The sequence below is a fragment of the Brevundimonas sp. genome, from assembly GCF_050729455.1.
Classification (GTDB): Bacteria; Pseudomonadota; Alphaproteobacteria; order Caulobacterales; family Caulobacteraceae; genus Brevundimonas.
Genome location: NZ_JBOHLI010000005.1, coordinates 1 through 53,689, shown reverse-complemented (window position 1 = coordinate 53,689; position 53,689 = coordinate 1). Strand labels below are relative to the sequence as shown.

61 protein-coding genes and 3 tRNA genes (1 of these 64 cut by a window edge) are annotated in these 53,689 nt (G+C 67.6%); 33 read left to right on the top strand and 31 right to left on the bottom strand.

Going from position 1 to position 53,689, the window contains the following annotated elements:
- The 11 genes in view from ACREEF_RS02770 to ACREEF_RS02720 are tightly spaced (at most 19 nt apart) and all read left to right on the top strand, a layout consistent with a single transcriptional unit that may run on beyond the window.
- Positions 1 to 78, top strand: partial view of a cysteine desulfurase family protein gene (locus ACREEF_RS02770; RefSeq protein ID WP_431564083.1) — the 3' end only. 1,059 nt of this gene lie to the left of the window's left edge; the window shows 78 of its 1,137 coding nt (coding positions 1,060–1,137); its start codon lies off the left edge, out of view; it ends in the stop codon at positions 76 to 78.
- 3 nt (positions 79 to 81) lie between these two features.
- On the top strand, positions 82 to 1,548 hold the full coding sequence (sufB, locus tag ACREEF_RS02765; protein WP_431564082.1) for a Fe-S cluster assembly protein SufB: 1,467 nt from the start codon (positions 82 to 84) through the stop codon (positions 1,546 to 1,548).
- Positions 1,545 to 1,778, top strand: a complete 234-nt coding sequence (locus ACREEF_RS02760; RefSeq protein ID WP_431564081.1) for a hypothetical protein — start codon at positions 1,545 to 1,547, stop codon at positions 1,776 to 1,778. Before sufB ends, ACREEF_RS02760 begins: the two co-directional genes overlap by 4 nt.
- A gap of 5 nt (positions 1,779 to 1,783) precedes the next feature.
- Positions 1,784 to 2,533: a Fe-S cluster assembly ATPase SufC gene (gene sufC, locus ACREEF_RS02755; RefSeq protein ID WP_431564080.1), complete on the top strand. Its 750-nt coding sequence runs from the start codon at positions 1,784 to 1,786 to the stop codon at positions 2,531 to 2,533.
- Positions 2,530 to 3,684 carry a Fe-S cluster assembly protein SufD gene (sufD, locus tag ACREEF_RS02750; protein WP_431564079.1) on the top strand — a complete coding sequence of 385 codons (1,155 nt, stop codon included), beginning with the start codon at positions 2,530 to 2,532 and terminating at the stop codon, positions 3,682 to 3,684. The genes sufC and sufD overlap by 4 nt, the downstream gene beginning before the upstream one ends.
- Complete coding sequence (locus ACREEF_RS02745) at positions 3,681 to 4,901, top strand: aminotransferase class V-fold PLP-dependent enzyme (protein WP_431564078.1); 1,221 nt, start codon at positions 3,681 to 3,683, stop codon at positions 4,899 to 4,901. Before sufD ends, ACREEF_RS02745 begins: the two co-directional genes overlap by 4 nt.
- Positions 4,902 to 4,906: 5 nt before the next feature.
- Entirely contained in the window at positions 4,907 to 5,308 is a 402-nt protein-coding gene (locus ACREEF_RS02740; RefSeq protein ID WP_431564106.1) for an SUF system Fe-S cluster assembly protein, read from the top strand.
- A gap of 10 nt (positions 5,309 to 5,318) precedes the next feature.
- A complete protein-coding gene (locus tag ACREEF_RS02735; protein WP_114816505.1) occupies positions 5,319 to 5,717 on the top strand; it encodes a HesB/IscA family protein in 399 nt (132 codons plus the stop codon).
- A 1-nt stretch (position 5,718) separates the two neighbouring features.
- A complete protein-coding gene (locus ACREEF_RS02730) occupies positions 5,719 to 6,708 on the top strand; it encodes a methionine ABC transporter ATP-binding protein (protein ID WP_431564077.1) in 990 nt (329 codons plus the stop codon).
- Positions 6,708 to 7,364: a methionine ABC transporter permease gene (locus ACREEF_RS02725; protein ID WP_431564076.1), complete on the top strand. Its 657-nt coding sequence runs from the start codon at positions 6,708 to 6,710 to the stop codon at positions 7,362 to 7,364. The genes ACREEF_RS02730 and ACREEF_RS02725 overlap by 1 nt, the downstream gene beginning before the upstream one ends.
- 19 nt (positions 7,365 to 7,383) lie before the next feature.
- Entirely contained in the window at positions 7,384 to 8,193 is an 810-nt protein-coding gene (locus ACREEF_RS02720; RefSeq protein WP_431564075.1) for a MetQ/NlpA family ABC transporter substrate-binding protein, read from the top strand.
- Positions 8,194 to 8,197: 4 nt separating this feature from the next.
- Here the strand turns inward: ACREEF_RS02720 and ACREEF_RS02715 are convergent, their stop codons facing one another.
- From ACREEF_RS02715 to ACREEF_RS02680, 8 genes are all read right to left on the bottom strand, one after another.
- Positions 8,198 to 8,518, bottom strand: a complete 321-nt coding sequence (locus tag ACREEF_RS02715) for a YbjQ family protein (protein ID WP_431564074.1) — start codon at positions 8,516 to 8,518, stop codon at positions 8,198 to 8,200.
- 15 nt (positions 8,519 to 8,533) lie between these two features.
- On the bottom strand, positions 8,534 to 9,061 hold the full coding sequence (locus ACREEF_RS02710; protein WP_431564073.1) for a dihydrofolate reductase: 528 nt from the start codon (positions 9,059 to 9,061) through the stop codon (positions 8,534 to 8,536).
- A 52-nt stretch (positions 9,062 to 9,113) separates the two neighbouring features.
- The gene (locus ACREEF_RS02705) at positions 9,114 to 9,785 is read right to left on the bottom strand and encodes an aquaporin (protein ID WP_431564072.1); all 672 of its coding nucleotides are present in this window, start codon (positions 9,783 to 9,785) and stop codon (positions 9,114 to 9,116) included.
- 90 nt (positions 9,786 to 9,875) lie between these two features.
- Positions 9,876 to 10,190, bottom strand: coding sequence for a phosphoribosyl-ATP pyrophosphohydrolase (locus ACREEF_RS02700; protein WP_431564071.1), 315 nt, complete (start codon positions 10,188 to 10,190; stop codon positions 9,876 to 9,878).
- Positions 10,187 to 10,696 (bottom strand): hypothetical protein, encoded by a 510-nt coding sequence (locus tag ACREEF_RS02695; RefSeq protein WP_431564070.1) that lies wholly within the window; start codon positions 10,694 to 10,696, stop codon positions 10,187 to 10,189. The genes ACREEF_RS02700 and ACREEF_RS02695 overlap by 4 nt, the downstream gene beginning before the upstream one ends.
- Positions 10,693 to 11,550 (bottom strand): thymidylate synthase, encoded by an 858-nt coding sequence (locus tag ACREEF_RS02690; RefSeq protein ID WP_431564069.1) that lies wholly within the window; start codon positions 11,548 to 11,550, stop codon positions 10,693 to 10,695. The genes ACREEF_RS02695 and ACREEF_RS02690 overlap by 4 nt, the downstream gene beginning before the upstream one ends.
- A gap of 69 nt (positions 11,551 to 11,619) precedes the next feature.
- Entirely contained in the window at positions 11,620 to 12,168 is a 549-nt protein-coding gene (locus tag ACREEF_RS02685) for a DUF924 family protein (RefSeq protein ID WP_431564068.1), read from the bottom strand.
- Between the two features lie 75 nt (positions 12,169 to 12,243).
- Positions 12,244 to 12,320: transfer RNA gene (locus ACREEF_RS02680), tRNA-Pro, on the bottom strand.
- 213 nt (positions 12,321 to 12,533) lie between these two features.
- On the opposite strand from ACREEF_RS02680, the gene ACREEF_RS02675 reads away from it, so the two are divergent.
- A tRNA-Gln gene (locus tag ACREEF_RS02675) sits at positions 12,534 to 12,607 on the top strand.
- Between the two features lie 69 nt (positions 12,608 to 12,676).
- Here ACREEF_RS02675 and ACREEF_RS02670 read toward each other — a convergent pair.
- Genes ACREEF_RS02670 through cysG form a run of 10 tightly spaced genes read right to left on the bottom strand, consistent with a single transcriptional unit; the run spans position 12,677 to position 23,329 of the window.
- Positions 12,677 to 14,077, bottom strand: coding sequence for an FAD/NAD(P)-binding protein (locus tag ACREEF_RS02670; protein ID WP_431564067.1), 1,401 nt, complete (start codon positions 14,075 to 14,077; stop codon positions 12,677 to 12,679).
- A complete protein-coding gene (locus tag ACREEF_RS02665; protein WP_431564066.1) occupies positions 14,074 to 15,102 on the bottom strand; it encodes a sulfate/molybdate ABC transporter ATP-binding protein in 1,029 nt (342 codons plus the stop codon). The genes ACREEF_RS02670 and ACREEF_RS02665 overlap by 4 nt, the downstream gene beginning before the upstream one ends.
- A 1-nt stretch (position 15,103) precedes the next feature.
- Positions 15,104 to 15,970, bottom strand: coding sequence for a sulfate ABC transporter permease subunit CysW (cysW, locus tag ACREEF_RS02660; protein ID WP_431564065.1), 867 nt, complete (start codon positions 15,968 to 15,970; stop codon positions 15,104 to 15,106).
- A complete protein-coding gene (gene cysT, locus ACREEF_RS02655; protein WP_431564064.1) occupies positions 15,967 to 16,812 on the bottom strand; it encodes a sulfate ABC transporter permease subunit CysT in 846 nt (281 codons plus the stop codon). Before cysT ends, cysW begins: the two co-directional genes overlap by 4 nt.
- Entirely contained in the window at positions 16,809 to 17,834 is a 1,026-nt protein-coding gene (locus ACREEF_RS02650; RefSeq protein ID WP_431564063.1) for a sulfate ABC transporter substrate-binding protein, read from the bottom strand. Before ACREEF_RS02650 ends, cysT begins: the two co-directional genes overlap by 4 nt.
- Positions 17,834 to 18,853 (bottom strand): cysteine synthase A, encoded by a 1,020-nt coding sequence (locus tag ACREEF_RS02645; RefSeq protein WP_431564062.1) that lies wholly within the window; start codon positions 18,851 to 18,853, stop codon positions 17,834 to 17,836. The genes ACREEF_RS02650 and ACREEF_RS02645 overlap by 1 nt, the downstream gene beginning before the upstream one ends.
- A 58-nt stretch (positions 18,854 to 18,911) precedes the next feature.
- Positions 18,912 to 19,988, bottom strand: coding sequence for a phosphoadenylyl-sulfate reductase (locus ACREEF_RS02640; RefSeq protein ID WP_431564061.1), 1,077 nt, complete (start codon positions 19,986 to 19,988; stop codon positions 18,912 to 18,914).
- A complete protein-coding gene (locus ACREEF_RS02635; protein WP_431564060.1) occupies positions 19,975 to 21,642 on the bottom strand; it encodes a nitrite/sulfite reductase in 1,668 nt (555 codons plus the stop codon). Before ACREEF_RS02635 ends, ACREEF_RS02640 begins: the two co-directional genes overlap by 14 nt.
- Positions 21,642 to 21,929, bottom strand: a complete 288-nt coding sequence (locus ACREEF_RS02630; RefSeq protein ID WP_431564059.1) for a DUF2849 domain-containing protein — start codon at positions 21,927 to 21,929, stop codon at positions 21,642 to 21,644. Before ACREEF_RS02630 ends, ACREEF_RS02635 begins: the two co-directional genes overlap by 1 nt.
- Complete coding sequence (gene cysG / locus ACREEF_RS02625) at positions 21,926 to 23,329, bottom strand: siroheme synthase CysG (protein WP_431564058.1); 1,404 nt, start codon at positions 23,327 to 23,329, stop codon at positions 21,926 to 21,928. The genes ACREEF_RS02630 and cysG overlap by 4 nt, the downstream gene beginning before the upstream one ends.
- A gap of 130 nt (positions 23,330 to 23,459) precedes the next feature.
- Between cysG and gcvA the strand changes: the two genes are divergently transcribed.
- From gcvA to fdxA, 5 genes are all read left to right on the top strand, one after another.
- The gene (gcvA, locus tag ACREEF_RS02620) at positions 23,460 to 24,389 is read left to right on the top strand and encodes a transcriptional regulator GcvA (protein WP_431564057.1); all 930 of its coding nucleotides are present in this window, start codon (positions 23,460 to 23,462) and stop codon (positions 24,387 to 24,389) included.
- 118 nt (positions 24,390 to 24,507) lie between these two features.
- Complete coding sequence (locus tag ACREEF_RS02615) at positions 24,508 to 25,314, top strand: ferredoxin--NADP reductase (RefSeq protein WP_431564105.1); 807 nt, start codon at positions 24,508 to 24,510, stop codon at positions 25,312 to 25,314.
- 108 nt (positions 25,315 to 25,422) lie between these two features.
- A complete protein-coding gene (gene cysD, locus ACREEF_RS02610) occupies positions 25,423 to 26,367 on the top strand; it encodes a sulfate adenylyltransferase subunit CysD (RefSeq protein WP_431564056.1) in 945 nt (314 codons plus the stop codon).
- Positions 26,367 to 28,217, top strand: a complete 1,851-nt coding sequence (gene cysC / locus ACREEF_RS02605; RefSeq protein WP_431564055.1) for an adenylyl-sulfate kinase — start codon at positions 26,367 to 26,369, stop codon at positions 28,215 to 28,217. Before cysD ends, cysC begins: the two co-directional genes overlap by 1 nt.
- A gap of 29 nt (positions 28,218 to 28,246) precedes the next feature.
- The gene (fdxA, locus tag ACREEF_RS02600) at positions 28,247 to 28,582 is read left to right on the top strand and encodes a ferredoxin FdxA (RefSeq protein WP_431564054.1); all 336 of its coding nucleotides are present in this window, start codon (positions 28,247 to 28,249) and stop codon (positions 28,580 to 28,582) included.
- 22 nt (positions 28,583 to 28,604) lie between these two features.
- Here fdxA and ACREEF_RS02595 read toward each other — a convergent pair whose 3' ends face one another.
- Genes ACREEF_RS02595 through ACREEF_RS02585 form a run of 3 tightly spaced genes read right to left on the bottom strand, consistent with a single transcriptional unit; the run spans position 28,605 to position 31,227 of the window.
- Complete coding sequence (locus tag ACREEF_RS02595; RefSeq protein WP_431564053.1) at positions 28,605 to 29,771, bottom strand: glutathionylspermidine synthase family protein; 1,167 nt, start codon at positions 29,769 to 29,771, stop codon at positions 28,605 to 28,607.
- A 3-nt stretch (positions 29,772 to 29,774) separates the two neighbouring features.
- Positions 29,775 to 30,515: a PspA/IM30 family protein gene (locus ACREEF_RS02590; protein WP_431564052.1), complete on the bottom strand. Its 741-nt coding sequence runs from the start codon at positions 30,513 to 30,515 to the stop codon at positions 29,775 to 29,777.
- Between the two features lie 16 nt (positions 30,516 to 30,531).
- A complete protein-coding gene (locus ACREEF_RS02585; protein ID WP_431564051.1) occupies positions 30,532 to 31,227 on the bottom strand; it encodes a YjfI family protein in 696 nt (231 codons plus the stop codon).
- A gap of 114 nt (positions 31,228 to 31,341) precedes the next feature.
- Here ACREEF_RS02585 and ACREEF_RS02580 point away from each other — a divergent pair, with 114 nt between their 5' ends.
- Genes ACREEF_RS02580 through ACREEF_RS02570 form a run of 3 tightly spaced genes read left to right on the top strand, consistent with a single transcriptional unit; the run spans position 31,342 to position 33,060 of the window.
- Positions 31,342 to 31,989, top strand: a complete 648-nt coding sequence (locus ACREEF_RS02580) for a YjfK family protein (RefSeq protein ID WP_431564050.1) — start codon at positions 31,342 to 31,344, stop codon at positions 31,987 to 31,989.
- Positions 31,990 to 32,014: 25 nt separating this feature from the next.
- Complete coding sequence (locus ACREEF_RS02575; protein ID WP_431564049.1) at positions 32,015 to 32,428, top strand: DUF350 domain-containing protein; 414 nt, start codon at positions 32,015 to 32,017, stop codon at positions 32,426 to 32,428.
- A gap of 5 nt (positions 32,429 to 32,433) precedes the next feature.
- Positions 32,434 to 33,060, top strand: coding sequence for a DUF1190 domain-containing protein (locus tag ACREEF_RS02570; RefSeq protein ID WP_431564048.1), 627 nt, complete (start codon positions 32,434 to 32,436; stop codon positions 33,058 to 33,060).
- Between the two features lie 98 nt (positions 33,061 to 33,158).
- Here the strand turns inward: ACREEF_RS02570 and ACREEF_RS02565 are convergent.
- Positions 33,159 to 33,248: transfer RNA gene (locus ACREEF_RS02565), tRNA-Ser, on the bottom strand.
- 88 nt (positions 33,249 to 33,336) lie between these two features.
- Complete coding sequence (locus ACREEF_RS02560) at positions 33,337 to 34,266, bottom strand: DMT family transporter (protein WP_431564047.1); 930 nt, start codon at positions 34,264 to 34,266, stop codon at positions 33,337 to 33,339.
- A gap of 138 nt (positions 34,267 to 34,404) precedes the next feature.
- Here ACREEF_RS02560 and ACREEF_RS02555 point away from each other — a divergent pair, with 138 nt between their 5' ends.
- The 10 genes from ACREEF_RS02555 to ACREEF_RS02510 all read left to right on the top strand — a co-directional run bounded on the left by ACREEF_RS02555 (position 34,405) and on the right by ACREEF_RS02510 (position 41,006).
- Positions 34,405 to 34,914 (top strand): septal ring lytic transglycosylase RlpA family protein, encoded by a 510-nt coding sequence (locus ACREEF_RS02555; RefSeq protein ID WP_431564046.1) that lies wholly within the window; start codon positions 34,405 to 34,407, stop codon positions 34,912 to 34,914.
- A 179-nt stretch (positions 34,915 to 35,093) separates the two neighbouring features.
- Positions 35,094 to 35,720 (top strand): dTMP kinase, encoded by a 627-nt coding sequence (gene tmk / locus ACREEF_RS02550; RefSeq protein WP_431564104.1) that lies wholly within the window; start codon positions 35,094 to 35,096, stop codon positions 35,718 to 35,720.
- The gene (locus tag ACREEF_RS02545) at positions 35,717 to 36,697 is read left to right on the top strand and encodes a DNA polymerase III subunit delta' (RefSeq protein ID WP_431564045.1); all 981 of its coding nucleotides are present in this window, start codon (positions 35,717 to 35,719) and stop codon (positions 36,695 to 36,697) included. The genes tmk and ACREEF_RS02545 overlap by 4 nt, the downstream gene beginning before the upstream one ends.
- Positions 36,694 to 37,479 carry a TatD family hydrolase gene (locus tag ACREEF_RS02540; RefSeq protein WP_431564044.1) on the top strand — a complete coding sequence of 262 codons (786 nt, stop codon included), beginning with the start codon at positions 36,694 to 36,696 and terminating at the stop codon, positions 37,477 to 37,479. Before ACREEF_RS02545 ends, ACREEF_RS02540 begins: the two co-directional genes overlap by 4 nt.
- Positions 37,476 to 38,285, top strand: coding sequence for an MBL fold metallo-hydrolase (locus tag ACREEF_RS02535; protein ID WP_431564043.1), 810 nt, complete (start codon positions 37,476 to 37,478; stop codon positions 38,283 to 38,285). Before ACREEF_RS02540 ends, ACREEF_RS02535 begins: the two co-directional genes overlap by 4 nt.
- A gap of 79 nt (positions 38,286 to 38,364) precedes the next feature.
- Entirely contained in the window at positions 38,365 to 38,760 is a 396-nt protein-coding gene (locus ACREEF_RS02530; RefSeq protein ID WP_431564042.1) for a cupredoxin domain-containing protein, read from the top strand.
- Positions 38,761 to 38,773: 13 nt separating this feature from the next.
- Complete coding sequence (locus ACREEF_RS02525; protein WP_431564041.1) at positions 38,774 to 39,823, top strand: type III polyketide synthase; 1,050 nt, start codon at positions 38,774 to 38,776, stop codon at positions 39,821 to 39,823.
- Entirely contained in the window at positions 39,820 to 40,320 is a 501-nt protein-coding gene (locus ACREEF_RS02520) for an isoprenylcysteine carboxyl methyltransferase family protein (protein WP_431564040.1), read from the top strand. Before ACREEF_RS02525 ends, ACREEF_RS02520 begins: the two co-directional genes overlap by 4 nt.
- 29 nt (positions 40,321 to 40,349) lie before the next feature.
- Complete coding sequence (locus ACREEF_RS02515) at positions 40,350 to 40,754, top strand: hypothetical protein (RefSeq protein WP_431564039.1); 405 nt, start codon at positions 40,350 to 40,352, stop codon at positions 40,752 to 40,754.
- Positions 40,755 to 40,757: 3 nt separating this feature from the next.
- Entirely contained in the window at positions 40,758 to 41,006 is a 249-nt protein-coding gene (locus tag ACREEF_RS02510; RefSeq protein ID WP_431564038.1) for a hypothetical protein, read from the top strand.
- Here the strand turns inward: ACREEF_RS02510 and ACREEF_RS02505 are convergent, their stop codons facing one another.
- The 3 genes from ACREEF_RS02505 to ACREEF_RS02495 form a co-directional block, all read right to left on the bottom strand.
- A complete protein-coding gene (locus tag ACREEF_RS02505; RefSeq protein ID WP_431564037.1) occupies positions 41,007 to 41,402 on the bottom strand; it encodes an OsmC family protein in 396 nt (131 codons plus the stop codon).
- Positions 41,403 to 41,416: 14 nt separating this feature from the next.
- Positions 41,417 to 42,313 carry a pirin family protein gene (locus tag ACREEF_RS02500; protein ID WP_431564036.1) on the bottom strand — a complete coding sequence of 299 codons (897 nt, stop codon included), beginning with the start codon at positions 42,311 to 42,313 and terminating at the stop codon, positions 41,417 to 41,419.
- Between the two features lie 83 nt (positions 42,314 to 42,396).
- Entirely contained in the window at positions 42,397 to 43,269 is an 873-nt protein-coding gene (locus tag ACREEF_RS02495) for a pirin family protein (protein WP_431564035.1), read from the bottom strand.
- A 116-nt stretch (positions 43,270 to 43,385) separates the two neighbouring features.
- Between ACREEF_RS02495 and ACREEF_RS02490 the strand changes: the two genes are divergently transcribed.
- Positions 43,386 to 44,348 (top strand): LysR substrate-binding domain-containing protein, encoded by a 963-nt coding sequence (locus ACREEF_RS02490; protein ID WP_431564034.1) that lies wholly within the window; start codon positions 43,386 to 43,388, stop codon positions 44,346 to 44,348.
- Positions 44,348 to 44,905 carry an NADPH-dependent FMN reductase gene (locus ACREEF_RS02485; protein ID WP_431564033.1) on the top strand — a complete coding sequence of 186 codons (558 nt, stop codon included), beginning with the start codon at positions 44,348 to 44,350 and terminating at the stop codon, positions 44,903 to 44,905. Before ACREEF_RS02490 ends, ACREEF_RS02485 begins: the two co-directional genes overlap by 1 nt.
- Positions 44,906 to 44,911: 6 nt before the next feature.
- On the opposite strand, the gene ACREEF_RS02480 is transcribed toward ACREEF_RS02485, so the two are convergent.
- The 4 genes from ACREEF_RS02480 to ACREEF_RS02465 all read right to left on the bottom strand — a co-directional run bounded on the left by ACREEF_RS02480 (position 44,912) and on the right by ACREEF_RS02465 (position 51,273).
- Positions 44,912 to 48,274 (bottom strand): error-prone DNA polymerase, encoded by a 3,363-nt coding sequence (locus ACREEF_RS02480; RefSeq protein WP_431564032.1) that lies wholly within the window; start codon positions 48,272 to 48,274, stop codon positions 44,912 to 44,914.
- Positions 48,275 to 48,281: 7 nt separating this feature from the next.
- Positions 48,282 to 49,844, bottom strand: a complete 1,563-nt coding sequence (locus tag ACREEF_RS02475) for a Y-family DNA polymerase (protein WP_431564031.1) — start codon at positions 49,842 to 49,844, stop codon at positions 48,282 to 48,284.
- Positions 49,729 to 50,523, bottom strand: a complete 795-nt coding sequence (locus ACREEF_RS02470) for an ImuA family protein (RefSeq protein WP_431564030.1) — start codon at positions 50,521 to 50,523, stop codon at positions 49,729 to 49,731. Before ACREEF_RS02470 ends, ACREEF_RS02475 begins: the two co-directional genes overlap by 116 nt.
- A gap of 69 nt (positions 50,524 to 50,592) precedes the next feature.
- On the bottom strand, positions 50,593 to 51,273 hold the full coding sequence (locus ACREEF_RS02465; RefSeq protein ID WP_431564029.1) for an SDR family NAD(P)-dependent oxidoreductase: 681 nt from the start codon (positions 51,271 to 51,273) through the stop codon (positions 50,593 to 50,595).
- Between the two features lie 365 nt (positions 51,274 to 51,638).
- Here ACREEF_RS02465 and ACREEF_RS02460 point away from each other — a divergent pair, with 365 nt between their 5' ends.
- Positions 51,639 to 52,799, top strand: a complete 1,161-nt coding sequence (locus tag ACREEF_RS02460; protein WP_431564028.1) for a serine hydrolase domain-containing protein — start codon at positions 51,639 to 51,641, stop codon at positions 52,797 to 52,799.
- Between the two features lie 502 nt (positions 52,800 to 53,301).
- On the opposite strand, the gene ACREEF_RS02455 is transcribed toward ACREEF_RS02460, so the two are convergent.
- The coding region (locus ACREEF_RS02455) for a hypothetical protein (protein ID WP_431564027.1) at positions 53,302 to 53,689 on the bottom strand (388 nt) is incomplete at its 5' end.

Genomic DNA, 53,689 nt, shown 5'->3' with positions numbered 1-53,689 from the left:
CGGTTCGCCGAGGCCTGGGTCTCGGCCTGGGAAAAGCACAAGGCGCGCCTGTCTGAGCGCGTGAAGGAAGTCGCGTAAGTTATGGCTGCTGTTAAGGAAACTGTCGAAGCTGTCGCCGCGCTGGAGAAGTATGCGCACGGCTTCACCTCGGACATCGAGCAGGAGTTCGCGCCCAAGGGTCTGAACGCCGACATCGTTCGCTTCATCTCCGAAAAGAAGGGCGAGCCGGAGTGGATGCTGGAATGGCGCCTGGCCGCCTTCGAGCGCTGGCTGGCGATGGAGGAGCCGACCTGGGCGGCGGTGAAATATGAGCCTGTCGACTATCAGGACCTCTACTATTACGCCGCGCCGAAGCAGAAGGAGGGGCCGAAGTCCCTCGACGAGGTCGATCCCGAACTGCTGGCCGTTTACGCCAAGCTGGGCATCCCGCTGAAGGAGCAGGAGGTTCTGGCCGGCGTGCAGGGCGCCCCCAAGGTGGCCGTGGACGCCGTCTTCGACAGCGTCTCGGTCGTGACCACCTTCAAGGAAGAACTGGCCAAGGTCGGCGTGATTTTCATGCCGATTTCCGAGGCCTTGCGCGAATATCCTGATCTGGTGCGCCAATATCTCGGCTCGGTCGTGCCGGTGTCGGACAACTATTTCGCGGCCCTGAACAGCGCGGTCTTTTCGGACGGGTCCTTCGTCTACATCCCGCCGGGCGTGCGCTGCCCGATGGAGCTGTCGACCTATTTCCGCATCAACGCCAGCCAGACCGGCCAGTTCGAGCGGACCCTGATCATCGCCGACAAGGGCAGCTACGTCTCCTATCTGGAAGGCTGCACCGCGCCGATGCGCGACGAGAACCAGCTGCACGCGGCGGTCGTGGAGATCGTGGCCCTGGACGACGCCGAGGTGAAATACTCGACGGTTCAGAACTGGTACCCCGGCGACGCCGAGGGCAAGGGCGGCATCTACAACTTCGTCACCAAGCGCGCCGACTGCCGCGGCGACCGGTCGAAGGTCAGCTGGACCCAGGTCGAGACCGGCTCTGCCGTCACCTGGAAATACCCGTCCTGCATCCTGAAGGGCGAGGAAAGCTCGGGTGAGTTCTATTCCATCGCCATCACCAACGGACATCAGCAGGCCGACACCGGCACCAAGATGATCCACCTGGGCAAGAACTCGAAGTCCCGGATTATCGCCAAGGCGGTGTCGGCGGGCAAGTCGGACTCGACCTATCGCGGCCTGGTCTCGGTGCATCCCAAGGCGACGGGCGTGCGCAACTTCACCCAGTGCGACAGCCTGCTGATCGGCAAGGAGTGCGGCTCGCACACCATCCCCTATATCGAGGCCCGCAACGGCTCGGCCCAGCTGGAGCACGAGGCGACGACGACGCGCCTGTCGGAAGATCAACTCTTCTACGCCCAGCAGCGCGGCCTGTCGGAGGAGGAGGCGGTGGCCCTGCTGGTCAACGGCTTCGTCCGCGACGTCCTGCAGGAACTGCCGATGGAGTTCGCCGTCGAGGCGCAGAAGCTGGTGGCGATCAGCCTTGAGGGGAGCGTGGGGTGACGAGCTTCCACGAGCGCTTCTTCAATCGTCGGCTGACCGGCTTCTATCCCAAGGGACCGAAGGCGCGGCGCTTTGGTTTCATCGGCCTCGGCGTCTTCCTTGCTCTCGGCGCAACCGGCCTTGCCTTGCTTTTCAATGGGCAGAAGACCTTCGGCCAGATCGTCCTCGGCGCATTGGTCATTTTGATCATCGCTTACAACGGCTTTGTGTCCACTCGTTCGGACCTGTGAGAACCATGCTTTCTATCAACAACCTCCACGTCTCGGTCGCTGACAAGCCGATCCTCAAGGGCCTGACGCTCGAAGTGCCGGCGGGCGAAGTGCACGCCGTCATGGGGCCGAACGGGGCCGGCAAGTCGACGCTGGGCTACAGCCTGTCGGGCCGTCCCGGCTACGAAGTCACCGACGGTTCCGCCTCGTGGAACGGCAAGGATCTGCTGGACCTGGACCCGGCCGAGCGCGCGGCGGCGGGCGTCTTCCTGTCCTTCCAGTATCCGATGGAGATCCCCGGCGTTCCGGCCATGACCTTCATCCGCACGGCGCTGAACGCCCAGAAGCGGGCGCGCGGCGAGGAGGAGGTCTCGGCGCCCGCCTTCCTGAAACTGGTCAAGGCGGCGTCGCAGGCGCTGAAGATGGACTTCGACATGCTGAAGCGGCCGCTGAACGTCGGCTTCTCGGGCGGCGAGAAGAAGCGAATGGAGATTCTGCAGATGGCCCTGCTGGAGCCGTCGCTGCTGATCCTGGACGAGACGGACTCCGGCCTCGACATCGACGCCCTGCGCATCGTGTCGGAGGGGGTGAACGCCCTGCGTCGCGCCGACCGGTCCATGCTGGTCATCACCCACTATCAGCGCCTGCTGGACTACATCAAACCGGACAAGGTGCACGTGCTGGCCGCAGGCCGCATCGTCGCCTCGGGCGGGCCCGAACTGGCGCTGGAGCTGGAGGCGGAAGGGTACGACAAGTTCCTGCCGACCGCCGCGTGAGCGCCCCGGTTCGCATTGATCTGAAGGCCGTCGAGACCATTCCGTCGCGACGCACCGAGGCCTGGAAATATTCCGACCTGCGTCGCTGGGTTCGTGATGAACCGCCGCTGTCCCCCGCCTTGCCCGAAGGCGAGCCGAACGATGGGCCGTTCAAGGCGCTGACCACCAATGAGGTGTTGATCGCCAATGGTCGCCTGAACTGGTGGTCGGAAGACAGCCTTGAGGAAGGCATAGAGGTCGCGCATCACGCCGGCCCCGATGCGCCTCGTATGGCCGACGAGATGCCTATGGGGGCGCTGGCCGCCGCCAAGGCGCTGGAAGGCGTCTACATCATTTCATTCAAGGCGGGCGCGCCGCGCGCCCTTGCTCTGCGCCTGCTGAGCGATGCCGTGAAAACCGGTCACCATGCGCGTATCGGCGTGGTGGTCGAAACCGGCGCCCACGCCACCCTTCTGGAATCCCATGAGGGTTGGGGCGAAGCCTATCTGTCGAACACCCTGATCGAGTTCTTCGTCCATGAAGGCGCTACGCTTGAGCGTATCGTCCTGATCGAAGAGCCGCAGGATGCGATTTCGGTGACGTCTGCCGAAGTGCATCTCTCGAAGAACGCCGCCTATCGTCAGACCGTCGCGGCGACCGGTGCGCGGTTGCAGCGACTGGAAACCCGCATCGCTCATGCCGGGGAGGGCGCGACCGTTCGCATGGACGGTCTGTACGTGCTGAAGGGCGACCGCCACGTCGATCTGACCAGCGTCGTTGATCACCGGGGACCGGATGGTCAGACGTCTCAGCTTATCAAGGGCGTCGTCCACGACACGGCGCGCGGCGTGTTTCAGGGCAAGATCATCGTCGAGCGCGGGGCCGACGGCACCGACGCCCGCATGGGCCACCACGCCCTGATCGCCAGCGAGCGCGGCGAGATCGACGCCAAGCCTGAGCTGATCATCTATGCCGACGACGTGCAGTGCGCGCACGGCAACACGGTGGGGACGCTGGATGAAAGCGCGCTGTTCTACATGCAGCAGCGCGGCATTCCCGCCGACGAGGCCCGCGCCCTGCTGGTTCAGGCCTTCCTGTTCGAGGTCGTCGACCGCATCGAGGACGAGGCGGCGAAGGGCGTGGTGCGCGAATGGCTGACGGCTCGCCTATGACCAAATTCGATCCCTATGCCGCGCGGGCGCAGTTCCCGATCCTGTCGCGACAGGTGAACGGCAAGCCGCTGGTCTATCTGGACAACGCCGCCTCGGCGCAGAAGCCGCGCGCGGTGATCGACGCCATGGTGGGGGCGATGGAGGGCAGCTACGCCAACGTCCACCGGGGTCTGCACACCCTGTCGAACGAGGCCACCGAGGCCTTCGAGGCGGCGCGCGAGATCGTCGCCCGCTTCCTGAACGCGCCCTCGGGCGAGAACATCGTCTGGACCAAGGGCGGGACCGAGGCGATCAATCTGGTCGCCAACGGGATCGGCCTGAGCATCGAGCCGGGCGATGAGATCATCGTCACCGAGATGGAGCACCACTCCAACATCGTGCCCTGGCATCTGCTGCGCGAGCGCAAGGGCGCGGTGCTGAAATGGGCGCCGATCAAGGACGACGGCTCGCTGGACATGGCGGCCTTCGCCGACCTGCTGGGGCCGAGGACCAAGGTCGTCGCCGTCACCCACATGTCGAACGTGCTGGGCACCATCAATCCGATCGCCGAGATCACCTGTCTGGCCCACGCGGCCGGGGCCCGGGTGCTGGTCGACGGTTGCCAGGGCGCGGTTCATGCGACGCCGGACGTTCAGGCGGTCGGCTGCGATTGGTACGTCATCACCGGCCACAAGCTGTATGGCCCGACCGGCGTCGGCGCCCTCTACGGCACGACCGAGGCTCTGGAGAGCCTGCCGCCCTATCAGGGCGGGGGCGAGATGATCGAGACGGTCGAGAAGGAGCGCGTGACCTACGCCAAGCCGCCGCATCGGTTCGAGGCGGGCACGCCGCCGATCCTGGAGGCTGTCGGTCTGGGCGCGGCGCTGGAATGGTTGTCGGGCTTTGATCGGCAGGCCGTGGCTGCGCATGAGATGGCGCTTTACGATCACGCCCGTTCGCGGCTGGCCGACGCCGGCTGGCTGCGGGTGCTGGGCGAGGCCGAGGGCAAGGGCGCGCTGCTGACCTTCGCCGTCGAGGGCGCGCACGCTCATGACGTGGCCCAGATCATGGACCGCTACGGCGTCGCCGTGCGGGCCGGGCTGCACTGCGCCGAACCGCTGGCGAAAAGGCTGGGCGTGACCTCGAGCACGCGCGCCTCCTTCGCCCTATATAACACCATGGAGGATACAGATGGCTTCGTGGATGCGCTGATCAAGGCGCGGAACTTTTTCGTGTGACGAGTATGGACGACGCCAAGACCGAAACTGCGATCAGCGACAGCGACGCCTTCGCCGCCAGCTGGGACGAGCCGCAGAAGAGCGCCCTGTCGCAGGCTGAGTTGGACAAGCTGACCGACGACCTGATCGAGGCGCTGAAGACGGTGTACGACCCGGAAATCCCGGTCGACATCTATGAGCTGGGCCTGATCTACAAGGTGGACGTGTCCGACGACCGCGACGTCCTGGTCGAGATGACGCTGACGGCGCCGGGCTGTCCCGTGGCCGGTGAAATGCCCGGCTGGGTCGAGGCGGCGGTGATGAAGGTCGAGGGCGTGAAGTCCGCACGGGCCAATCTGGTGTTCGACCCGCCGTGGGATTCCTCCAAGATGAGCGACGAGGCCAAGCTGGCCCTGAACATGTTCTGAGGACGCATCGATGACCGAGCTTCAGACCGCCGCCCGACCACGCCGCCCCCGGCCCAAGGCCGTGACCCTGACCGACGCCGCCGCTGCGCGCGTGCGCGAGATCATGGCCAATGCGGAAAAGGACTACGTCGGCCTGCGCGTCGGGGTGAAGAACGGCGGCTGCGCCGGTCAGGAATACACCTTTGCCTATGCCGAGCAGATCGAGCCGCTGGATGAGGTGGTCGAGGACAAGGGCGTCACCATCCTGATCGAACCCAAGGCCGTACTGTTCCTGATCGGCTCCGAGATCGATTACGAGACGACCAAGCTGGCCTCCAAGTTCGTGTTCCGCAATCCGAACGAGACCGACGCCTGCGGCTGCGGCGAGAGCGTGACCATCATCCCCGCCGCCGCCCTGGATGCCGACTGACATGATCCGACTGGAAGGCGTGACCCGGCGCTATCGCAGCGCGGCGGGCGAGCGCACGGCGCTGGACGCTGTCGACCTGACCATCGGTCGCGGCGAGGTGTTCGGCGTGGTCGGGCGTTCCGGCGCCGGCAAGTCGACCCTGATCCGCGCCATCAATCGACTGGAGACGCCTGACGCGGGCCGTATCTTCGTCGATGACCAGGAAATCACGGCCCTTAAGCCCGCCGAGCTGCGCGCCGCGCGGCGTCGGATCGGCATGATCTTCCAGCACTTCAACCTGCTGAACGCCAAGACCATCGAGGACAACGTCGCCTTCCCCTTGCGGCTGGAGGGGCGGCCCGAGGCCGAGGTCAAGGCGCGCACGGCCCAGTTGCTGGAGCAACTGGGCCTGGCCGAGCACGCCAAGAAGCATCCGGCCCAGTTGTCGGGCGGCCAGAAGCAACGCGTCGGCATCGCCCGCGCCCTGGCCTGTGGTCCCAGCGTCCTGCTGTGCGACGAGGCGACCAGCGCGCTGGATCCGGAGACGACCGAGGACATCCTGACCCTGCTGGACGGGCTGAACCGCGACCTGGGCCTGACCATCGTGCTGATCACCCACCAGATGGAGGTGGTGCGCCGCGTCTGCGACCGGGTGGCGGTGCTGAAGGACGGCAGGATCGTGGAGCAGGGCGCGACGGCGGACGTCTTCCTGCACCCGCAGCATCCCGTGACCCGCGCCATGCTGGCCGAGGGCGAAGAGGCGTTCGACGCCTCGGTCGTGCCGGCCGGCGCGCGGATGGCCAGGCTGACCTTCCGCGGCGGCTCGACCTATGAGCCGGAACTGAGCCGCGTCGCGCGGACGGTGGGCGTGGACTATTCCATCCTGTCGGGGCGGATCAGCCGCATCCGGGGCGAGCCCTATGGCCAGTTGGTTGTGGCCTTTACGGGCGGCGACGCCGAGGCGGCGGTGGCGCAACTGACTGCGCGCGGCGTGACGGTGGAGAGCATCTGATGTTCGACAATGTTGATTGGGCAGAGATCGGCCGCGCCACCGTCGACACCCTGCTGATGCTGGGCGGGTCGCTGGTGCTGACGGTCATTCTGGGCGTGCCGCTGGGCGTGCTGCTGTATCTGTCGGGCAAGGGGCGGCTGGCGGCCAATCCGATGCTGAACGCCGTGCTGTCGTTGATCGTCAACGTGCTGCGGTCGGTGCCCTTCATCATCCTGCTGATCGTCATGCTGCCGGTGACGGTGCTGCTGGTCGGCACCTCGCTGGGCGTGGCCGGGGCCATTCCGCCGCTGGTCGTGGGGGCCGCGCCCTTCTATGCGCGTCTGGTCGAGACGGCCCTGCGCGAAGTCGACAAGGGCGTGGTCGAGGCGACCCAGGCCATGGGCGGTTCGACCTTCCAGATCGTGACGCGGGCCCTGTTGCCCGAGGCCCTGCCGGGCATCATCGCCGGGGCCACGGTCACGGCCATCGCCCTGGTCAGCTACACCGCCATGGCGGGCGTGGTCGGCGCGGGCGGTCTGGGCGATCTGGCCGTGCGTTTCGGCTATCAGCGGTTCCAGACCGACGTCATGGTCGTGACCGTAGTTCTGCTGCTGATCCTCGTACAAATTCTGCAGATGATCGGCGACCGTCTGGTCGCTAAGGTCTCGCACCGCTGATTTCCTGAGAGCCCGCCCCATGATCCGCCGTTCGCTGCTGCTGTCCGCCGTCGCCGTCCTGACGCTCGCTGCCTGCGGCCAGGGTGGAGAGAAGAAGGCGGGCGCCGAGGGCGCGCCTCTGCTGGTCGGCGCGACCGCCGTCCCGCACGCCGAGATCCTGGAGGTGGTGAAGCCGATCCTGGCCGCCGAGGGCGTGCCGATCGAGATCAAGGTCTTCAACGACTACGTTCAACCGAACGTGCAACTGTCTGAAAAACGGCTAGATGTGAACTACTTCCAGACCAAGCCCTATCTGGACGAGTTCAATATCGCGCGTGGCGCCGATCTGGTGACGGTGGCGGGCGTCCACGTCGAGCCGTTGGGCGTCTATTCCAAGAAGCACACGACGCTGGCGACGATCCCGAACGGGGCGCAGGTGGTGTTGCCGAACGACGCCTCGAACACCGGGCGGTCGCTGCTGCTTCTGCAGGCGGCGGGCCTGATCACCCTGCGCGACCCGACCAATCCGCTGCAGACCGTGCGCGACATCGCGACCAATCCCAAGGGCCTCAAGTTCCAGGAGGTCGAGGCCGCCACCATCCCGCGCATCCTGCCTCAGGTCGACGCCGCGGTGATCAACACCAACTATGCGCTGGACGCCGGACTGAAGCCCAAGACCGACGCCCTGTCGCTGGAAGGCGCCGACAGCCCCTATGTGAACTATCTGGTGGCGCGTCCCGACAACCAGAACGACCCGCGCGTTCAGGCCCTTGCGACCGCTCTGCGCAGCCAGGCGGTCAAGGACTTCATCACCAAGAAGTACGACGGCGCGGTGATCCCTGCCGCCTGATCCGTCAGGCTGGTTCGACCATGACCGCCGTGCCGTAGGCGAGGACCTCGGTCACGCCGGGCATGATCTCGTTGGCGTCATAGCGCATGGCCAGGATGGCGTTGGCGCCCATGTCCCGCGCATGGGCGACCAGTTCGTCATAGGCCTCCTGACGCGCGGCCTCGGCCAGCTTCACATAGGCCCCGACACGACCGCCGATCATCGACTGCACCCCGCCGATGGCGTCCGAGACGAGATTGCGCGAGCGCACGGTAACGCCGCGCACCATGCCGATATGGCGGACGATGCGATGGCCGGCCAGGTCATTGGTGGTGGCGACGATCATGGTCGTGTCTCCGGTTCAGCGGCGGTCCAAAGTGCGGAAGGTGAAGGCGTGGTCGTCCTTCTCGCCCGCCGGATGGGCTTCCGACAGGGTCTCGACGAAAGCGGCTTCGTCAAAGGCGGGGAAATGGGCGTCGCCCTCGGGCTCGGCCTCGACCTCGGTGATGTAGAGGCGCTGGGCGCGGGGCAGAACGGCTTCGAACAAGGCCGTGCCGCCGATGACGCAGACCTCGTCCACGCCGTCCTCGACGGCGGTTTCGCGCGCGATGGACAGGGCTTCGCTCAGGTTCGAGCAAACGAGGGCACCCTTGGCCATGCCCTCGGGTTCATAGGAGCCGTCCCTGGTCAGGACGATGTTCAGGCGACCGGGCAGGGGCTTGAGCGGCAGGCTTTCCCAGGTCTTGCGGCCCATGATGCAGGGCTTGCCGACGGTGACGGCCTTGAAGCGCTGCAGGTCCGAGCGCAGCCGCCACGGCAGGTCGCCGTCGCGACCGATGACGCCGTTCCTGGCGCGGGCGACGACGAGGGCGATCTTGGGAACAGACACTGGCGAACTCCGGCAGGCGGGGGCGACGCGACGCCGCCCCCTCAATGCCGACTTAGGCCTCTGGCTCTAGCAGTTTCAAGCGGAAGAAGGCCGCGCCGATCACCGCGCCGATGGCCGGGGCGACGAAGAAGACCCAGACCTGGCTCAGGGCTTGCCCGCCGACCAGCAGGGCCGGGCCGAAGCTGCGGGCCGGGTTGACCGAGACGCCCGTCACCTGAATGCCGACGATGTGGATGACGGCCAGGGTGATGCCGATGGCGACGCCGGCGAAGGCGCCGTGCCCCTTGGCGCCCGTCACGCCCAGGATGGCGATGATGAAGATGGCCGTGGCCACGATTTCGAAGATCAGGGCGGCGTGCAGGCCGTATCCGCCCGGCGATCCGGCGTCGAAGCCGTTCTGGCCCAGGCTGGCGAAGCCGGTCTTGGCGATCAGGCCGAGGATGGCCGCGCCGATGACGGCGCCGATGAACTGGGCGATCCAGTAGACCAGCATGTCCTTGGCGCTCATGCGTCCGGCGACGAAGGCGCCCAGGCTGACCGCCGGATTGACGTGACAGCCCGACACCGGGCCGATGCCATAGGCCATGGCGATGATAGCGAAGCCAAAGGCCAGGGCGATGCCCAACTGACCCACATGATCGAACCCGCCCAGCACGGCGGCGCCGCACCCGAACAGCACCAGCACCATCGTCCCGACCAGTTCGGCCGCAAACTTCTTCAACATGATAACCCTCCCGTTTCACGCGCCCGCATCGACGCGGATCAGGGAGGGTGCGCCGAGTCTCAGGCGTTCGCCATACGGCGATACGGGAGTTTACGCTTCGGCCGTTTGCGCCCTGGGCTCCAGCCACTTCAACCATTTGCGCTGCATGGCGGCTTCCAGGTCGATGCCGGCGTGGTCGCAGTAGATGAGCAGCATGCCCAGAACGTCCGCCGCCTCGTCGCCGAGCGCGGTCGCGTCGGGCGCGCCGCGGGCGCGGCCTGTGAGGTTCAGGTGCTCCTTGGTCAGCTCGCCCAGTTCTTCCTGAAGCTTGAGCAGGGCCCAGTCGCGGTCGCGGTCGATGGAATGCTCGCGCGCATAGATGTCGGAGATGCGGAGGACGTCCGCCTTGAGGTTTTTCAAGTTCATTCAGTCGGGTACCATGTCAGCAGCGCATCGCACATTTGATGGGGTAGCGTTCGCTGGTGATATTCACGCACGCAGAGGCGGAGTGCACTGGGCGACGTGATTAGGTCGCGAGGGTTAATCAGTTGAAGTTCGTCCTCCTCCGGCCAAAGGCCATGCGTGGTTAGGCGTTTGACGTAGATGTGGGCCTTGATCGGAAGGGCAAACTTGTCGGCGATGTCCAACATCGTGACGCCGTCGAGAACGGCGTGATTGGGCTCAACAGCCGCATTGAAGGCTTCTGCTGTTAGTAAATCGGTGTAGCGCGGTCGGCTTGGTGACATTTGTAGCCCGCCCGCCACTTGGTCGAGTTGAACCCAACCTCGACCGAGAGATTGCGAAAGCTTGGAACCGAGATGGCTTTTCCCCGCGTCGGGAAATCCATCGAGCAGGATGAAACCCTCAGGCAGGCTCGAATCGCGGAGCCATACGATCAGCGCGTCGGCGTTAGAAAACTCGATGGGCTTCAAATCGCGACGGCGGCCTTGATGTGCGGCCAGGACTGGTAGTCGGTCAGCACGAAGTCCGACAGCTCATAGGCGAACAGGTCGGATTTGGGCGCGACGGTAAGGGTCGGCAGGGCCAGGGGCTGGCGGGTCAGTTGCAGCTCGGCCTGCTCCAGATGGTTCAGATACAGGTGAGCGTCGCCGAAGGTGTGGACGAAGTCGCCGGGCTCCAGCCCCACGACCTGGGCCAGCATCATGGTCAGCAGGGCGTAGGAGGCGATGTTGAACGGCACGCCCAGGAAGACGTCGGCGCTGCGCTGATACAGCTGGCAGCTCAGCTTGCCGTCGGCCACGAAGAACTGGAACAGGCAGTGGCAGGGCGGCAGGGCCATGTCGTCGACGTCGGCCGGGTTCCAGGCGCTGACGATATGGCGGCGGCTGTTGGGGTTGGTCTTCAGGCCGTGGATCAACTTCTGGATCTGGTCGATGCTATGGCCGTTCGGCGCGGCCCAGGAGCGCCACTGTTTGCCATAGACGGGGCCGAGATCGCCATTGGCGTCGGCCCATTCGTCCCAGATGCCGACGCCGTTTTCCTTGAGCCAGCCGATATTGGTGTCGCCACGCAGGAACCACAGCAACTCCATGAAGATGGAGCGGGTGTGCAGCTTCTTGGTGGTCAGAAGGGGAAAGCCCTTCGACAGGTCGAATCGGATCTGACGGCCGAAGACGCCCAGGGTGCCGGTGCCGGTCCGGTCGTCGCGGCGCACGCCGTTGTCGAGGATGTCGCGCAGCAGGTTGAGATACTGCCATTCAGGATGATCGGCGGGCGCTGCTCCGCTGCGGACTTCCAGATCGGCGAGGGCGGCAGCGGCGTTCATGGAAATAAGGATGCCGGTGATTCGTGGCGCTTTACAGGGCGCCGATTCGCTTGCCCACAGAAAGTCGGGTCACCCCTTGAAGCCATCGCCGGCCAGGAATCGGCCCTCTTCCGCCGTGGTCTCGCGGCCCAGGCAGGGGTTGCGGTGGGGGAAACGGCCGAAGCGGGCGATGATGTCGCGGTGGATGACGGCGAATTTCACCGTATCGGGCGTTTCGGCCTCGTCCAGAAGGGCCAGCAGCGTCTCCTGATCCGCCAGGAATTCCGAATGCATCAGCGGCATCAGGACGAAGGGGCGCAGGTCTGCGGCCACCTTGCGGTCGTCGCCGCGCGCGATCGCAGCCTTGGCGAACATCAGGGCCAGGGAATCGGTGGCGAACATGTGGGCCGTGTCGCGAAAGGCGTTTCGCGGCAGTTGGTCCAGCAGGATGATCAGAGCCAGCGTCCCCTCGGGCGTCGCCGTCCAGTGGTCCAGTTCGCGACGGGCGGCGGCGAAATGAGTCTCGCGGCACCGTTCGGTGAAGGCTGCGTCGAAATCGGCGTCCTTGGCGAACCATTTTTCAGGTCCGGCCTCGATCCAGAAGGCGACGACTTCGGCAGGGGAAAGCAACGAGCTCATGCGGCGGAGCTTAACGCGCGAACACGCGAATGCACGGCCCCGCGAGGGGAAAATCATCCAGCGATGTAAGAAAAATGGTCGGAGTGAGAGGATTCGAACCTCCGACCCCTGCGTCCCGAACGCAGTGCTCTACCAGACTGAGCCACACTCCGACATTTCTTCTCGACGCGGGCCAGAGGCCGTCGTTGCGTCGAGGAGGGGGCTTATAACCACGGGTTCCGGACCTCGCAAGGGCGGATTCCACCGCTTTGAAAAAAGTCGCTGCTTGATGAAAATTCTTCTGTTTTCAGGTGTTGCATCCCCCGGAACCTTGGCGTATCTCACCGCTCCTCGCGGCGATGAACCGCGGGGCGCACTGGTCCTGCTGGGGAATGGTGTAATGGTAACACTACGGTTTTTGGTACCGTCATTCTAGGTTCGAGTCCTAGTTCCCCAGCCAACCACCAGATGGTTTCAAGCATCACCCAGAGATGTCGCCGCTCAAGGATCTTGGGCGGCTTTTTGTTGCTCAGCGATACTCGGCTCCGACTGAATTTGCGGCGCCCAGAAGGAATGGTTGTCTGTATTCGTCGCCTTGAGGCAGGGCCGCCAGGACGTTGCGGGCCACGGCTACGGCGTGTTCGCGCAGGTCGGGCACGGCGGTGGCTTCCCAGAACAGGCTGCGAGTCAGCGGGCCGATGGCGAAAAGGCGGTTGTGGGCCAGCATTCGGCCGTCGATCAGTCGGCCCTTCGGATCGACAGCCAGGCCGAGACCCAGCGACGCGGGGGCGGCCAGGCCCTGTTTCAGCAGGTCTTTCAGCAGGGGTTCGTTGCTGTGCGCGACGTCGCCGGTCGGGCCTGAGCAGTTGATGACTGCGTCAAAGCGGCGTGTGTGGGGCTGCGGATCGCCTCGATTCTTCAGAAGCGCTTCGACCTCGTCATCGACAGGCGAAAGCGCGGTGACGCGGGCCGCTGTGACTTCCAGCTCCTCGGACGCCAGCATGGCGGTGACCTCGCGCGCGACGCCGGGGGCAAGGCGGTGGCGGTGATTGTCCCATAACGCCCTCAGGTGACGCAGAAATCGGCTGCGTTGGGGCAGGGACCATGCTCCCCAGAGATCGCGGGCGGAATGGCGCACATCGTCGACCACCGCGCGCCAGTCGTCTTCGCGGGCCGCGAGCCTTGCCTGTCTGAAAGCCTCCGCCGGGCCTCCGATATAGGTGCGCCGGGGCGGCGGCATGGTCGTCGAACCGTGGCTGCGCGGCAGCAGGCCGTGGCGCGAGACGGCGGTGAAGCGCCGGCCCGGGCGGCGAAGGGCGATGGCGGCGTCCACCATCGTCAGGCCCGCGCCGATCAGCAGGATGTCGTCGGCGTCGGGCGGCAGGGCGTCCAGCGCGCTCCACGGATCGCTCAGATAGCGGCCCGAACCGATCAGACCGGGGTCTAGGCCGGACGGCGCGGCGGGGCTGAGGTTGCCCTGGGCCAGGACCACGGCGTCGGCGAAGGTCGAACTGCGGCCGTCCAGCATGATTTTCCAGCCGCCGTCATGCGGGCGGATGGCGCTGACTTCGCCTCGGATCAGGGACAGGCGTTCGCCGTCGCGGTCCGGGCGCAGGGCTTCGTCGAGCAGATGGGCCAGATAGCGGCCATAATCGCCGCGCGTGATGAAGTCGTCGCGGGCGAACCAGGCGGGCTGAACCGCCATCCAGTCGGCCAGATGGTGCGGCCGATCGGGAAAGGCGCTCATGTTCGACAGGCGGACGTTGAGCAGGTGCTTGGGGTTGCCGGTGGCGTAGGCGGGGCCGAGGCCGAAGACGCCGCGTCGCTCGATCAACTGGACCGACACATCCGGCGACATCCGCAGGATGTTCAGCGTGGTCAGCAGGCCGCTAAACCCCGCGCCGATGACCGCGACGGTGGGGCCGCTCATGCGCTTTTGGCCAGAACGTGGAAACGACGGGGGTGGAGGCGGACCGGATCGCCCGGCGCCAGAGTCGCCAGCGGGTCGCCGACGGCGCGGTCCAATTCCAGACGGCGGCCGTGCAGGGACACCGCCACGCGGGCGCGATCGCCGCGCCGCAGGCTGGACATGACCACCCCGACCAGACCCGTGTCCGCAGCCTCAAGATCTTCGGGCCGGATGCAAAGGAGGGCGTCGCCGGTCGGGGCGTCGGACGGCGCGCGCCAGTCGTTCGACACGACCTCGCCGCGCGCGACGGTCGCCTGAAGCTGCAGGCCTTCGCCGAGGAAGTCGTGGACGAAGGCCGAGGCGGGACGGTCGTAGAGCGCCTGCGGCGTGTCCACCTGTTCGATGCGGCCCTGACGCAGGATGGCGACGCGGTCGGCCAGTTCCAGCGCCTCTTCCTGATCATGGGTGACGAGGACGGTCGTCACGCCGGTCTGCTCGTGGACCTGACGCAGCCAGCGGCGCAGGTCGCGCCGGACCCGGGCGTCCAGGGCGCCGAAGGGCTCGTCCAGCAGCAGCAGGCGCGGTTCGATGGCCAGGGCGCGGGCCAGGGCGACGCGCTGGCGCTGGCCGCCTGAAAGCTGGCTGGGGTAACGGGCGCCGAAGCCCTCCAACTGGATCAGGCGCAGCAGGTCGTGGACGCGCTCGGCGATCTCGGCCCGTCCGGGGCGCGATCCGCGCGGGCGGACCTTCAGGCCAAAAGCGATGTTGTCGGCCACCGTCATGTGGCGGAACAGGGCGTAGCTCTGGAACACCATGCCGACGCGACGCTCGCGCGGGCTAAGGGCCAGGAAGTCCTCGCCGTTGAAGCGCACCTGCCCGGCGGAGGGGCGATCCAGCCCGGCCATGATGCGCAGCAGGGTGGTCTTGCCGGAACCGGACGGGCCGAGCAGGGCCAGGAACTCGCCGTCGCGGACCGTCAGGCTGACGTCGTCCAGCGCGGGCAGGCCGTCATAGGCGCGGGTGATGGACTGGATGTCGAGGGTCATGTCAGCGCCGCCCCCTTGCGGCGAGGTCGTCGGCGTGGCGGTGCTCGAGGAAGGACTTCAGGATCAGGGTCACCAGCGCCAGTACCGCCAGCAGGGCGGCGGTCGCGAAGGCGCCGACGAAGTCATACTCGTTGTAGAGAATCTCGACGTGCAGCGGCAGGGTGTTGGTCAGGCCGCGAATGTGACCGGACACCACCGAGACGGCGCCGAACTCGCCCATGGCCCGGGCATTGGCCAGCAGCACGCCGTACAGCAGCGCCCAGCGCACGTTCGGCAGGGTGATGAAGAAGAAGATGGCGGACGGGCGGGCGCCCAAGGTCAGGGCGGCCAGTTCCTCGTCCGAGCCCTGCTGCTGCATCAGCGGGATCAGCTCGCGCGCCACATAGGGCAGGGTGACGAGAACCGTCGCTAGGACGATGGCGGCCGGGGTGAACATGATCTGCACGCCGGCGGCGTTCAGCCAGGGCGCGAACCAGCCCGAGGCGCCGAACAGCAGCATCCAGACCAGACCGGAAATGACCGGCGACACCGACAGCGGCAGGTCGATCAGCGCCATCAGCAGGGTCTTGCCGATGAAGTCGAAGCGGGTGACGCACCAGGCGGTGGCCAGACCGAAAACGGCGTTCAGCGGCGTGGCTATGGCCGTGGTCACCAGGGTCAGCCGGGCGGCGGCCCAGACGTCGGGCTGGGACAGGCGGGCGGCGGCGGCGCCCGCGCCCTTGCGCAGGGCCTCGACCAGAATGACGCCCAGCGGCGCCAGCACAATCAGCACCAGCCACAGCAGGGCCAGTCCTATCAGCAGGCCGCGACCCAGGCCTCGCTTGTGAGAGGCGGATGCGGGCGCAATGGGCAGGGTTTCGACCGTCATGCGCCGCGCCTCGCGACCAAGGTCTGAAGGCCGTTGAAGCCCAGCAGGATGAGGAAGGACAGGATCAGCATGGCCATGCCGATGGTCGCGGCGCCGGCGTAGTCGAACTGCTCCAGCTGGGTGACGATCAGCAGGGGCGCGATCTCGGAGCGCAGCGGCATATTGCCGGCGATGAAGATGACCGAGCCGTATTCTCCGACCCCGCGCGCGAAGGCGAGGCCGACGCCGGACAGCAGGGCGGGCAGGATCGCGGGCAGGATGATCCGCGTCGCGCTCTGGAACGGCGAGGCGCCCAGGGTCTCGGCGGCCGCCTCGACCTCCTGGTCCAGATCCTGAAGCACAGGCTGGATCGAGCGGACGACGAAGGGTAGGCCGACGAAGATCATGGCCACGACCACGCCGACGGGGGTGTAGGCGATCTTGAGCCCCAGTGGCGCCAGCAGGCCGCCGATCGGCCCGTTCTGGGCGTAGAGCGCGGTCAGGGCGATGCCCGCCACGGCGGTCGGCAGGGCGAGGGGCAGGTCGATCACGGCGTCGGCCAGCCGCTTGCCGGGGAAGTCGTAACGGGTCAGCACCCAGGCCAGCAGCCCGCCCATCACGGCGTTGACGACGGCGGCGACGGCGGCGGCGACGAAGCTGAGCCTCAAGGCCGCCTGGGCGCGGGGCGAGGTGACCACGGCGATGACGCTGTCCAGCCCGTTCTCCCACGGCCGGATCGCCAGGGCGACCAGGGGGATGAGGACGAAGAGCGACAGATAGGCGACCGTGAACCCGAGCGAGAGCGAGAAGCCGGGCAGGGGGCTGGGGGCTTTCCAGACAAGTTTGCCGGCTTGTCGGGTCACGGTCGTCGGCCGGGCTGATAGATCTGATCGAAGACGCCGCCGTCGGCGAAGTGGCGCTTCTGGGCGGCGGTCCAGCCGCCGAAGTCCGAGACGTCGGCCAGCGTCAGATGCGGGAAACGGTCGGCGAACCGGGCGGCGACGGTCGCATTGCGCGGACGGTAGTAGTGCTCGGCCGCCAGAACCTGGGCCGGTTCGTCGTAGAGTTGCGCCAGATAGGCCACGGCGCGATCGCGCGTGCCCTTCTTGTCCACCACCTTGTCGACCACCGCCACCGGCGGTTCGGCCAGGATGGAGAAGGGCGGGGCGACGATGTCGACCTGATCCGGACCCAGTTCGCGGGCAGCCAGGAAGGCTTCGTTCTCCCACGCCAGCAGGACGTCGCCGATGCCGCGCTGAACGAAGGTGGTGGTGGCCCCGCGCGCGCCGGTGTCCAGCACCGGCACGCGGCGGAACAGCTCAGTGACATAGGCCTGAGCGGATTGTTCGGTGCCGCCGGCGCGACGCAGGGCGTCAGCCCAGGCCGCCAGATAGTTCCAGCGCGCGCCGCCGGAGGTCTTCGGGTTTGGGGTGATGACCTCGACGCCTGGATTCAGCAGATCGGGCCAGTCGTGGATGCCCTTGGGGTTCCCCTTGCGGACCAGAAACACGATGGTCGAGGTATAGGGGGAGGCGTTGTCGGGCAGGCGCGTCTGCCAGTCGGCGGCGATCAGGCCGCGCGCGGCGATCTCGTCGATGTCCGACGCCAACGCCAGAGTGACGACGTCGCCGGGCAGGCCGTCGATGACGGCGCGGGCCTGCTTGCCTGACCCCCCGTGCGACTGCTCGACCGCAAAGGGCGCGCCGCCGCCCTCGCGCCATCGCGCCAGGAAGGCCTCGTTATAGGCGCGATAGAACTCTCGCGTCGGGTCGTAGGAGACGTTCAGCAGGGCGGCCTGCGTCCCCTTGCTCTGGGCGCATCCGCTGAGAGCCATGGCGCCGGCGCCGAGCAGAAGACCGCGACGGTCCGGTGAGAAGTTCAACATTACGCCAGCTCCCGCACGTCTTCAGAAACCCATTGCGGGGTCGGCAGACCCTTGCTGCGCAGGAAGGCCGGGTTGAACAGGCGCGAGGCGTAGCGCGTGCCGGGGTCGCACAGGACGGTGACGATGGTCCTGCCCGGCCCCAGGTCGCGCGCCAGACGCACGGCGCCGGCCAGATTGACCCCCGACGACCCGCCCAGCGACAGGCCCTCGTGCGCCACCAGATCGAACAGAATTGGCAGGAATTCAGCGTCTTCGATGCGATAGGCGAAGTCCGGCGTAAAGCCGTCCAGATTGCCGGTGATCCGCGCCACGCCGATGCCTTCGGTGATCGAACTGCCTTCGCCCGTCATCTGACCCCGGGTGAACCAGTTGAACAGGGCGGCGCCGGCCGGATCGGCCAGGCCGATCTTCACCGCCGGATTGCGCTCGCGCAGGAAGGCGCCGACCCCGGCCAGGGTGCCGCCGCTGCCGACGGCGCTGATGAAGGCGTCGATCCGGCCGCTGGTCTGCTCCCAGATCTCGGCCGCCGTGCCCTCATAGTGGGCGGCGCGGTTGGCGGTATTGTCGAACTGATTGGCCCAGAAGGCGCCGTTTGGCTCGCTGGCGTTCAGCTTGCGCGCCACTTCCTCGGAATAGTGGACGAAGTGGTTGGGGCTGGAGAAGGGGGCGGCGTCCACCTCGATCAGGCGCGCGCCCAGGGAGCGGATGGCCAGCTTCTTCTCTTCGGACTGGGTGCGCGGCATGACGATGACGACCCGGTGGCCCAGGGCGGCGCCGACCAGGGCCAGGCCGATGCCGGTGTTGCCCGCCGTGCCCTCCACGATCACGCCGCTGGGCCGCAGCGCGCCCGAGGCCTTGGCCTTTTGGACAATGGACAGGGCGGCGCGGTCCTTGATGGACTGGCCGGGGTTGAGGAACTCCGCCTTGCCCAGAATCTCGCAGCCGGTGGCTTCCGACAGGCGGTTCAGGCGGATCAACGGCGTGTCGCCGATGAGGTTGATGATGCTAGCGATGGACAAGGGATGTCTCTGGATCAGGTCTTGGGATGGGGTCGGGCGAGGCGGCGGGCGGTTTGCGTCAACAGGCCGGGGCCAGCGTCCGTCCGTGAATGCCGCATTCGGTCTTCTCCTGCCCGGCCCAGCGGCCGTCGCGGGCGTTCTCGCCCGCTTCGACCGCGCGGGTGCAGGGCCAGCAGCCGATGGAAGGGTAGCCCTGCTCGACCAGGGGGTGGCGGGGCAGTTGATGGTCGTGTAGCCAGGTCTCGATCTGCTCGGCCGACCAGGCAGCCAGCGGATTGACGGTCAGGACGCCGTCGACGGCCTCGAAGGGTTTCAGGTCGGCGCGTTGGCTGTTCTGATAGCGTTTGCGCCCGGTGATCCGGGTGTCGAAACCGGCCAGGGCGCGCGCCTGCGGCTCGACCTTGCGGATGGCGCAGCAGGCGTCGGGCTGGCTACGCCACAGGTCGCCGCGCGGGTCCGACGCGGACAGGACGGCTGCGTCAGGGGTGATGTCGCGGACGTCGGTCAGGCCGAGGCGCTCGGCCAGTTCGCGACGATAGGCCAGGGTCTGGAAGAAGTGCTGGCCGGTCTCGAGGAAGACGACGGGCAGGTCAGGCCGCACACGCGAGATCAGGTGCAGCAGGACGGCGGCCTCGGCGCCGAAAGAGGAGACGGCGGCGGTCTTTCGGCCGAGAGCCGGGTCCAGCGCCGCCGCCAGCAGGCTTTCCGCGTCGGCGTCGGCCCATTGATCATTGAGGCGCGCGGCCAGGGCAGCGGCGTCTTCGACGGGCGGCGTCGCATGACGCTGACGCCAGACCAACCGGTCATCGCCCGTTGCGGATTGATAGGCGGCGCTGAAGACCTGATCCATGCGCCGCCAGGGCGCCGCATCCGCGCCGGGGGGCAGTTCGACCGCGTCGAAGCCGCAGCGGCGCAGGTGGCGCGCCTGGTCGGGCAGGACCTTGCCGGCAGCGATCAGGCGGCCGCGATAGCCCTGACCGCGCAGAACGGCGGCCAGCGAGAAGCCGCGTCCGTCGCGAAAGGCCTCGAACTCCAGGATCAGGCTATCGTTGGCGGCGGCCGCCGCCTGAATATCCGCCTCAGGCGTCGAAACGGTCAGGCGGACGCCGTCCTGGGCTTGCTCAAGCAGCTGCATCGATCGGCTCATAGATGGCGGTTCGGAAGGGATCGGCGCCGAGGCGGCGGACCGTGTCGATGAACAGTTCGCCGTCGGTGCGGAGCTCCAGATAGCGATCCAGGGCGCGGGCGATGGCGGGCGCGACCTCGTCGGCGGGCAGGCTGCGGCCGACGATCTCGCCCAGGGCCGGCTGTTCGTCGGGCGAGCCGCCGACGGTGATCTGATAGTATTCCTCGCCCTTTCGATCGACGCCGAGGACGCCGATGTGGCCGACATGGTGGTGGCCGCAGGCGTTGATGCAGCCGCTGATATTGATGCGCACCGGGCCGAGCTTCTCCTGCAAGTCGGCGTCGGCCAGCTGACGTGACAGGGCCTGCGCCACGGGGATCGAACGGGCGTTGGCCAGACTGCAGTAGTCCAGACCGGGGCAGGCGATGATGTCGGTGGCCAGGTCGGCGTTGGCGGTGGCCAGACCGGCTTCGCGCAGTCGGCTCCAGACCGCGTGGGCGTCCTCCAGCCGGACGTGCGGCAGGACCAGGTTCTGTTCGTAGGAGGCGCGGACCTCGTCGAACGAGAACCTTGAGGCCAGATCGGCGACGACCTCCATCTGAGCTGCCGTGATGTCGCCGGGCACGCCGTCGACGGGCTTCAGCGAGACGATGACGGCGCCGTAACCGGCCTGCTTGTGGTCGCGCAGGTTGGAGCGGGTGAAGCGGGCGAACTCGGGGTTCAGACGGCGGGCCGCGTCATAGGACGGGCTGGTCGCGGTCAGGGTCTCGAACGGCGGCGGCGTGAAATAGGCCTGGATGCGCGCCAGCTCCTCGTCGGGGATGCGCAGATCTTCCTGACGCAGGATGGCGAACTGCCGCTCGACCTCTTCGCGGAAGGCGTCGATGCCGATGGCGGCGACCAGAATCTTGATCCGCGCCTTGTGGATGTTGTCGCGCCGCCCCAGCAGATTGTAGGCGCGCAGGATGGCGGTCAGATAGGCCAGCAGCGAACGGCCCGGCACGGCGGGTGCGATCTCTTGGGCGATGTGCGGCAGGCGTCCCTGACCGCCGCCGACGAAGACGCGGAAGGCTGTCTGGCCGTCCTCGCCGCGCACGATCTGCAAGCCCACGTCGTGGGTCCGGATCGCCGCCCGGTCCTTGGCCGCGCCGACGACGGCGATCTTGAACTTGCGCGGCAGGAAGGAGAACTCCGGGTGGATGGTCGACCACTGTCGCAGGATCTCGCACCAGGGACGCGGGTCCTCGATCTCATCGGCGGCGACGCCCGCGAAGACGTCGGTCGTGACGTTGCGGATGCAGTTGCCGGAGGTCTGGATGGCGTGCATCTCGACCTCGGCCAGATCGCTCAGGATGGCGGGCAGGTCCTGCAGCGCGGGCCAGTTGAACTGGATGTTGGTGCGGGTGGTGAAGTGGCCGTAGCCCTTGTCATAGGTGCGGGCGACATGGGCCAGTTGGCGCATCTGGCGGCTGTTCATGACGCCATAGGGGACGGCGATCCGCGCCATATAGGCGTGCAGTTGCAGATAGACGCCGTTCATCAGCCGCAGCGGCTTGAACTCGTCCTCGGTCAGCTCGCCCCTGCTGCGGCGGTCGACCTGATCGCTGAACTCGGCGATGCGTTCGCGGACCAGGGCGGCGTCGAACTCGTCAAAGCGGTACATCAGGCGGTCTCGTTTCGAGCGGCGAAGTCGAGGCTGTGGCCGACGCTGGGGCCGATGGAGCGGATGCTCTCCCTCAGCCGGTCACGGCCCGAGGGCGCGCGGCCCTCGACCTCGATCAGATACGGATTGACGAAGACGTCCGGGCGCGACTGGGCCAAGGCCAGAGCGGCCTCGGCGGCGGCGGCGTCCAGCGGGCGGGCGGCGTCGATGGCTTCGACCACGGCGTCGGCCTCGCCCAGATAGATGACGCGGCCGTCGGTCAGCCGGTTGGCGGTCAGCAGTTTCATGCCGCGACCTCGATCCGGGCGCGCTCGTCGTCGGCGACGGCGAGAGCAGCGGTTTCGCCAATGAACAGCAGGGCGGGGCCGGTCAGGTCCATGCGGGCGACCAAGGCGGCCAGGTCGTCGAGGCGACCCTTGAAGGTGCGCTGGTCGGGGCGGCTGCCGTTCTCGACCACGGCGACGGGGGTGGCCCCAGCACGCCCGGCGGCGATCAGGCTGGATGCGATCTCAGCGGCCTGACCCGAGCCCATGTAGACGGCCAGCGTATGGTTGGGCGCGGCCAGTCGGGTCCAGTCAGCGGACTGGCCGCCCGGCTTGGGCTGGCCGGTGACGAAGGTCACGGCCTGGGCGTGGTCGCGGTGGGTCAGGGGCAGGCCGGTCGAGGCCGCGCAGGCGAGGGCGGCCGTGATGCCCGGCACGACGATGGCCTCGATCCCGGCGGCGCGAACGGCTTCCAGTTCTTCGCCGCCGCGGCCGAAGACGAAGGGATCGCCGCCCTTCAGCCGGACGACGCGATGTCCGGCGCGGGCCTCCTCGATCATCAGCTGTTCGATCTGATCCTGAGGCACCGAATGGTCGCCGCGCGCCTTGCCGACGTAGATGCGCTTGGCGTCGCGCCGGGCGCGGTCCAGCACCTCGGCCGAGACCAGCTTGTCGTGAATGATGACGTCGGCGTCCTGCAAGGCGCGCAGGGCCTTGAGGGTCAGAAGCTCGGGATCGCCCGGCCCGGCGCCGACGATGTGGACGACGCCCTGGGTGGCCTCGTCGCGCGGCGAGGCGGCGACGTTGAGCAGGCGGACCATCTCGCGACGGGCCTCGGCCATGCGGCCATCGGCGGCCAGGTCGGCGGCGGGGCTGCGAAACGCCTTTTCCCAGAAGCGACGACGGTCGAGGAAGTCGGGGATCGCGTCCTTCACCGCGCCGCGCAGTTCGCCCGCCAGTCGCGCGACCGAGGCCACGCCCTGGGGCAGGACCGCCTCGATACGCGAGCGCAGGTCGCGGGCCAGGATGGGCGCCGACCCGCCGGTGGCGACGGCCACGACGACCTCGTCGCGGTCGATCAGGGCGGGGGTGTGAAAGTCGCTATGGCTGGGCTGGTCCACGATGTTGGCCTGAGCGCCGGCGGCGCGGGCGGCCTCGGCGATGCTGCGGGCCAGGGCGAGATCGTTCAGAGCGATGAAGACCAGTCGGGCGCCGTTCAGGTCCGCTGCGTCAGGAAGGCGAGCGGTCGGCGTCGGCGCGCCTTGCGGCGTTTCCAGCGCGGCGGGCGCGCTGTCCGGCGTGAACCAGACCAGTTCGGCCGGGCTGTTCAGGAACAGGCGCAGCTTCGCAAGCGCCGGTTCGCCCGCGCCGACAACGACGACTTTCGCCTCGCTCAAAGGGATGGATGCCAGAAAGACGCGCATCGGCCTGTTCCATGATCTGCTGTCATCCGCCTGCGCTGTTGCGTGGCGGCTCGACATTCAGCATCCGTCGTGCACGATCCTTCCACAAACCAGATTGTCTTCGGCGCCCTGATAGGTTTTCTACAAGCGTATGGTTCGACCGCTTTTGCCCCTCAATGCTCTGCGTGCTTTTGAAAGCGCGTCGCGGCACCTCAACTTCTCGCGGACGGCGGACGAGCTGTCGGTGACGCCGGGCGCTGTCAGCCAGCAGATTCGCCTGCTGGAGGAGATCATCGGCGGGCCGCTGTTCACGCGTGAGGCGCGCGGTTTGCAGCTGACGGAGCTGGGTCGCGCGGCGACGCCGCTTCTGCGCGAAGGGTTCGAGCGGCTGATGGACGCCTCGGCCATTTTGCGCGAGCCGCCGCTGAACCGGACGGTGGCGATCAGCGTGGCGCCGTCCTTCGCCTCGAAATGGCTGATGCCGCGCATGGACGATTTCCACGCCGCCCACCCGGACATCGAAGTCTGGATTTCGGCCGACATGGAGCCGGTGACGGTGGGCAAGGGCAAGGTCGATCTGGCCATCCGCTATGGCCCCGGCGACTATCCGGGCCATGTCGTCGAGCGCCTGCTGACCGAGACGGTCATCCCTGTCTGCTCGCCCTCCCTGATGGCCGCGCCGCACCCGATCCGCACCGCCGAGGACCTGGCCCAGCACACGCTTCTGCATGATATGTCCGAGGACGGCGACGCCTCGCGGCCCGACTGGGCCATGTGGCTGAAGGCCCGCCACGCCAGCCACGCCGACGCGCGGCGCGGCTCGCGTTTCGACCAGTCCAGCCTGCTGATCGAGGCGGCTGCGGCGGGGCGGGGCGTGGCCCTGGCCAAGCGGACTCTGGCCCAGGCCGACCTGACCTCCGGGCGCCTGGTCGCGCCTTTCCCGGATGGCAGCCAGATGCTGGGTTTCGCCTATTACATCGTCCTGCCGAGGGACCGTCCGGCATCGCCGGGAACCAAGGCCTTCGTGGCCTGGCTGAAGAAGCAGGCCATCGATTACGACAACAATCTGGACCAGCTGTAAGCGCGCTCGCAGATTTTCTGCACGTTCGAAGCAGGATTGATCGTTTCCTCGGCTGACGCTTCCCGCCCTATGTCGAAGGCCTTCAAGCAGGAGGTCGGTCGTGAGCGAAGTCGCAGTTCTGGAACGTGCCCGTGTCGCGGCGCCGGCGCCATGGACCCCGCAACGGGTGCGTTGGGTGCGGCGCTGGACCGATCATCTGTTCAGCTTCGCCATTGATCGGCCAGAGGACTTCCGCTTCCGCTCCGGTGAGTTCGTGATGATCGGCCTGCCATCGCTGGACGGCGCGGGCAAGCCGACGCTGCGGGCCTATTCCATCGCTAGTCCGTCCTGGTCGGATGAGCTGGAGTTCTTCTCCATCCGCGTCGAGGACGGGCCGCTGACGTCGCGCCTGGTCGACATCCAGCCCGGCGACGAGGTCCTGTTGGGCAAGAAGCCGACCGGAACCCTGGTGCTGGACGCTCTGAAGCCGGGACGGCGGCTGTTCCTGATCGGCACTGGCACCGGCCTGGCGCCCTGGCTGAGCGTGGCGCGTGATCCAGAAACCTATGAGCGGTTCGAGCAGGTGGTGGTCACCCACACCGTGCGTCAGGTTGCGGACCTGGCCTATCGCGACTTCCTGCAAACCGAGCTGTTCGAGGACCCCTTGGTGGGCGAGGTCGCGCAGGGGCGGCTGACCTATTACCCCACGGTGACGCGTGAGGCGTTCGAGCAACCGGGCCGCATCACCGACCGCATCACCAGCGGCGCCTTCTTCGACGATCTGGGGCTCGACGGCCGGTTCGATCCCGCTACGGACCGCGTCATGCTGTGCGGCTCGACCGCCATGATCCGCGATGCGGCGGCCCTGCTGGAAAGCCACGGCCTGAGCGAAGGTTCGAACGCCGAACCTGGCGACTATGTGCTGGAGCGCGCCTTCGTCGGCTGACCCTTCAGATTTTCTATCGGCCGGCGCGAGATCATATCGCTCGACGTGGACCGGCCCTCGACGTTTCAAATATCCCTTGTTCAAGACGACCAGTAAGGACCGCAGCCCATGCAGGCGACCGTCGAAAAGCAGAGAGACGCCACGGCGCGTCGCGTCCTGCCCCCGCATCTGCGCCAGCTTGAAGCCGAGGCCATCGAGATCCTGCGGGAGGTCGCCGCGACCGCGCGCAACCCGGTCATGATGTATTCGATCGGCAAGGACTCGGGCGTCCTGCTGCACCTGGCGGCCAAGGCCTTCTATCCGGGCTCGCCGCCGTTCCCGCTGCTGCATGTCGATACGACATGGAAGTTCCGGGACATGATCACCCACCGCGACCATGTGGCGGGCCTCTATGGCGCACGTCTGCTGGTCCACACCAATCATGAGGCGCTGGCGCGCGGCGTCAGTCCGATCACCTCGGGCTCTTCGGCTCACACCCAGGCGATGAAGACCGACGCCCTGAAACAGGCGCTGGACCTGCATGGTTTTGACGTAGCCATCGGCGGCGCGCGTCGCGACGAGGAGAAGTCGCGGGCCAAGGAGCGCATCTTTTCGTTCCGGGGCGCGGATCACAGCTGGGACCCGCGTCGCCAGCGACCGGAGCTGTGGCGGCTGTGGAACTCGAACCTGGGGCCGGGCGAGAGCCTGCGCGTCTTCCCCCTGTCGAACTGGACCGAGCTGGACGTCTGGGAATACACGCGCGCCGAGGGCATCCCGGTCGTGCCGCTGTACTTCTCGGCCCTGCGCCCTGTGGTGGTGCGCGACGGCGCCCTGATCGTGCGCGACGACGAGCGCTTGCCGCTTCGAGAAGGCGAGACGCCTGAACTGCGCCGTGTCCGCTTCCGCTCGCTGGGCTGCTATCCGCTGAGCGCGGCGGTGGAGTCCGAGGCGGACAGCCTCGACGCGGTGATCCGCGAGCTGCGCACCAGCCGCCAATCCGAGCGTCAGGGACGGCTGATCGACGCCGATGAGACCGCCTCGATGGAGCGCAAGAAGCGCGAGGGCTACTTCTGATGGACGGCGTCGTGACGGCCTTCCCGCCGCAAACCCGGCGAGAGGAACGCGACCTGCTGCGCTTCCTGACCTGCGGCTCGGTGGACGACGGCAAGTCCACCCTGATCGGGCGGCTGCTGTTCGAGACGGGCCAGGTGCCCGAGGATCAACTGGCGACGCTGGAACGCGACTCGCGCCGCTTCGGCACCGATGGGGCGAACCTGGACTACGCCCTGCTGTTGGACGGGCTGGAGGCCGAGCGCGAGCAGGGCATCACCATCGACGTGGCCTACCGCTACATGTCGACGCCGCGCCGCAGCTTCATCGTCGCTGACACCCCGGGACACGAGCAATATACGCGCAACATGGCCACCGGCGCCTCGACCTGCGACGCGGCGGTCGTGCTGGTCGATGCGGTCAAGGGCGTCACGGCCCAGACGGCGCGCCACAGCCGCATCGTCGCCCTGTTCGGCATTCGCCACGTCATTCTGGCGGTCAACAAGATCGACCTGGTCGCGGATGATCCGTCGGCGTTCGCGCGCATCCGCGACACCTATGCCGATCTGGTCGCCGATCTGGGCTTCCGCTCGGTGACGGCCATCCCGGTCAGCGCGCGTCGAGGCGACAACCTGACGGCACCGTCCGCCGCCACGCCCTGGTACGACGGCCCCAGCCTGATCGAGGCCCTGGAAGATCTGCCGGTCGCCGAAACCGGCGTCGCCCGGCCGTTCCGGATGTCGGTGCAATACGTCAACCGGCCGCACGCCGACTTCCGCGGCTATGCCGGGACCATCGCCTCGGGCGAGGTCCGGGTCGGTGACGTTCTGGCGGTCTGCCCGGGCGGCCAGACGGCGACGCTGGCGCGCATCCTTTCTGGCGATGTCGAAGTCGCGGTCGCCCGAGCCGGCGACGCCGTCACCCTGGAACTGGCCGAGGATGTCGATGTGGCGCGGGGCGATGTCCTGGCGCCGGTCGATGATCGGCCTGCGGCCTCGGATCGGCTGGATGTCCGCCTGCTGTGGATGGGGGATCAGTCGTTCGATGCGACCGGTCGCTATCAGGTCAAGCTGGGTACCCGGACCTTGCCCGCGCGACTGACCCTGTCGGACGCGACGGTCGTGCTGACCCCCAACGAGGTGGCCGACGGTCGCCTGACCCTGCCGTCGCCGGTCGCCGTCGACGCCTTCTTTCAGGACCCGGCCCAGGGCGCCTTCGTGCTGATCGACCGGGGCTCTGGCGTCACGGTCGCCGCCGGGGTGGTGACGGGCGTTTCCGGTCAGGCGGCCCACATCCATCAAAGTCCCGCCGCCGTCTCGCGTGAGGCGCATGAACTGCTGAACGGCCATCGGGGCGGGGTGGTCTGGCTGACCGGCCTGTCGGGCGCGGGCAAGTCGACCGTGGCCCAGGCGCTGCAACAGAGCCTGCATGGACGCGGCTGCCGGACGGTGCTGCTGGACGGCGACAACCTGCGCCACGGCCTCAATCGCGATCTCGGCTTCTCCGACGCCGACCGGGCCGAGAACGTGCGCCGGACGGGTGAGGCGGTGCGGCTGTTCGCCGAGACCGGCGTCATCGCCATCTGCGCCCTGATTTCGCCGCGCCAGGTGGATCGCGACGCGGTGCGGGCGCGATTTGACGATGGCCGTTTCGTGGAGGTCTTCGTGGAGGCGTCGCTGGAAAGCTGCCGCGCCCGCGATCCCAAGGGGCTGTATGCCCGCGCCTCGGCCGGCGCGATCGCGAACTTCACCGGGGTCGCTGCGCCCTATGAAACGCCGAGCGCGCCCGACCTGATCGTCGCTACGGAACAGTTGTCGCCGTCGCAGGCGGCCGATGCGGTTCGCCGCCTTCTTGAAGAGCGCGGCTGGCTCTAGGCCGCCGCTCCTACGACTGGATTTCTCCTGTGACCTATCTCGTCACCGACGCCTGCGTGAAGTGCAAGTTCATGGACTGCGTCGAAGTCTGCCCGGTGGACTGTTTCTATGAGGGCGAGAACTTCCTCGTCATCTCGCCCGACGACTGCATCGACTGCGGCGTCTGCGAACCCGAGTGCCCGGTCGACGCCATCAAGCCGGACACCGAGGACGAACCCGACGGCAAATGGCTCAAGATCAACGCCGACTACGCCAAGGTCTGGCCCAACATCACGGTCAAGGGCGAACCGCCCGCCGATCGCGCGGATTATGAGCGCGAGACGGGCAAGTTCGAGAAATACTTCAGCGAGAAACCCGGCGGCTGACGCCGCCGCTACACGGGCGCCTTCAGTCTCTGATGAAGTGCGGCAGGAACCGTGACGTGTTGCGGGTGATCAGGCTTGTGTCTTCGCGCAGGCTCATCCCGGCGGCCTCGTCGCCGACGACCCAGGAGCCGACGATGGCGTGGTTGTCGTCGAAGCTGGGCGGGTTGCAAAGGGCCTGGCGGATCCAGCGCCCGCCGCCATAGCCGCCGTCGATGACCTCGGCTGTGCTGCGGCCCTGTTCGATCAGTTCGACATTGGCGCCTTCGCGCGAGAACAGGGGCTTGCGGACGTAAGACGAACCGAGGGCCGTGTGGGCCGGATCGTCCTCGAAATAGGCTTCCAGCAGGTTGGGGTGGCCCGCGTGGCGTTCCCACAGCAGGGGCAGGATGCCCTTGTTGGACAACAGGCTCTTCCACGCCGGCTCCAGCACCGTCACGCCTGCCGTCGGCAGCGGCGCGGCGTAGTCGTCGCGCAGCATCTGCTCCCAGGGATAGAGCTTGAACATCGCCTGGATGATCCAGTTCTCGTGGTCCACGAACTGACCGTCCGCGTTCAGGCCGATCTGGTCGATGGCGACGAACTGCGGGTCCAGCCCGGCCTGACGCGCCAGGTCTTCCAGGAAGCGCACGGTCTGGCGGTCCTCGACGAAGTCGGCGTCCGAGCTGAAATGCACGAAGCCGCCGTTCGGGAAGATGGCGCGGAAGCGGTCGACCAGCTTCTCATGCAGGCTGTTGAACTGGTCCGCCTCGGCGGGCAGGACGCCGGCCTTGATCTGATCCTCCAGCCACAGCCACTGGAAGACCGCCGTCTCATAGATGCTGGTCGGGGTGTCGGCGTTGTATTCGTAGAGCTTGGCCGGACCCGTGCCGTCGTAGGCGAAGTCGAAGCGGCCGTAGAGCGACGGATCGCCCCGCTTCCAGCTGTCGGCCACATAGTCCCGCATGGGCTCGGGGATGTCGAGCTGCTCCATCAGCCGCTCGGACTGGACCGCCTCGGCGACCAGGTCGAGGCACATGGCGTGCAGGTCCTCGGTCGGCGCTTCGATCCCGTCCTCGACCTCGGCCATCGTGAAGGCGTAGGCGGCGGTTTCGTCCCAATAGAGTTCGCCGCCCGTGTGACGCCAGGTGAAGCCGAGGCTGTCCGCCTGGGCGTCCCAGTCGGGGCGGGGATCGAAGCGCAGACGTTGCATGGATCAGGCCGGGTCCTTGTCGGGCGAAGCCTGACCGATGCGCGGGGTGACGATGGTCACGTCCTTCTGGGTCAGGCGGGCCAGGACGTCGTCAGCCGAGGAATGGCCGGGCAGGATGCCGGCGTCGCGCAGCTTGGCGTCCAGGTCGGCGCCGGTGCGGCGGTCTTCCAGGGCCTGGTTCTCGCGCAGCTTTTCTTCCTGCACGGCCTGACGCTGCTTGATGCGTTGCAGGCTGTCGGCGGCCGAGCCGATGCGCGACTGGGCGCCGGCCGAGTTCAGGGCGACCGAGGTCTGGGCGCGCTGGACGGACTCGTTGACCTTGACGATGTCGATCTCGCGACGGAGCGTCTCGATCTTCTGGTCGGTCGAGGCGATGGCGGTGCGCAGACGCGCCTCGGCCGTCTTCATGTCCTCGATCAGCGGGCCACGGCTGGTGATCTCGACTTCCAGTTCGGCGATGCGGACGGCGACTTCGCGCGCCAGATCAGTCTTGCCCTGGCCCAGGGCCGTGCGGGCCGAGCTTTCGTACTTGCCGATCTGGTCGTGGAAGCTGGCCATTTCGTTCTCGGCCATGCGGCGGCGCGCCACCAGGCCGGCCAGGTCGTCGCGGGCCTTGCCCTGGGCGTTGTCGGCGTCGCGGATTTCCTGATCCAGGATCTTCAGGGCATTGGCGTCGACGACGCCCTGGGCCGCGTCATGGGCGGTGCCGCGGAACAGGGCGGAGAGTTTTCTGAGCATGGACATGATGAGGTCTCCGGGATCAGGCGGCGTCGGCGCCGAAGGTTTCGCGCAGTTCGGTGGCGTCGATGGCGTTTTCCGCCAGGGTGCGCAACTCGATCAGGATGGTCTGCAGCGTCGTCTTGCACGACAGCTCGCCCATCAGCTCATAGACGTCTTCGCCGCCGACGTTGGTGATGGCGAAGTTCGACAAAGGCACCACGCGCTGGGCCTTCAGCAGGAACTCGTTGAAGGCGTGGCGGTCGGCCTGTTCGGCCACGGGCCACAGCAGCACCGAGCAGACGATCTGGGCGCCGCCGACGCTGAGATAGACCGACAGGTCGCCGTATTCGTGCATCGTCGCCAGCAGCACGGCGTCCGCGCCTTCCAGCACGCGCAGGGTCATCTCGCCCTCGCGGACCAGGGGCGAGGCGTCCAGCGCCGCCTTGATGGCGGGCACGGTCCAGGGGGTTTCGATCACGGCGTCCATGTGGTGGTCGTCTCCAGAAGTGATGGGATCAGAAGTGGGGCGGCGCGCCCCGCCGGCAAGGTTGCGACCGGCAAGGTGGGGGCCGCGTGTGGAATCGGTGACGATGGCGCGGACGGCGGCCTTCACGTCGTCGCGCGCTGCCTCGGGCACCCAGAGCTCCAGCTTGACCAGCCCGGCCTCGCGGCGCGCCTGACGCCACGCACGGATGCGGTCGGTCGCGGCGGAGGAGGGGGCGGGCGGCTTGGTCATGTTTCATGTAACGCGTAACATGAACGCTTGACATCGGGCAACTCAGGACGGAATTTTGAGCCATGATCCGCTGTTCGGTCGCAGTCCGCCCGCAGCAGGCCTAGATAGTCGCCCATGTTCAAGAAGCTTTTCGGACAATCGGACAAAGCCGCGCCCGCCTCGCGGCTGGCGACGGTGCGCAACATCACCGTGGGCCGCACTGTGGCGCTGGACCCGCTGGCCTGGCGCCGCTTGGGCGACGAGACGCATTTCACGCTGGACCGCGACGTGCTGGACATCACGGCCCAGGGACTGGTCAGCCTGGACGGCGGGCAGTTCGTCCACCGCTTCTACACCGACGACCACGTCATGCTTCAGGCCATGAGCGACGACGCGGCGGGGGCCGAAAGCTACGACTTCAGCCTGTTCGTGCCCTGGACCTCGGCCTATCCGCCGGGCGAGCGCGAGCGCCGCATTTGGCGCGACCGTCTGTCGGCGCCGGTCTTTCATGGCGCGGCTGAGGAACTGCCCGACTATCCGCGCTTCTGGTTCGCCGAGAGCGACGCCGTCCAGCCGCCCGTGACCCTGTGGGAGACCATATGGGACGACCGCGCGGCCACGACGCCCTACGCCCGAATCTTCCAGACCTGTATGCTATACGGACGTGATCTGGCGGGCGGACGCGAGCTGATGATCGCCCTGGAGCAGCAGCCCGAGGGCGGCGAGACAACGCACGAAATCATGATCGGCATTCCGCTGGAAATGGCCGAGTTCCGCGCTTGACCGCGCACCAAAGGGGGAAAGACAGATGTTCGACTGGTTCGGGTTTCAGCAGGGGGCGATCGCCTTCCTGATCGCCTTCGCGGCGGCGGGCGCCTTCACCCTGGCGTTCAAGCTGATCTACCAGTGGGTCACGCCCTATCATGAGCGCACCCTGATCCGGGAGGGCAACCCGGCCGCCGCCATCGCTCTGGGCGGGGCCCTGATTGGCTATGTCCTGCCGCTGGCCTCGGCCCTGTCGCACACGGTCAGCCTGGCCGAGTTCGCCGCCTGGGCCCTGCTGGCAGGCGTGATCCAGATCGTGGTCTTCGTCATCGTCAGCCGCCTGGCCTTCCGCAATCTGGTGGTCCGCATCGAGGCCGGCGAGATAGCCGCCGCCGTCTATCTGGCCGCTGTCTCCATCTGCGTCGGGCTGCTGAACGCCGCCTGCATGACGGCGTGACCGTGATGACCGATCCGAAAGACCTGCCCCAAGACTTGCCGCAGACCAGGACGATGCGCCGGATGAAGCGCTCACGCGTCCTGCACGTCAGCAGCCTGATGGCCACCGCCAGCTTCACGCTGGCCGCCTGCGGCTCGCCCCAGCTCGCGGCGCCCGAGCCCGAACCGGCTCAGGTCTATACCTCGCTGGACGAGTGCCGCGCCGCCAACGACATCTCGGACGCCGAATGCGACGCCGCTCAAGCCGCGGCTCAAAAGGCCGCCGCCGAAACCGCCCCGCGCTATGCGACCCAATCCGAGTGCGAAGGGCAGTGGGGGCCGTCGCAGTGCCAGCCAAACCACAGCGGCGGCGGCTCCTTCTTCACGCCTCTGCTGGCCGGCTTCGTCATCGGCCAGATGCTGGACGGCGGGCGCTATCGCGGCGGCGGACCGCTGTATCGCAACCGCGACAACCAGTATTCCAATGGCTACGGCGGCGGTTACGTCTACCGTGACTATCGCACGGGCAAGACGCTGACCAACGCCCGCGAGCACGGCGATGTCGCTCGTCAGGCTCCGAGCCGAGTGCAGAGCCGCACCACGGTCGTCTCGCGCGGCGGCTTCGGCGGCGGCGGACGCGGCTACGGCGGCTAGGCCCGATTCAACGGGCCGTTCCCTGCTGGCGAGCGACATCGGGTCGATCCGGTCACATCGGCGCAGCGCCTCGAATGGACGCACTCTCGGGTGGTTGATGGCGGACAGGGTGGGATTCGAACCCACGGTAGGCTTTCACCTACGGCGGTTTTCAAGACCGCTGCCTTAAACCACTCGGCCACCTGTCCAGCGCGAGTCGAGACAGCGCGCGGAGGCGTGCATAGCGGCAAGTTCGCCGTCGCCCAAGCACAAAGCGCAGGCGGGGCGTGCGGACGATCAGGCTGGGCGAGGAACCGACGGGCGGGTCACCAGCCAGATGCCGGCGCAGACCAGAACCAGCGCCGCCAGATAGCTCCACCGCAGTAGGGATTCGCCCAGAAAGAGCGCCGACAGGGCCACGCCGAAGATCGGGATCAGGAAGTTGAAGGCCGCGATCAGGCCAACGGGGTTGTGCTTCAGCAGCAGGCTCCACACCGCGAACGCCACCGAGGACAGCAGCGCCATGTAGAGCAGCAGGGCGCCGGACCGGAGGTCCAGCCCCTCCAGATGGCTCCCGTCGGCCATGCCGATCCCGGTCAGGATCGCCCCGCCGATGAAGAGCTGCCAGCCGGTCATCACCATCGCATCCATGTCGGTCGACAGGCGCTTGCCATAGATGGAGGCCGCCGCCAGCACGAAGGCGGCGATGATGATGAAGCCTTCGCCCAGCAGGCTGAAATCAAAGCCCAGGGCGCCGCCGCCGAGGTTGACCACCACCACACCCAGGAAACCGATCAGGCAGCCTAGGGCCTTGCGGCCGGTCAGACGGTCATTCCCATAGATGAAGTGGGCCAGGACGACGCTGAAGAAGACGCCGGTGGCGTTCATGATGGACGATTTCACGCCGCTGGCATGGGCAAGGCCGACATAGAAGAAGACGTACTGGATGGTCGTCTGGGTCAGGCCCAGCAGGGCGACCTGGCGCATCTGGCGGCCGTTCAGCGCCAGGATCGGCTTCTTCATCGCCGCCGCGACCATGAGCAGGATCAACCCCGCGAGCGCGAACCGCCATCCGGCGAACAGCATCTGGCTAGCGATGTCGCCCGGCGCGATATGGAGCAGGGCGTAGCCGTTCTTGACCGCCGGAAAGGCGCTGCCCCACAGGAGGCAGCACAGGGTCGCCAGGGCGAAGACGCCGGATCGGGTCTGGTAGAGGGAGGGTTTCAACGCGCTCGCTTCAGAACTGGGCGCGGGCGCAATGGCGAGGCCGCGACGCCGGGACGCATAGCCCCAAAGGGCGCATTAACCAAACCGGAAACGTCCGCTGCGATGATCGCCTCCGAGTGAACCGGAGTGCGTGAGGCCATGATGGCGAGATTGCTGAGGGGCGCGTTGATCGCCGCCGCCTTTTCGACCCTGGCGGCCTGCGCCGGCCTTGGGGGAGGGCGCGATGCGCCGCTGCGCCCGCCGGTCGTGACCGATCCCGCGCCCATCGTCTCTGGCACGATGCGGCCTTATCAGATCCGGGGCCGCTGGTACCGTCCCGCCGAGCAGCCGGACTATGACGAGGTCGGAATGGCCTCCTGGTACGGGGCGCAGCACAATGGTCGTCCGACCTCGACGGGCGAGCGGTTTGACATGAACGCCCTGACGGCGGCGCACAAGACCCTGCCCCTGCCCGGTCTGGTGGAAGTGACCAATCGGGCCAACGGGCGTCGCGTCATCCTGCGCATCAACGACCGGGGGCCGTTTGTCGAAGGGCGGATCATCGACCTGTCACGTGCGGCGGCCGAGGAACTGGACCTGTTGTCGCAGGGCGTGGGAGAGGTGCGGGTGCGTTATGTCGGCCGCGCGCCGAGGGCGGGGGCGCGCTAAGCGAATCGCTGACCGGCTGGGCGAGCAGGGCCTGCTTCGGACGACCGTTGGTCCACGAGCTGACGCTGCCCCTGCAGAAAAGGCCTGTCAGGCCGTGGTGGCGTGCGGGTTTGGCGACGCCCTGTTGATATCGGGCGGTTAAGGCTTGCCTGATGCGCCGGGCTCGCCATTGTGCGCGGGTGCAGCGTGGAAAATTCATCACATTCGAGGGCGGCGAGGGCGCCGGTAAGACCACGCAGGCGCGCCTGCTGGTCGAACAGTTGCGCGCGCGCGGGATCGACGTCATCCAGACGCGCGAGCCGGGGGGCTCGCCGGGCGCCGAGGTCATCCGCAACATCGTCGTGGCTGGGGACGCCGAGCGATGGTCGCCGCGCACCGAGACCCTACTGATGTACGCCGCGCGCTCGGACCATCTGGAGCGCACCATTCGGCCGGCTCTGGACGAGGGCAAATGGGTCGTCTGCGATCGTTTCGCCGATTCCAGTCGCGTTTATCAGGGCGCAGGCGGCGGCGCCTCCGAAACCCTGATCGAGGCGCTGGACGCCGCCATCGTGGCCGAGGATCAACCGGACCTGACCCTGGTGTTCGACCTGCCGGTCGAGGTCGGGCTGGAACGCGCCTTTGGTCGCGGCCTGTTCGAGACCCGGTTCGAATCCAAGGGCCTGGCCTTCCATCAAAAGCTGCGCGAGGGCTTCCTCGGCGTGGCGCAGCGTCACCCGGAGCGCTGCATCGTGATCGACGCCACGGGCGAGCTTGAGGCCGTTTCCGAACGCCTGTGGAGCGCCGTGTCCGAGCGGCTGCTGTGAGCGAACACCCGCGCGATCGGTTCGACCTGATCCCGGACGCGGCGGCCGAAGAGGCCTTTCTGGACGCGCTGAACCGGGGACGGCTGCACCACGCCTGGCTGCTGTGCGGGGTCGAAGGCAGCGGCAAGGCGACCTTCGCCTATCGTGCCGCGCGCCGTCTTCTGGGGGCGGCGCCCGATCCGTCGCGCGGGCCGCTGGGCGCAGCCCCCTATGATCCCGTCAGCCAGTTGATCTCGGCCCAGTCCCATCCCGACCTGCTGGTGCTGGAACGGCTGGTAGAGGGCGGCAAGCAGAAGAAGACGATTTCGGTCGATCAGGCGCGAGACCTGCCCGGTTTCTTCGCCAAGAGTCCGTCTCAGGCCCAGTATCGGGTGGCGATCATCGACGCCGCTGACGACCTGAATATTAATGCCGCCAATGCTTTACTGAAGATTCTTGAGGAACCGCCTGAGCGCGGTGTCCTGCTACTCGCGACCCATGCGCCCGGTCGGCTGCTGGCCACGATCCGCTCGCGCTGCCGCCGCCTCAGCTTCCCGATCTGGACGCCGGATCAACTCGCGACCCTGGTGCGTAATCGCACCGGAGCGGAGCCCGACGACGCCCGACTGGCCGCTGACATGGCCGGTGGCTCGCCCGGCGCGGCCTTGGCCCTGTCATCCGGCGCGATGCAGGAGGTCGACGCCCTGGCCCGTAGCTGGGTGCTGGGCGACGCCGTCGATCGCGCCGAGCAACTGGCCGTCGCGGACGGTTTTCGCGGCGCTGAAGGTCAGGCCCGGTTCGAGGCCCTGATGGATCGGCTGATCGCGGCGGTGAAGACCCGGGCGCTGGAGGCGCCGGCGGGACAGGGCGCACGCTGGGCCGAACTGTGGACCCGTCTGGCCGAGTTGCCGGACCGCACGGCGGCCATCAACCTGGACCGCGCCGACGCTTTGGCCGGCGCCCTGGCTGACATCGCCCGCACCAAGGCCCTCGGATGATCATCGACAGTCACGTCAATCTGCACGCCCCTCAGTTCGACGAGGATCGCGACGCCGTCATCGCCCGCGCCCGCGAGGCGGGGGTGCGTTTGATGGTCGAGATTTCGGACAAGCTGTCGACCTTTGAGGCCACGCACGCCCTGGCCATGGCGCACGACGACATCTGGTGCACCGTCGGCGCCCACCCGCATGAAGCCAAGGATCACATCGAACTGACGGCTGACGAGCTGGTCGCCCTGGCCCAGCGCCCGCGCGTCATTGGCATTGGCGAATGCGGTCTGGATTTCCATTACGACCTCAGCCCGCGCGACGAGCAGGCGGCGGTCTTCCGTCAGCATATAGACGCCGCGCGCCGGACCGGCCTGCCGCTGGTGGTGCACACGCGCGAGGCTGACGACGTGATGGCGGCGATCCTGCGTGAGGAGCACGCCAAGGGCCCGTTTAAGCTGCTGATGCACTGCTACACCAGCGGCGTCGAACTGGCGGAAACCGCGGCGGAACTCGGTGCCTGGTTCTCCGTTTCGGGCATCGCCACCTTCAAGGCGGCGGAAGACGTGCGCGAGGTCATTCGCCGGATGCCCGAGGACCGGATCATCGTCGAGACGGACTGCCCCTATCTGGCGCCCATTCCGCATCGTGGGCGACGCAACGAGCCGGCCTATGTCGGTCTGGTGCTGCAGAAGCTGGCCGAGATTCGGGGCTGGACGCCTGAGGAAGCCGATCGGCGCACGACCGACGCTTTCTTCGCCCTGTTCGACCGCATACCCCGGCCTGCCGAATGAACACGCCGGGCGAGTTGGAGATCGTCATTCTCGGTTGCGGCTCGTCCGGCGGCGTGCCGCGCGGCGACGGCGACTGGGGCGACTGCGATCCCGACGAGCCCAGGAATCGGCGGACCCGCTGCTCCATGCTGGCGCGGCGTCACGGCCCGGACGGGACCACCAGCGTCCTGATCGACACCTCGCCCGATCTGCGGCAGCAGGCTCTGGCCGCCGGGATCCGTCATGTCGACGCCGTCCTCTACACCCACGACCACGCCGACCAGACCCACGGCATCGACGACCTTCGGGTCTTCGCCATCCATGCGCGACGGCGGATTCAGGCCTGGATGGACCCGGCGACCCATCATGCGCTGACGACGCGGTTCGACTACATCTTCGAGAGCCATCACGGCTATCCGGCCATTCTGGAAGCCCAGCGCATTCCGCCGCACGGCGAGACCTGGAGCGTGGATGGGCCGGGGGGCGAAATCCCCGTCGTCACCTTCGATCAGATGCACGGGCCGATCCGCTCGGTCGGCTATCGGTTGGGTCCGGTCGCCTATTCCAGCGACGTGTCCGACCTGGACGAGGCGGCGCTGGAGGCGGTGCGCGGAGCCGACCTGTGGATCATCGACGCCCTGCGCTACACGCCTCATCCGACCCACGCCCATGTCGACAAGGCGCTGGACTGGATCGCGCGGACCGAGGTCGGCCGGGCGGTGCTGACCAATCTGCACATTGATCTGGATTACAATGTCTTGTGCGGTTCTCTTCCGGATAATGTTGAAGTTGCTTTCGACGGTTGGAGCCGCCGTCTCGACCTCTGATACGGCCGATCGCAGGCGCGCCATTGAACCGGCATCCGGGCAGGGCGTTGCATGGGTTTCCGGATGAAGGATCGATGCCATGCTTCGCACAGGCCTAACGATCGCCGCCGCAGTCGCTGCCCTGACCGTGACCGCGGCGTTTTCGTCCGCACGGCAGGCCAGCCCCTCGGTCATCGAGATTCAGCTGAAGAACTATGAGTTCGTCCCCTCGACCCTGCGTCTGCAACGCGGCGTTCCCGTCGTGCTGCGTCTGGTCGAGACCGCCGGCTCCCACAGCTTCTCGGCGCCCGAGCTTTTCGCGGCCTCGACGCTGGACCCGACGACCGCCGCCATGATCCGCGACGGAAAGGTCGAGGTGGGCGAGGGGGGGCTCGAGCTGCGCCTGACGCCGAACACGCCCGGGACCTACGCCTTCCGCTGCACCCATTTCATGCATTCGGCCTTCGGCATGAAGGGCACGGCGGTCGTCGAATAGCCAGGTCAGGGTCATGTCGCCCCCCGTCGCCCTGCTGGCCCTGTCCACGGCGTCGCCGCTCAACTGCCTGCGCCAGGACGAGGTTGCGGTCGCCGCGCGGACCCTGTTTCAGGATCGGTTCCCAGGCTTTGACCGAATGGCGCCGGTGTTCAGCAGCGCGGGCATAGACACCCGCCAGTCCGCCATGCCGATGGAATGGTATCTGGAGCCGCGCCGCTGGCCCGAGCGGACCGAAGTCTATCTGAACGTCGCCGTCGACCTGTTCGTCCAGGCGGCGAAGCGGGCGCTGGACGAGGCAGGCTTGACGGGAGGGGACGTGGACACGATCGTCACCGTATCCTCGACCGGCATCGCCACGCCCAGTCTGGAAGCGCACGCCATGGAGAGAATGGGCTTCCGGCCCGACGCGGCGCGCATTCCGGTCTTCGGCCTGGGCTGCGCGGGTGGGACGACGGGATTGGGGCTGGCAAGCAAGCTGGCGCGGGCGACGCCCGGCGGCGTGGTCCTGCTCGTCGTCGTCGAGCTCTGCACCCTGTCGTTCCGGATGGAGGACCTCAGCAAGGCCGACATCGTGGCCACCGCCCTGTTCGGCGACGGCGCGGCGGCCTGCGTGCTGCGGAGCGGCGAGGGCGGTTTCGCCCGCATCGAGGGGGCGGCGGAACACACCTGGCCGGACACATTGAACATCATGGGCTGGCGGGTCGGGGACACCGGCTTCGGCGTCATCTTCGACCGTGCCATTCCGCCTTTCGCCAAGAACCGCCTGCGCCCGGCGGTGGACGAAATGCTGGCGGCCCAGGGGCTGAACGTCGAGGATGTGGACCGCTTCATCTGTCATCCGGGCGGGATGAAGGTCATCCACGCGCTGGAAAGCGCCCTGTCGCTGGAACCTGGCCGACTGGATCACGAGCGCGCCGTTCTGGCCGAGCACGGGAACATGTCGGCGCCGACCGTCCTCTATGTGCTGGACCGGGCCAGGCGTGCGGGCCTGCCGGCGAAATCGGTCCTGATCGCCCTGGGGCCCGGCTTCACCGCCAGCACCGTAAGCCTGAGCGCGACGTGATCCTGTCCGTCATCATTCTGAGCCTCGTCACGGCGCAGCGGATCGGCGAACTGGTGCTGGCTCAGCGAAACACGCGGCGGCTGCTGTCGCGCGGCGCGGTCGAGGCCGGCGCCGGCCATTATCCTTTCATCGTGACGCTTCACGGCGCCTGGCTGGGCGGTCTGTGGCTGCTGGCCTGGGATCGTCCGCTGAACCTCTGGCTTCTGGCTGTCTTCATCGGGCTGCAGGCCGCGCGCGTCTGGGTCATCGCGACACTTGGCGATCGCTGGACGACGCGGATCATTACCCTCCCGGGCGAGCCGCTGATCCGCCACGGGCCGTACCGCTTTATGTCGCATCCGAACTATGTGGTCGTGGCCGCAGAGATTCTGGTGTTGCCGCTGACGTTCGGGCTGGTCTGGTTCGCCCTGGTCTTCAGCGCGCTCAACGCCGCCATGATGTGGGTGCGCATCCGCGCCGAAGCCTGCGCCTTGGATTCTCTGACCGGTGAGCGCTAAAGAACCGACCTTGGACTGAGGAGCGGCGGATGAGTCAGGGCTATGACGAAAACGATGAAGACGGCGGCGGTTTTGATGTCGATGACTGGTCGCGGCTGAAGCCCTTTACCGGCGTGGTGGCGACGCTCGACGATGTTCAGGCCCGCCGGGCGGTCTTCGCCCTGGGCGAGACCGAGGACGCGCGCGTCATCGACATGGACCTGCCGCAGCCGGTCATCTGGTGGGAGGATGACGGCGAACAGGCGGCGGTGATCGTGCAGGCGGAAACTCACATTGGCTCGGACGGCGAGCCCATGGAGGTGCTGGGCCTGATCCTGCCCGACGGCGACGCCGCCGTGGCCCTGCTGGACGATGTCGATCTGGTCGATGACACGGATCCGACCTGGCGCGATCTGGTCGCCCGCGCGGTCGACGGCGACGACGGCGAGGACTGAGCCATGGCGACCGAAACCGTCCATATCGTTCAGGCCTATGTCCAGGCCAAGAACGGCGCCGTGCGCGCCGAACCGCAGGTCGGCTGCAAGGACGCCGAGGAGGCGCGGCGCAAGGCCGAGCGTCTGGCGCCCCTGCGGCACGGCGTGGTCGCCTTCACCGTCTCGGCCGACATCGAGCTGGGCGACTACGACGAGGAGGCTACCATCCTGTTCAAGGCCGGAACCTTGCCGCCGCCCTTCGACGAGGGCTGACTATTTCAGGGTGGTGTGGATCGGCACGCCGTTCTTGATGGCCAGGGTGACGGGGGTGCGTTCGGCCACGGCGGCGAGGCGGGCGCGCTGGGCCTCGTCCAGCGAACCGGCGGGGGTCAGCACCCGTTCGATGCGCGGCGGGGTCTCGCCGCCCAGGTATTCCAGGCGGACATCCAGCCCTTCCAGCGGCCAGCCCTTCTTCTCGGCGTACATGGTCAGGGTGATGGCGGTGCAGGCGCCGAGCGCCGAGACCAGCAGGTCAAAGGGGGCGGGACCGAGGTCGGCGCCGCCCAGGCGTTCGGGTTCGTCGGCGGTCAGTTCGTGCTTCAGGTCGCCGCCCGTCCGGATCGAGGTCCGGTAGCGGGCGGTTCCGATATGGGCGTGGGCGATGGCCATGCAGGGCGCTCCGATCAGGACATGGGGTTGGCGCTTTCCGCTGGGTCGGGCGGCAGGGGGATGAACTCCTGATCGTCCATGTCGGGCAGCTTCATGCGCCCGGCGCGCCAGTCGGCCTTGGCCTGCTCGATGCGGTCCCTGGACGAGGAGACGAAGTTCCAGTCGATGAAGCGTTCGCCCACCGGTTCGCCGCCCAGCACCATGATGGTCGAGGGCTCCAGCGCGCAGACGACCGAGGCGACGCCCTTTTCCAGCACCGCCATCTGGCCGTGGCCGATCGGGCGGCCGTCGTCGATCTCGACCAGGCCCTGAACCACATAGACGGCGCTTTCCGAATGGTCGGTCGGGGTCTGGAAGCGAGCGCCGGGCTCCAGCTCCAGATGCAGGTAGTGCAGGGGCGAGAAGGTGCTGACCCCGGCCTTCATGCCCAGGGTCTCGCCCGCGACCAGACGGCCCTTCACGCCGTTCTCGCGCCAGGTCGGCAGGTTGTCGGGGGTGACGTGCTGGAACGAGGGATCGATCTCTTCCTGACCATTGGGCAGGGCGACCCAGGCCTGGATGCCCTCCAGGCGGACGCCCTCGCGACGGGCGCGCTCGAAGCGTTCGGAGTGGGTCACGCCGCTGCCGGCCGTCATCCAGTTGACCTCGGCGGGGCGGATGTCCTGCTGGACGCCCAGGCTGTCGCGGTGGGTGATCTCGCCCTCGAACAGATAGGTCAGGGTCGAGATGCCGATGTGCGGGTGCGGGCGCACGTCGACGCTGCGCGGGATGCCCGCGGGCATGTCGACCGGCCCCATGTGGTCAAAGAAGGCGAAGGGGCCGACCATGCGGCGTTTCGCATAGGGCAGGACGCGGCCCACCTCGAACCCGCCGAGATCCTTGCGGCGCTGGTCGATTATGAGTTCGATCATGGGAGATCCTTTTTGCCTGGGTGTGAAGCGCGCGGACGGGTGCGAGGTTGCGGCCCGGTCCGAAGACCGGGCCTGACGCCGGATCAGGCGGCGGGGATGTCGCCGAAGCGGCCGCTGTTGAAGTCCGTGATGGCCTGCCGGATCTCGTCCTCGCTGTTCATCACGAAGGGGCCGTAGCCGACGATGGGTTCGTCGATGGGCTCTCCGGTCAGCAGCAGGATGGTCGAGTCCGCATCGGCGCTCAGGGTGACGCTGCTACCCTGACGGTCCAGCAGCAGGGCCTCGGCGGACCCGGCGGGCTGGTCGCCGTTGACGGTGACATGGCCCGACAGAACGACCACGATGGCGGTGTGGCCTTCCGGCAGGTCCAGCGTCGTCTCGGCGTCCCGGTTCAGTCGCACGTCCCACACGTTGATGGGGGTGAAGGTGCTGGCCGGGCCCTTGGCTTCCGCGCCGAACTGACCCGCGATGATCCGCGCGGTCCCTGCATTGTCGGGCAGAGCGACGGCCGGAATGTCGGCGTTCAGGATCGACTGGTAGCCGGGGCGGGTCATCTTGTCCTTGGCGGGCAGGTTGACCCACAGCTGGACCATGCGGAAGGGGCCGCCGGTCCGCGCGAAGGCGGGCGAGTGGAACTCTTCGTGCAGGATGCCGCCGCCCGCCGTCATCCACTGGACGTCGCCAGGGCCGATGATGCCGCCCTGACCGGTCGAGTCGCGGTGCTCGACCTCGCCGTCATAGACGATGGTCACGGTCTCGAAGCCGCGGTGGGGGTGCTGGCCGACGCCGCGCCGCTTGTCGGTCGGCTCGAAATTGTGCGGGCCGGCGTAGTCGAGCAGCAGGAAGGGGCTGATGTGCTTGCCCACGGCGTCATAGGAAAACAGTGAGCGGACGGGGAAGCCGTCGCCGACCCAGTGGCCGCGATCATTGCCGTAACGTCCCAGAACCTTCTTCATGATGTGTCTCCTTCGGGGCGACCGGACGCTGCCGATCGCGTTGGAGGCTTTATGACGATGGAACGCCGACCGCAGAAGATTGCGAAATCGCCTCGCTGCGTCCTATCAATAGAACGATGAGAGACCTCAACGACCTCTATTACTTCGTCCAGGTGGTGGACCACGGCGGCTTCGCGCCCGCCGCGCGGGCGCTGGGGATGCAGAAGTCCAAGCTGAGCCGACGCATCGCCTTTCTGGAGGACCAGTTGGGCACGCGCCTGATCCAGCGCTCGTCGCGCAAGTTCTCGGTCACCGAGGTCGGACAGGAATACTACCGCCACTGCTTGGCCATGCTGGTCGAGGCCGAGGCGGCCCAGGCGGTGATCGACGGGGCCCGTTCCGAGCCGTGCGGCACGGTCCGCGTGGCCTGCGCGCCGGGGCTGCTGACCTATCAGATGGGCGGCCTGATCGCCCGCTTCATGGCCCGCTATCCCGAGGTCCAGGTGCAGCTGGACAGCACCAGCCGCCGGGTCGACCTGATCGGCGAGGGCTTTGACCTGGCCATCCGCGTGCGCGAGCCGCCGCTGGAACAGACGGATCTGGTGATGCGCAAGCTGGACGAGAGCGTGCACCGCCTGGTCGCCGCGCCCGATCTGATCGCGCGGTTCGCCGCGCCGTCCGGCCCGGCGGACCTGGCCGACTGGCCCAGTCTGGACTTCGGCCCGGCGCACCGCGACCACGTCTGGGCCCTGCACCACAGGGACGGCATGACCGCCTCGGTGCGCCATGCGCCGCGCCTGGTGACGGACGACCTGCACATGCTGCACGAGGGCGCCTTGCAGGGGCTGGGCGTCGCCTTGCTGCCGACCGTGGCGGTGTGGCGCGACCTGGAGGCGGGGCGGCTGGTCGACCTCTTGCCGGACTGGCGGCCCCGGACATGGATCGTCCACGCCGTCTTTCCGTCGCGACGGGGGCTGCTGCCCTCGGTGCGGCTGTTGCTGGACTTCCTGGCTCAGGGTTGCGCCGAACAGCAGATTCACAGTGAAACCCCGAGGTCGCCGAGAGCGACCCCCTATGCTTTTGCGGAGACGAACGCCTGATGCGTCTGGTCGGAATATCGGGCAGCCTGCGGGCGGCCTCCTACAACAGCGCCCTGCTGCGCGCGGCGCAGGGCATGACGCCGGACGGCGTGGAACTGGTCGAGGGCTCGATCCGGGGCATTCCCCTCTATGACGGGGACGTCGAGCGGGACCAGGGCCTGCCCGAGGCGGTGGTGGCGCTGAAGGAGCTGATCGCCGACAGCGACGGCCTGCTGCTGTTCACGCCCGAGTACAACAATGGCGTTCCCGGCGTGTTCAAGAACGCCATCGACTGGCTCAGCCGCCCGGCCTCGGACATCGACCGGGTGTTCGGCGGGCGGCCGGTGGCGGTGCTGGGCGCCTCGCCGGGACCGTTCGGCACGGTGATGAGCCAGGCCGCCTGGCTGCCGGTCCTGCGCACCCTGGGGACCGCGCCCTGGTTCGGCGCGCGCATGATGATCCCGCACGCGGGCGACGCCTTTGATGCGGAGGGGCGCCTGGTCGATGAGAATGCGCGCCGTCGTCTGGAAAGGTTCATCGGCGGCTTCGCCGAGCACTGCCGCACGGTCGCGCGCTGAGATCGCTCAGTGAAAGTCGCGCGAACCGGGCAGGATGCGGACGTTGCGGGGATGCCAGTGCGACGGTTGGCGCGGCGGCTGGGGGTGGGCGACCTCGGTTTCGTGGTCCTCTGACAGGCGGCCCAGTTCGGCGCTGCGGTCGATGACGCGGCGGGCGACGACGTGGACGACGCCCTCGGGACTTTTCTCGACCACGCCTTCGACCTGCATCAGGCGCGCGCCCATGACCTCGCGGCGGAACTGCTCCAGCATCCGCGCCCACAGGACCACGTTGGTGATGCCGGTCTCGTCTTCCAGGGTGACGAAGACGGCGTTGCCCTTGCCCGGCCGCTGACGCACCAGAACCACGCCCGCGACCTGCACAACGGAGCCGCCGCGCCTGGCCTCGGTCGCGGCGCAGGTCAGCACCCGGTCGGCGGCGAAGACCGGGCGCAGGATGGCCATCGGGTGGGCCTTCAGCGACAGTCGCGCGGTCTGGTAGTCGGCGGCGACGTGCTCGCCCAGCGGCATCAGCGGCAACTGGGCGTCCGGCTCGGCGCCCAGTTCGCGGGCGCCGCGCTCGCGCGCCTCGGCGGCGGCGAACAGGGGCAGGGGGGCGTCGTCGGGCAGACGCCGCACCGCCCACAGCGCCTCGCGCCGGTCCTGACCCATTGACCGGAAGGCGTCGGCGTCGGCCAGCTTGCGCATGGCGGCGGCCGGCAGGTTCGCGCGCCGGGCCAGGGTTTCGATGTCGGCGAAGGGCCGGTCGCGGGCGGCGACCAGGGCCTCGGCCCAGTCCTGACGAAAGCCGTCGATCTGACGCAGACCCAGCCGCAGGGCCAGGGCGTCCTGCGGGCCTTCCAAGCTGTTGTCCCAGTCGCTGTAGGCCACATCGATGGGCCGCACCTCGACCCCGCCGACCTCCTGCGCCTCGCGCACGATCTGGGCGGGGGCGTAGAAGCCCATCGGCTGGCTGTTCAGCAGGGCGCAGGCGAAGGCCGCCGGGTGGCGGTGCTTGATCCACGAGGAGACATAGACCAGCCGGGCGAAACTGGCGGCGTGGCTCTCGGGGAAACCGTAGGAGCCGAAGCCCTTGATCTGTTCGAAGCAGCGCCGGGCGAAGTCGGGCTCATAGCCCCGCGCGATCATCCGCCCCACCATCCGGTCCTCATAGGTGTGCAGGGTCCCGTCGCCGCGGAAGGTGCCCATGGCCTTGCGCAGGCCGTTGGCCTCGGCGTCGGTGAACCGGGCGGCGACCATGGCGACCTTCATGGCCTGTTCCTGGAACAGGGGGACGCCCAGCGTCCGGTGCAGCACCTGCTTCAGCTCGTCGGGCGGACCATAGAGGCGGCCGGGCGGGGGGTAGAGAACCTCCTCCTCGCCGTTGCGGCGGCGCAGGTAGGGATGGACCATGTCGCCCTGGATCGGGCCGGGTCGCACGATGGCGACCTGGATGACCAGGTCGTAGAAGGTCCTCGGCCTCAGCCGAGGCAGCATGTTGATCTGGGCGCGGCTCTCGACCTGGAAGACGCCGATGGACTGGCCCCGGCACAGCATGTCGTAGACCGCGGGCTCCTCCGGCGGGACGGAGGCGAGGTCGTGCTCGACGCCGGCATGGGACTTGAGCAGGTCGAACGCCTTGCGGATGCAGGTCAACATCCCGAGCGCCAGGACATCGACCTTCATCAGACCGAGTTCGTCGATGTCGTCCTTGTCCCATTCGATGAAGGTGCGGTCCGGCATGGCGGCGTTGCCGATGGGGACCGTCTCGTCCAGCCGCCCCTGGGTCAGGACGAAGCCGCCGACGTGCTGGGACAGGTGGCGCGGAAAGCCCAGCAGACGCGTCGCCATGCGCACCGCGCGTTCGATCATCGGGTTGGCGGCGTCCAGACCGGCCTGCTCGATCTGGCGACTGCTGATCTCGGAGCCCCAACTGCCCCATTGGGTCGAGGCCAGGCGCGCGGTGACGTCCTCGGTCAGGCCCAGGACCTTGCCGACCTCGCGGATGGCGCTGCGGGGCCGATACCGGATGACGGTGGCGGCGATGCCGGCGCGATGACGTCCATAGCGGTCGTAGATGTACTGGATGATCTCCTCGCGGCGCTCATGCTCGAAGTCGACGTCGATGTCGGGCGGTTCGTCGCGGTTGGAGGACAGGAAGCGTTCGAACAACAGGTCGTGGCAGGCGGGATCGACGCTGGTGATCCCCAGGACGTAGCAGACCGCCGAGTTGGCGGCCGACCCGCGTCCCTGGCACAGGATGCCCTTGTCCTCGGCGGTGCGGACGATGTCGTGGATGGTCAGGAAATAGGGGGCCAGGCTGCGCTCGGCGATGAAGGCCAACTCCTTGTCGAGCAGGGCGGCGACCTTGGGCGGGGCGCCGTCCGGATAGCGGATCGGCGTGCGCCGCCGCACCAGTTCCTCCAGCCAGCCCTGGGGCGTTTTGTCAGGCGGGACAGGCTCCTCGGGATATTCGTACTTCAGGTCCTTCAGGTCGAAGCTTGCCCGCGCCAGGAAGGCGGTCGTCTCGCGCAACGCTTCGGGCGCGTCGCGGAACAGGCGGGTCATTTCGGGGGCGGGCTTCAGCCAGCGTTCGGCGTTGGCCTCCAGCCGACGGCCGGCGCTCTCGATGGTCACGCCTTCGCGGATGCAGGTCAGGACATCCTGCAGGTCGCGGTCTTCGGGCACGGCGTAGAGGGCGTCGTTGATCGCCAGCAGCGGAACATTCGTGCTCGCCGCCAGCGTCTTCAGCCGAGCGAGCCTGCGCCGATCGTCGCCACGTCTGTGCATGGCGGCGCCCAGCCAGACGGCGCCGGGCGCCGCCTCGGTCAGGCGCGTTAGAACCGGCTCCAGCGCCGTCAGCCGGTCCGGCGGCATGAGGATCAGCAGCAGGTCTTCAGGATCGGCCAGCAGGTCGCGCAGACCGATCTCGCATTCGCCCTTCTTCGCCCGGCGATTGCCCAGGGTCAGCAGGCGGGTCAGCCGGCCCCAGCCCGCCCGTGTCTCGGGATAGGCGATGATGTCGGGCGTCCCATCGTTGAAGACCAGACGAGCGCCGGTCAGCAGACGAAAGGTCGCCGCGCGTTGCTTCACCGCTTCGGACAGGGCCGGATCATTCAGCGGATCCTCGATGAAGGCGATCTCGCCCGGACTGCCGCCGTCGCGCACCTTTTCCGGTGGATTGAGGCCCACGGCCCGCAGTTCCTTCAGCGCGCTCCAGGCCCGGACCACGCCCGCCACCGTGTTGCGGTCGGCCAGCCCCAGCCCGGCGTGGCCGCGCAGGATGGACGTCAGCACCAGGTCCTTGGGGTGCGCAGCCCCGCGCAGGAAGGAGAAGTTGCTGGCCGACGCCAGTTCGGCGTAGTCGCCGCGAGGGGCCAAGGTGTTCATGGCGCGCTCATGCGAACAGGCCGTGGATGAACCAGCGCGGCTCGGGCGTCTCGCCATAGAGGCCCTGACGGAACAGCCAGAAACGGCGGCCGTCCTGATCCTCGATGCGGTAATAGTCGCGGGTGCGTTGATCCGGCGCGCGCCACCATTCGCCGCCGATCCGCTCGGGGCCTTCGGCGCGTGTCACCTCATGCAGGACGCGGCGCCAGCGGAACTTCAGGGGATAGCCGTCGGGGACCTCGGCCAGGGTCTCGACCGGCTGGGGCGGGTCGAACATCTGCAGGGGGCGCAGGGGCGGATCGTCGGGATCGAGGTCGGGCCAGACTTCGTCGCCGAGGCGCGCCGACGCCGGGACCAGCCGGGCGGCGCGTTCGGGGATGTGCGAACCGAAGGGCTCGAAGCGCAGCACCGCCTCCGGCCCCAGCCGCGCCGTCAGCCGGTCGATCAGGCGGCTGAAGGCCTCCTCGCCCGGCGTCTCGCGCTCGAGCCCCTGCTGGGTCGGCGTCAGAACTTGCGTCCAGGGCGCCGACATCCGCATCTGGTCAAAGCCGAAGCCGGGGTCCAGCGGATGGGACAGGGCCGCCATCCGCTCGCGGAACAGACGCAGGGTCGCGGTCGCGTCGCGGGTCGGGCGGCCGGTGCGGACGACGACGCGGCGCACCTCGCCGTCCACGCGATAGAAGCCGGCCTCGAAGGCGCGTCCGCCCTGACCGGCTAGATCCAGCCGGTCCATGGTCTCGACCAGCAGGTCGGACAGGACGCGTTCGATGTCCTCGGGAGCCGAGACGGGTTCGAAGAAGACGCGGTCGACGACCACGGGGGCGGGCGGGCGATGCGGGGTGATGCGCACGTCCTCGTCGCCCAGCACCCGCGCCAGCCGGGCGGGAAAGTCGGCGCCGAAACGGGCGGCCAGGGGCGCGCGGGGCCGGTCGTCCAGATCGGCCAGCCGCTTCAGCCCGGCGCGGCGCAGGGCCTGCTCTTCCTTGTCCGCCAGCTCCAGGGCGGCGACAGGCAGGCGCCGCGCGGCGGCGCGATCCTCGCCTTCCACGAAGATCCCGCCGGGGCCGAAGCGGGCCAGCGCCCGCGCGACCTGGGGCGTTCCGGCCAGGGCGCAGCGGACCTGCAGGCCGATCCGGCCCGCCCGCGCCTGGGCTGTCCGCATCAGTCCCGCCTCGCCGCCGAACAGGTGGGCGCAGCCGGTCACATCCAGCATCAGGCCGTGCGGCGCATCCTCGGCGATCATGGGGGTGAAGCGGCCGAAATCCTCCAGCACCCGCGCCAGCAGGGCGGCGTCGGCGTCGGGCCGGTGGGCGACCGAGCGCAGGGCCGGGGTGCGCGCCTGCGCATCGGCCAGGGTCAGGCCGGGGCTCAACCCCGCCCGCGCCGCCGCCGGATCGACGGCGGCCAGCCGCAGCGCGCCCTTGACCTTTTCGACCAGAACGACGGGCGGCGCGTCAGGCGGCGCGTCTTGCTCCTGTCTCCGTTCTCGGCGCCGCAGCCGGTCGCTGGGCAGCCAGGGGAACCAGACCGCCAGATAGCGGCGCCGGTGCGCGGAATCTTCGCTGCTCACGATCCCACTCCATGATCCAGGTTCCGGTTCCCCCGCCGCCGCGTCGCCGCAGCAGGGTCGCGGAAAAAGACGGCCGCCCCGGCGCCCCGCCTTCCAGAGGTTCGGAGGCGCAGGAGCCGATCGACCAGCGGGTTTCGGCGGCGCTGGGGCAGGGGGCGGCTCCCGCTCGCGCCAGAAACAGGGTGGCGCCGCCGGTTTCGGCCGCCAGCGCCAATCGCCGGCTGGCCGTCAGACTGAAGGCCTTGGCCTCGCCCCAGGCGCTCAGCAGCACCGCGCCGACGGCGGGGCTGCGCAGGGCCTCCTCGCCGACGGCCAGCAGGGTCTGCGCGTCGCGCGCCCGCACCAGCAGCAGGTCGCGCGGCGCCAGCCCCATCTCGTGCAGGCCCGGCCCGTGCGGCCGCCCCGCCTCCTGTCCCATCATCTCATGCAGAGCCCAGACGATCGGCCGTCCCGCCGCCGCCCGCAGCGCCAGCCCCAGTCCAAAGGCGTTGACCGCCACGGCGTCGGCGGGGGCTGCGGCGTAGAGGTCGTGCAGAACGCTCGTGGCCAGAGGCGCAAAGCCGTCGTCGCTCCCGTCGCGCGGGACCGTCTCGACGCGACGGCCGCCGGACCGATCCAGCGTCTCCAGTCGGGTTTTCAGCGCCGCGAGCGCGTCAGATTGCGAACAAATGTTCCTCATTTGTTCTATATGCGCCCGGCGCCCCGGGGGGTGTCAAGCGGAGCCGCTTGAAGCGTTCAAAATGAAGCGTCAGACGCGTCCCTTGACCGGCAGCAGGGCGCCGGTGATGGCCGAGGCCGCGTTGCTGGCGAGGAACAGGATGACGGCCGCCAGTTCGGCGGGCTGGACCCAGGTCGAGAAGTCGGCGTCGGCCATGTCGGCGCGGTTGGCGGGGGTGTCGATGATGGAGGGCAGGACGGCGTTCACCGTCAGGGGCGTCGCCTTGGTCTCGTCGGCCAGGACTTCCGTCAGCCGATGCACGCCGGCCTTGGACGCTGCATAAGCGCCCATGCCGGCCCCGGCCTGAACCGCGCCCAGGGCGCCGACGTTGACGATGCGACCGCTTGCCGATCGGCTCAGATGGGGCAGGGCGGCGCGACAGGCGTTCAGCACGGTCAACAGGTTTATCCTGTGCATCCGGTCCCAATTTTCCAGCGGGCCGTCGGTCGTCTGCCAGACGAAGCCGCCGACCGCGTTGAGCAGGTGGTCGATGCGACCGAAACGCTGCGCCACGGCGTCCATGGCGGCCTGGGCGGCGGCCGGATCGGCCAGATCCACGCCGCCGAGGCCCATCCAGTCAGGGCCGTCCTCGCGGTCGATGGGGCCGAAATCCACGGCGGCGACGGTGTCGCCCCGCGCCAGGGCGGCGTCCGCAATCGCCCGTCCGAGCACGCCCGAGGCGCCGGTGATCACTGTGACTGCCCTGCTCATCGGAGCTCTCTCTTCCAAACAAACGCCCAGCTTCGGGTGCGCCCGGATTCGGGTCAAGGCAGGCGAGCACGCGTCGCGTGACGGCCAATGAGTTCATCATCTACACCGCAGTTGGCTGTCTTGAGGCAACCGTTCACCGGGATGCACTGCTGTTCACCGATCATGGCGCACCATTGACCGAGCCGGGATGGACGAGCGTGCAGCAAACGGGTCAACTGACGCCATGACCAGCCCTTCTCCCAGTCAACGCGACGTTGCGCCCGCCGCAGCGCCTGTTCTTCCCGCCCCGGTGATCGCAAGGGCGTGTCGATAGCCGATCCACAATCGCAGCCGATACACCCCTCAAGTTCTGGGTAACCAAAAGAATGCTGAACAAAATTTCTGTCGCAATCGGCCTGATTGCGGTCCTGGGCGGTCTTGCCGATAGCGCAAACGCCCGCACAACGCAGGTCGCAGAAGCGGACAACAAGACCGCCGCGATTGAACGCCTGGTCCAAAGCGAGATGGCGTCTCGCCGTATTCCGGGGCTCCAGCTGGCGATCGTGAAAAACGGCGAAATCATATTCTCGGGCGCTTACGGCCAGTCCGACCTCACGACCGCGAAGCCCGTAACGGAACACACTGTTTTCGGCATCAATTCGATCAGCAAGGCATTCACCGGCGTGGCGGCGATGCAGCTTGTCGAGGCTGGAAAACTCGATCTCGATGCACCGGTGACGCAGTATCTTGAAGGGCTTCCGGCCTCGTGGAATGAGATCACTGTCCGCCAGATCCTCACGCACGCATCCGGCCTGCCCGAGATCATTGACGACAATACCCGACTGATCGACGGCGCCGAACCCGACGCCGCCTGGGCGAAGGTGCAGGAACTTCCCCTGAAGTATGCGCCCGGGACGCAGTATGCCTACAATCAGACGGGCTATGCCCTGATGGGCAAGATCATCGAGAAGGTCTCGGGCAAGCGCTTCGTTGATTTCGTTCGCGAGGGGCAGTTCAACGCGGCGGGCATGGAGCAGGCACGCTTTGGACACACTGCCGACACCGTGCCCGAGCACGCCTCGCTCTATACCTATTTGACGCTGCAGATAACGGACATGAGGACCGTCGGCGTCGAGCGCAGCGAGACCCCGATGGCGCGCCAGGAGACGTGGCCCGCCTACATGCATCCCATGGCAGGCGTTCAGGCCACAGCCACGGATCTGGCCGCATGGGTTATCGCGCTACAGACCGGGAAACTGGTCAGCGAAAGGGGCCTCGAACAGCTGTGGACGCCGCATCAGCTGCCCGACGGAAGCTATCGCGGTTTCAACAGGACCATCAATGGCTATGGACTGGGCTGGCCGGTCATACGCCGCGCGGAACATCCCGCGATCACGCCCACGGGCGGCGATCGCGCGGCCATCTTTATCTACCCCCAGGATGACCTTACGGTGATCGTTCTGACGAACCTCTTGGGCGCTGGGCCCCAGAGATTTGCTGACAAGATTGCTTCGCAATACATCCCCGATCTCGCTGTCGAAAACTGACGATAGCGTCTCGTAGCGAGTGCGGCCGGATTGGCGGTTGGCGAAAGCCGATCGGTTCGATGCAGGGGGCCGTCAGGCTAACACCAGGTGGCGGGACCATTAGGTTTCGGTCCTCGCCACGTTGATCTTTGCGGAGCCGGACACCCTGGAGGTCGCGTTTCTGGAGGTGAGCCAATGTCGGTTCATGGCGCATTGCGGTAAGGAACTCCGCAATGCGCCGAGTAGTGAACCGAACTGGGTGTGCATGGTAGCGTGTTAGTGGAGGTCAGGCGCCATCAGCGCTGCATCCAAATCTACTGGCGGCACCATCGCTTCAGCTTGGCGATACATAGAGTCCGCCGCCTTAGCGTACGCATACCTCGTCGATGGCGCGAGGTGACCGTTTAGAACGTCGATCCAAATCGTTGCGCAATAGCGAGGGAGACCGATCTTGTCGGCGCAGTACGGCCCGGTCAGGGGCTCAGAAAGGGCAAGTTGCATAACCAGACGCGCGATAAGGGTATCAAGTGCGCCTTGTCACAACCGCAGCGCTTTGATCAAGTCTGAACGTTGGTGATGTGGACCGCTCAAAGCCCAGCTGCTGCGCTGTTTGAATGGCTGCGCAGCTTGGGCTTGAGCTCACGTTGCAACGGAAATGAACCTGGTCGACCTTCGCAGACTGCACAGGTTCGGAAACTGTTGCAGCCATAAATGGCTGAATTAACGCCAAAAATAATGCAATTTGAGAGAAGCGGCTGTTGCGCTCTGCGACAGCGCTTCTGTTGCTGACGTGCCCCTGAGAATTTCCTCCACGCGGAGCTAGAGTCCGGCCCTTGAAAGGACGGACGGAATGAAACGAGCGAGATTCTCGGAAGAGCAGATCATCGGGATCCTGCGGGAGAACGAGGCCG

Bases quoted from the DNA above. Each gene is read 5' to 3' on its own strand.
- ACREEF_RS02690 (WP_431564069.1), bottom strand. From the start codon at position 11,550: ATGAACGCCGCTGCCGCCCTCGCCGATCTGGAAGTCCGCAGCGGAGCA.
- ACREEF_RS02595 (WP_431564053.1), bottom strand. From the start codon at position 29,771: ATGCAACGTCTGCGCTTCGATCCCCGCCCCGACTGGGACGCCCAGGCG.
- ACREEF_RS02535 (WP_431564043.1), top strand. From the start codon at position 37,476: ATGAACACGCCGGGCGAGTTGGAGATCGTCATTCTCGGTTGCGGCTCG.
- cysG (WP_431564058.1), bottom strand. From the start codon at position 23,329: ATGCGCGTCTTTCTGGCATCCATCCCTTTGAGCGAGGCGAAAGTCGTC.
- ACREEF_RS02665 (WP_431564066.1), bottom strand. From the start codon at position 15,102: ATGACCCTCGACATCCAGTCCATCACCCGCGCCTATGACGGCCTGCCC.
- ACREEF_RS02580 (WP_431564050.1), top strand. From the start codon at position 31,342: ATGTTCAAGAAGCTTTTCGGACAATCGGACAAAGCCGCGCCCGCCTCG.
- ACREEF_RS02505 (WP_431564037.1), bottom strand. From the start codon at position 41,402: ATGGCCATCGCCCACGCCCATATCGGAACCGCCCGCTACCGGACCTCG.
- gcvA (WP_431564057.1), top strand. From the start codon at position 23,460: ATGGTTCGACCGCTTTTGCCCCTCAATGCTCTGCGTGCTTTTGAAAGC.
- ACREEF_RS02470 (WP_431564030.1), bottom strand. From the start codon at position 50,523: ATGAGGAACATTTGTTCGCAATCTGACGCGCTCGCGGCGCTGAAAACC.
- ACREEF_RS02555 (WP_431564046.1), top strand. From the start codon at position 34,405: ATGATGGCGAGATTGCTGAGGGGCGCGTTGATCGCCGCCGCCTTTTCG.
- ACREEF_RS02700 (WP_431564071.1), bottom strand. From the start codon at position 10,190: ATGAACTTGAAAAACCTCAAGGCGGACGTCCTCCGCATCTCCGACATC.
- ACREEF_RS02465 (WP_431564029.1), bottom strand. From the start codon at position 51,273: ATGAGCAGGGCAGTCACAGTGATCACCGGCGCCTCGGGCGTGCTCGGA.
- ACREEF_RS02500 (WP_431564036.1), bottom strand. From the start codon at position 42,313: ATGATCGAACTCATAATCGACCAGCGCCGCAAGGATCTCGGCGGGTTC.
- ACREEF_RS02650 (WP_431564063.1), bottom strand. From the start codon at position 17,834: ATGTTGAACTTCTCACCGGACCGTCGCGGTCTTCTGCTCGGCGCCGGC.
- cysW (WP_431564065.1), bottom strand. From the start codon at position 15,970: ATGACGGTCGAAACCCTGCCCATTGCGCCCGCATCCGCCTCTCACAAG.
- ACREEF_RS02575 (WP_431564049.1), top strand. From the start codon at position 32,015: ATGTTCGACTGGTTCGGGTTTCAGCAGGGGGCGATCGCCTTCCTGATC.
- cysD (WP_431564056.1), top strand. From the start codon at position 25,423: ATGCAGGCGACCGTCGAAAAGCAGAGAGACGCCACGGCGCGTCGCGTC.
- ACREEF_RS02480 (WP_431564032.1), bottom strand. From the start codon at position 48,274: ATGAACACCTTGGCCCCTCGCGGCGACTACGCCGAACTGGCGTCGGCC.
- ACREEF_RS02570 (WP_431564048.1), top strand. From the start codon at position 32,434: ATGACCGATCCGAAAGACCTGCCCCAAGACTTGCCGCAGACCAGGACG.
- cysC (WP_431564055.1), top strand. From the start codon at position 26,367: ATGGACGGCGTCGTGACGGCCTTCCCGCCGCAAACCCGGCGAGAGGAA.
- ACREEF_RS02590 (WP_431564052.1), bottom strand. From the start codon at position 30,515: ATGTCCATGCTCAGAAAACTCTCCGCCCTGTTCCGCGGCACCGCCCAT.
- ACREEF_RS02515 (WP_431564039.1), top strand. From the start codon at position 40,350: ATGAGTCAGGGCTATGACGAAAACGATGAAGACGGCGGCGGTTTTGAT.
- ACREEF_RS02525 (WP_431564041.1), top strand. From the start codon at position 38,774: ATGTCGCCCCCCGTCGCCCTGCTGGCCCTGTCCACGGCGTCGCCGCTC.
- ACREEF_RS02540 (WP_431564044.1), top strand. From the start codon at position 36,694: ATGATCATCGACAGTCACGTCAATCTGCACGCCCCTCAGTTCGACGAG.
- ACREEF_RS02630 (WP_431564059.1), bottom strand. From the start codon at position 21,929: ATGAAACTGCTGACCGCCAACCGGCTGACCGACGGCCGCGTCATCTAT.
- ACREEF_RS02725 (WP_431564076.1), top strand. From the start codon at position 6,708: ATGTTCGACAATGTTGATTGGGCAGAGATCGGCCGCGCCACCGTCGAC.
- sufC (WP_431564080.1), top strand. From the start codon at position 1,784: ATGCTTTCTATCAACAACCTCCACGTCTCGGTCGCTGACAAGCCGATC.
- ACREEF_RS02485 (WP_431564033.1), top strand. From the start codon at position 44,348: ATGCGTCTGGTCGGAATATCGGGCAGCCTGCGGGCGGCCTCCTACAAC.
- ACREEF_RS02685 (WP_431564068.1), bottom strand. From the start codon at position 12,168: ATGAGCTCGTTGCTTTCCCCTGCCGAAGTCGTCGCCTTCTGGATCGAG.
- ACREEF_RS02510 (WP_431564038.1), top strand. From the start codon at position 40,758: ATGGCGACCGAAACCGTCCATATCGTTCAGGCCTATGTCCAGGCCAAG.
- ACREEF_RS02740 (WP_431564106.1), top strand. From the start codon at position 4,907: ATGGACGACGCCAAGACCGAAACTGCGATCAGCGACAGCGACGCCTTC.
- ACREEF_RS02635 (WP_431564060.1), bottom strand. From the start codon at position 21,642: ATGTACCGCTTTGACGAGTTCGACGCCGCCCTGGTCCGCGAACGCATC.
- sufB (WP_431564082.1), top strand. From the start codon at position 82: ATGGCTGCTGTTAAGGAAACTGTCGAAGCTGTCGCCGCGCTGGAGAAG.
- ACREEF_RS02585 (WP_431564051.1), bottom strand. From the start codon at position 31,227: ATGACCAAGCCGCCCGCCCCCTCCTCCGCCGCGACCGACCGCATCCGT.
- ACREEF_RS02530 (WP_431564042.1), top strand. From the start codon at position 38,365: ATGCTTCGCACAGGCCTAACGATCGCCGCCGCAGTCGCTGCCCTGACC.
- ACREEF_RS02490 (WP_431564034.1), top strand. From the start codon at position 43,386: ATGAGAGACCTCAACGACCTCTATTACTTCGTCCAGGTGGTGGACCAC.
- ACREEF_RS02720 (WP_431564075.1), top strand. From the start codon at position 7,384: ATGATCCGCCGTTCGCTGCTGCTGTCCGCCGTCGCCGTCCTGACGCTC.
- ACREEF_RS02745 (WP_431564078.1), top strand. From the start codon at position 3,681: ATGACCAAATTCGATCCCTATGCCGCGCGGGCGCAGTTCCCGATCCTG.
- ACREEF_RS02460 (WP_431564028.1), top strand. From the start codon at position 51,639: ATGCTGAACAAAATTTCTGTCGCAATCGGCCTGATTGCGGTCCTGGGC.
- ACREEF_RS02730 (WP_431564077.1), top strand. From the start codon at position 5,719: ATGATCCGACTGGAAGGCGTGACCCGGCGCTATCGCAGCGCGGCGGGC.
- ACREEF_RS02670 (WP_431564067.1), bottom strand. From the start codon at position 14,077: ATGAGCGGCCCCACCGTCGCGGTCATCGGCGCGGGGTTTAGCGGCCTG.
- ACREEF_RS02705 (WP_431564072.1), bottom strand. From the start codon at position 9,785: ATGTTGAAGAAGTTTGCGGCCGAACTGGTCGGGACGATGGTGCTGGTG.
- ACREEF_RS02715 (WP_431564074.1), bottom strand. From the start codon at position 8,518: ATGATCGTCGCCACCACCAATGACCTGGCCGGCCATCGCATCGTCCGC.
- ACREEF_RS02495 (WP_431564035.1), bottom strand. From the start codon at position 43,269: ATGAAGAAGGTTCTGGGACGTTACGGCAATGATCGCGGCCACTGGGTC.
- ACREEF_RS02640 (WP_431564061.1), bottom strand. From the start codon at position 19,988: ATGCAGCTGCTTGAGCAAGCCCAGGACGGCGTCCGCCTGACCGTTTCG.
- ACREEF_RS02735 (WP_114816505.1), top strand. From the start codon at position 5,319: ATGACCGAGCTTCAGACCGCCGCCCGACCACGCCGCCCCCGGCCCAAG.